Raw genomic sequence first — 54,620 nt, 5'->3', positions numbered from 1 at the left:
CCTCTCCGCGATGCTCAACGCCACATCATCCGTGCGGCTGCGATATTTGCGAAGATCCCGCGGCGCGCAGCCGCAAAGTCCATCTCGACGAGTTGGACACGAAGGCTGGCGTCTCCGGCTCCGCAGGGGTAATCGACGACCGCGACGACACATTGGGCTCGAGCATTAGCGGTCGATCTCGTCGGCGGTCCGAAGGTCCCGCGTGATGACGTTGCGCGCGACGAGCGCGTCATCGGCCGGATAGTCCACGCCGACCAGCGTCAGCCCCCGGGCCGGAGCCGCCGCGAAGTCACTGGACCGGTGTGTTTCGCCCAGCAGCGCCGCCAGCCATTCGGCGTCGCGGCGGTGCTCGCCGACAGCCAGCAGCGCACCCACCAGAGACCGCACCATGTTCCAGCAGAACGCGTCGGCGCTGACGTGCACCTCGACGCGGTCGCCCACGCGCACACAATCCAGCCGCTGCAACTCCCGGATCGTCGTCGCGCCCTCGCGGTGCCGACAGAAGGCGGCGAAGTTCCGCAGCCCCAACAGGTTCCGCGCGGCTTCGGCCATGGCGTCGACATCGAGCGCACGGGGCCATGCCGTGACATACCGCGCCTCGGCGGGCTCGGCGCCGAACGCGGCCGTCGTCAGACGGTAGACGTAGTGGCGGCGCAGCGCCGAGAACCGGGCGTCGAAACCTGGTGCGGCGCGGGTGATGTCGCGGATCCGGACGTCCTCGGTCAGCATCCGTGCCAGCCGACGGACGAGCGGTCCGAACTCTGACTCCCCGGGGCGCACGGTCCGGGGATAGGCATGCGCGACGGCATCGACGGGGATGTCGACATGCGCGACCTGCCCAGTGGCGTGCACCCCCGAGTCGGTACGGCCGGCGGCCCCCGTCAGCACCGGCGTGCGGAAAATAGTCGACAACGCGTCGTCGATGACACCCGCGACCGTGCGGTGCCCGGCCTGCGCCGCCCATCCCGCGAAATCGGTTCCGTCGTAAGCGATATCGAGCCGCAAACGAACAAACCCGCCACCGGAATCGGTGGCGGGTTCGTTCATGCGATGACTACTTGTCGTCAGACTTCTCGTCCTCAGCTGACTCGGCGGCCTCTTCGGCGGCTTCCTCGGACACGGTGCCGGGGGTCTCGACCTCGGCCTCATCGGCGATCGGGGTCTCCTCCACAGCCTCGGCCTCTTCAGCAGTCGGGCCTTCGGTGACCTCGGGCTCGACAGCGGCCTGCGGCGCGGCTGCGGCCGCGACCTTCTGAGCACCGGCCGCGCGACGTGCGCGGTTGGCCTCCGAGGTCACGGTCTTCTCCCGCACCAGCTCGATGACCGCCATCGGGGCGTTGTCGCCCTTGCGGTTCTCGACCTTGATGATGCGGGTGTAGCCACCCTCACGATCGGCGAAAAACGGGCCGATCTCGGCGAACAGGACGTGGACGATGTCCTTGTCGCGGATCTTCTTCATCACCTCACGCCGGTTGTGCAGCGTGCCCTTCTTGGCGTGGGTGATGAGCTTCTCCGCGTACGGACGCAGCGCCCGTGCCTTCGGCTCGGTCGTCTTGATGCGGCCGTGCTCGAACAGCGACGTGGCCAGGTTGGCCAGCAGCGCCTTCTGGTGCGAGGACGATCCGCCGAGACGGGGACCCTTGGTGGGCTTGGGCATTGCGACTATCTCCTTGTGGGGCCGGCCCCCGTATCAGGTAGGGCCGGGACGGTGAATCTCGTTAGAGCTGTTCGGTTTCGGCGTAGTCCTGGTTGTCGTCCAGGTCGTAGCCGGCATCGCTGTTCCAGGTGCCGGTGGCGACGTCGTAGCCGGCGACCTCGGACGGGTCGAAGCTGGCCGGGCTGTCCTTCAGCGAGAGACCGAGCTGATGCAGCTTGATCTTCACCTCGTCGATGGACTTCTGGCCGAAGTTGCGGATGTCCAGCAGATCGGACTCCGTGCGGGCCACGAGCTCACCCACCGTGTGCACACCCTCGCGCTTGAGGCAGTTGTACGACCGCACCGTCAGGTCCAGGTCGTCGATCGGCAGCGCGAAGTGCGCGGCCTGATCGGCCTCGGCAGGCGAGGGACCGATCTCGATGTGCTCGGAATCTGCATTGAGTTCCCGTGCCAGACCGAACAATTCGACCAGCGTGCCGCCCGCCGAAGCGAGAGCGTCACGCGGGCTGATCGAATTCTTGGTCTCGACGTCGAGGATCAACTTGTCGAAGTCGGTGCGCTGCTCGACACGGGTGGCCTCCACCTTGTAGGTGACCTTGAGGACCGGGCTGTAGATGGAATCGACCGGGATACGGCCGATCTCGGCGCCGGAGGCCTTGTTCTGCACGGCCGGCACGTAGCCGCGGCCGCGCTCGACGACCAGCTCGACCTCGAGCTTGCCCTTGTCGTTCAGGGTGGCGATGTGCATGTCCGGGTTGTGCACCGTGACGTTGGCGGGCGGGACGATGTCGCCCGCGGTGACCGCACCCGGTCCCTGCTTGCGCAGGTACATGGTGACCGGCTCGTCTTCCTCGGACGACACGACCAGACCCTTGAGGTTCAGGATGATGTCGGTGACGTCTTCCTTCACCCCGGGAACGGTGGTGAACTCGTGCAGCACACCGTCGATGCGGATGCTGGTGACCGCCGCGCCCGGGATGGACGACAGCAGCGTGCGACGCAGCGAATTGCCGAGGGTGTAACCGAATCCGGGCTCCAGCGGTTCGATGACGAACTGGGACCGGTTCTCGGCGAGGACCTCTTCGCTGAGTGCTGGGCGCTGAGAAATCAGCATTCTTGTTTCTCCTTCTCGGCAACCGCTATTTGATGCCGTTAGGTGAGCTACCGCCGGATGGCGGCAACCTTTACTACTTCGAGTAGAGCTCGACGATCAGCTGCTCGGTCAGCGGGACGTCGATCTGCGCGCGCTCGGGCAGCTGGTGCACGAGGATGCGCTGACGTTCGCCGACGACCTGCAGCCAGCCCGGGATGGGGCGCTCGCCGGCAGTCTGCCGGGAGACCTCGAAGGGCAGGGTGTTGATCGACTTGTCCTTGATGTCGATGATGTCGTACTGCGCCACCCGGTAGCTGGGCACATCGACCTTCACACCGTTGACGGTGAAGTGGCCGTGGCTGACCAGCTGACGCGCCATACGGCGGGTGCGGGCCAGGCCTGCGCGGTAGACGACGTTGTCGAGCCGGCTCTCCAGGATGCGGAGCAGGTTGTCACCGGTCTTGCCGGGAAGGCGGTTGGCCTCCTCGTAGTAACGGCGGAACTGCTTCTCCATGACGCCGTAGGTGAAGCGGGCCTTCTGCTTCTCCTGCAGCTGGGTGCGGTATTCGCTCTCCTTGATCCGCGCGCGGCCGTGCTGGCCGGGCGGGTAGGGGCGCTTCTCGAAGGACTGATCTCCACCGACGAGGTCGACGCCGAGACGGCGCGACTTGCGGGTGACGGGTCCGGTATAACGAGCCATTTTCTAGTTCTCCCTGTTCCCTAGACCCGGCGCCGCTTGGGCGGACGGCAGCCGTTGTGCGGCTGCGGTGTGACGTCGGAGATCGCGCCCACCTCGAGGCCTGCAGCCTGCAGCGAGCGGATGGCGGTCTCGCGACCCGAACCCGGGCCCTTCACGAAGACGTCGACCTTCTTGACGCCATGCTCCTGCGCCTTGCGGGCAGCGTTCTCGGCAGCGAGCTGCGCGGCGAACGGGGTGGACTTACGCGACCCCTTGAAGCCGACATGTCCCGACGAGGCCCAGGCGATGACGTTGCCCTGAGGATCGGTGATGGACACAATCGTGTTGTTGAACGTGCTCTTGATGTGTGCGGCGCCGTGCGGGACGTTCTTCTTTTCCCTGCGACGGGTCTTCTGCCCCTTCTTGGGGGCGCCTGCCTTCTTTGCCTGTGCCATCCGGGGTTACCTGGCCTTCTTCTTGCCGGCGATGGTGCGCTTCGGGCCCTTGCGGGTGCGCGCATTGGTCTTAGTCCGCTGGCCGCGCACCGGCAGACCGCGGCGGTGCCGCAAGCCCTGGTAGCAGCCGATCTCGATCTTGCGACGGATGTCGGCCTGCACCTCGCGGCGCAGATCACCTTCCACCTTGAGGTTGCCCTCGATGTAGTCGCGCAGCTGGGTGACCTGATCGTCGGTCAGATCCTTGGTGCGCAGTTCCCGGCTGATACCGGTGGCTTCCAGGATCTCCTGGGAGCGGGTACGGCCGACGCCGTAGATGTAGGTCAGTGCGATCTCCATGCGCTTGTCGCGCGGGAGGTCAACACCCATAAGACGTGCCATTGAGTGTGCCATTCCTTCTCTGCGGAGGTCTTGTCCCAGCCCGTTCCCGGTCTCTTGCCGGGGCCCGGCCTCCGTGCCGGACGTGTGCGAGCGGCCAATCCGCTCAGTGGTGCTGGGAGTTCATCATTCAGTTGTGGGTACTGCGTCGAGGCTGGACTCTTAGCCCTGCCGCTGCTTGTGGCGGGGATCGGAGCAGATCACCATGACCCGCCCGTGCCGGCGGATCACCCTGCACTTGTCGCAGATCGGCTTGACGCTCGGGTTCACCTTCACGGCTGTGTCGATCCTTCTTCTCGAGGTTGTTCTGGGGTCGTGCGGAACGCGGTGCTCAATGGTGACTCGCGCGAGCGCTCGTCACTTGTAGCGGTAGACGATGCGGCCACGAGACAGGTCGTAGGGCGAGAGCTCCACGACCACGCGATCCTCGGGGAGGATGCGGATGTAGTGCTGCCGCATCTTGCCGCTGATGTGGGCGAGGACCTTGTGTCCGTTCTCCAGCTCAATGCGGAACATCGCATTGGGCAGGGGTTCGACGACACGACCCTCAACCTCTATGGCACCGTCTTTTTTGGCCATACTCTGTAACGATCCTTGCTTCCGTTTCGTACCTGACTTGCTGGCCTGCTCGGCGCAGCCTTCGATCCGACTTGAAAACGTGAGCCGGATCTAGGGAATTCCCTGGAATCAGGTTCTCCCGATGGGGCACGCAAAAAGTCGGCGCGTAAGTCGCACCGTTGATCCATGTTACTCGCAGCGGGCCTGTGCCCAAAATCTGCGCGGTCGGGGTGCCGCTCGGGTGCGAAGATCGTCCTGTGATGTGGGTCTATCTCGCCGCGTTCGGTGTCGGAGGGGTCGCGATACTGGCCGCTGTCCTGCTGACCGACGTCGAGTTCGGCCATGACGGCCTGCCCTTCCTGAGTCTGACCAGCCTGTCCGCCGGCCTTCTCGGCGCGGGCACCGGCGGGTTGATCGCCACCTGGACCGGACTCGGCACGCTCGGCTCGGCTGTCGTCGCCGTGGTGAGCGGCCTGCTGCTCATCGGCGCCCTGCAGGGGGTCCTGCTGCCGTACCTGCGGCGTCAGGAGTCGAATTCCCTGCGCGGTATGGACTCCTACATCGGGCTGCTCGGAACCGTCGTCCTCGACATCCCCACCGACGGGTGGGGCGAGGTGGCGTTCGTCGATCCCGACGGCTACCGGATCCGGGCCCGCGCGGTCACCGCCGAACCCGCCACGCTGGCCAAATCCACCCAGGTCTACATCGCCGACGTCGACGCCGACTACATCCACGTCGTCACCGTCCCCGGCCTCGACCCCGATCTGCCCACCGCCGAAAGGAACTGACCCGAATGTCCTTCCTGATGATCGTCATCGTCGCCGTCGTCGCCGGCCTGCTGTTGTTCGTGGCGCTGCCGATCGTCTACGTCAAGAACTACATCAAGGTGCCGCCGAACGAGGTCGCGGTGTTCACCGGACGCGGCACGCCGAAAGTCGTGCGCGGCGGTGCGCGGTTCCGGGTCCCCGGCATCGAACGCGTCGACATCATGAGCCTGGAGCCGTTCAACGTCAGCATCAACCTGCAGAACGCGCTGTCCAACAACGGCGTTCCGGTCAACGTCGAGGCCGTCGGCCTGGTGCGGATCGGGTCCGCCGACGAGGCCGTCCAGACCGCCGTCCAGCGGTTCCTGACGTCCGACCTCAACGAGTTGCAGCGCCAGATCAACGAGATCCTCGCGGGCAGCCTGCGCGGCATCACCGCCACCATGACCGTCGAGGACCTCAACTCCAACCGCGACACCCTGGCCCGCAGCGTCGTCGAAGAGGCCGGCAGCGACCTCGCCCGCATCGGCATGGAGGTCGACGTCCTCAAGATCGCCGGCATCTCCGACGCCAACGACTACCTCAAGTCCCTCGGTCAGCGCCGTATCGCCGAGGTCAAGCGCGACGCCACCGTCGGCACCGCCGAAGCCGAGCGCGATGCGCAGATCCAGTCGGCACGGGCACGGCAGGCGGGATCCATCGCCCAGGCCGAGGCCGATACCGCGATCGCCACGGCCAACCAGAAGCGCGACGTCGAGCTGGCCCGGCTGCGCGCCCAGACCGAAGCCGAGAACGCGCAGGCCGATCAGGCCGGCCCGCTGGCCAACGCCCGCGCGCAGAAGGACGTCGGTATCGCGATCGAACAGGCCGAGGCCGCACGCGTGCAGGCCCGCATCGAGGTCGAGCAACGCCGCGCCGAACAGTCGCAGGCGGCGCTGCAGGCCGACGTCATCGCCCCCGCCGAGGCACAACGCGCGGCCGACATCGCCCGGGCCGAGGGCCAGCGCCAGGCCACGATCCTGGCCGGTCAAGCCGCCGCCGACGCAAGAAAGGCCGCCGCGGACGCGCTGCGCGTCGAACGCCAGGCCGAGGCCGACGGCATCAAGGCCAGGCTGGTCGCCGAGGCCGCAGGCAAGAAGGAGATCGCCGCCGCACTGAATTCCTACTCCCCCGAGGCCGCGCGCCTGCAGACGCTGCCCGACGTACTGCAGTCGGTGGTCAAGGCGACCGAGGCCGCGGCGATGCCCCTCTCGGAGATCGAACGGCTGTCGATCATCGGCGGCGCGTCGGACACCCAGGACGCCCTCGGCGGTCTGCTCGGCGTCAGCCCGCTCGCGGTGGCCAAGATCGTCGAGACGCTGAAGTCGTCCGGTATCGATCTCGCGGGGATGCTCAACCGCAGTCCTGAGCAGGCGGTTGCGCCCACGGAGAACGGCCCGGCCTGACCCAGATTCCCGCTGGACAGCGGGCGCATACTTATCGTGATGACTGGACCTGAGCACCAGCCCCGCAAACCCGTGATCTTGACCGTTGACGACGACCCCGCGGTGTCGCGTGCCGTGGCGCGCGATCTGCGCCGGCATTACGGCGAGAAGTACCGCATCGTGCGTGCGGAATCGGGCCCCGATGCGCTGGAGACGCTGAACGAACTGAAGTTGCGCGGGGAGACGGTGGCGGTGTTCGTCGCCGACTACCGGATGCCGCAGATGAGCGGCATCGAGTTCCTCGAAGCCGCGATGGACATCTTCCCGATGGCCCGCCGCGTGCTGCTCACCGCCTACGCCGACACGCACGCCGCGATCGACGCCATCAACGTCGTCGACCTGGACCACTACCTGCTCAAGCCGTGGGATCCGCCGGAGGAGAAGCTGTACCCGGTGATCGACGCACTGCTCGATGCATGGCGCTCGACGGGCGACCGCGCGATCCCGCACACCAAGATCATCGGGCACCCGTGGAACGCGCGATCCTCGGAGGTGCGCGAGTTCCTGGCCCGAAATCGCCTGTACTACACGTGGTTTCGCTCCGACGAGGCCAAGGGCGCACAGCTGCTGGAGGCCGCGGGCCAGGACGGGCTGACACTGCCGATCGTCATCACCGAGCAGGGCGAGACGCTGGTCGACCCGACCGACGCCGAGCTGGCCGCCACCCTCGGCCTGACCACCACCCCGTCGGACGACTTCTACGACCTCGTCGTCATCGGCGGTGGCCCCGCAGGTCTGGCCGCCGCCGTGTACGGGGCGTCCGAGGGTCTCAAGACGGTGCTCATCGAGCGCACCGCCACCGGCGGACAGGCTGGGCAGAGCTCCCGCATCGAGAACTATCTGGGCTTCCCCGACGGACTCTCCGGGGCGCAGCTGGCCGAGCGGGCCCGCCGCCAGGCCGAGAAGTTCGAGGCCGAACTGATCACCGCGGCCGAGGTGACCCATCTGGAGGTCGACGGCAGCGCCCGCACGATCCACCTGTCCGACGGTCGCACCATCGGGACCCGCGCGGTGATCCTTGCAATGGGCGTCGAGTACCGGCAGCTGTCGGCGGAAGGCTGCGACGGCCTGACCGGCGCGGGCGTCTACTACGGGGCGACGGCGTCGGTGGCTTCGGACTGCGACAACGACGAGGTGTTCGTCATCGGCGGCGCCAACTCGGCCGGGCAGGCCGCGATGTACCTGGCCCGCACCGCCAAGACCGTGAACATCGTCATCCGCCGCACGCTCGAGGATTCGATGTCGCATTACCTGATCCAGCAGATCAGGGCGCAGGACAACATCAGGGAGATGCCCAACACCGTCGTGCATGCGGTCAAGGGCGACGGCCACCTCGAAGGCATCTGCCTGGAGAACACCAAGACCGGTGAGCGCGAGGAACACCAGTGCGGGCGGATGTTCATCTTCATCGGCGCCGAACCCCGCACCGAATGGCTCGACGGTGTCGTCGTCCGCGACGACCACGGGTTCATCGTGTCCGGACCGGACCTGCGTGACATCAGCGGCTGGACGCTGGAACGCCCACCGCACCACCTAGAGTCGAGCGTTCCCGGGGTGTTCGTGGCCGGCGACGTCCGCGCCGAGTCGGCCAAGCGGGTGGCGGCGGCCGTCGGCGAAGGATCGATGGCGGTGATGCTCGTGCACCGGTACCTGGCCGAGACATGAGCACGTGCGACCTGTCCGAATTGCGCGGGCTCTTCATCTTCGAAGGTCTGACCGACGCGCAGCTGATGACGCTGTGCGCAGACGGCCGGGTCGACACCTATCCCGCCGGTGAGCTCTGCCGCGAGGGGGAGCCCGCCGACTACTTCTATGTGCTGCTCGACGGTGAGGTGGCGCTGTCGAAGCGGTCCGGCACCCGCGACATCGACATCTGGCGTGCGGACACCCCGGGCTCGTATTTCGGGGCGTGGTCGGCGTTCCTGCTCGACGAGCCGACCACCTACGAGAACACCGGCACGCTGACCCGTCCGTCGCGGGTCCTGGCGATCCCGGCGACCACGCTGGGGAACCTCCTCGTCACGGAGTTCCCGATGGCGACGCACCTGCTCGTCGGCCACTCCCACGGCCGCTTCCATCAACGCCGCATCCTCGGGCCGCACGACCGGCTGGTGCAGCTCGGCCAGATGACCGCGGGGCTCACCCACGAGCTGAACAATCCGGCGGCGGCCGCCGTCCGGGCCGCCAACGGTCTGCGCACCCAGATCGCCGGGATGCGGCACCGCCGCGCGGAGCTGCCCCGCACGGTGGCGCCGGAGGCGATGGACTCACTCGTCGAATTGCAGGACCGGGTCGCCGAATTGGCGGGCAAGCCCAAGGACCTCACCGCGGTCGAGAAGTCCGATCTGGAGGAAGCGCTCGGCCAGTGGCTCGACGACCACGGCGTCGAGGACGCCTGGGAGCACGCCGCGATCTTCGCCGAGGCCGGCCTCGACATCGACTGGATGGAACGGATCTCGGCGTCCCCGTGCTGCGTCGCAGATGACCTCACCCCCGTGATCCGCTGGCTCGCGTGCACGGCCGAGACCGAGCTGCTGCTGACCGAGATCACCGACTCGACCAAGCGGATCTCGACGCTGGTCGACCAGGCCAAGCAGTACACGCAACTCGACCGCGCGCCGTTCGACGTCGTCGACGTCCACGAGCTTCTGGAGGCGACCCTGTCGATGGTCTCCCACCGGCTCGGGGCGGGCGTGTCGGTGGTCCGCGACTTCGACCTCGCGCTACCCCCGCTGCCCTGCTACCCGGCCGAGCTGAACCAGGTGTGGACGAACCTGATCCACAACGCCCTCGACGCGATGGGCGCCGAATCGGAGGTGCCGCGCGTGCTCACCCTGCGCACCCGGCGCGTCCAGGACAGGGTGCGGGTCGAAGTGTGCGACAACGGCGCCGGCATCCCGGACGACGTGTTGGCTTTAGTCTTCGACCCGTTCTTCACCACCAAACCGTTCGGCGAGGGCACCGGTCTGGGCCTCGACCTCGCCGCGCGCATCGTCGACCGCCACCTCGGCAGCCTCTGGGCGGAATCAAATCCCGGCGATACGCGTTTCATTTGTTCACTGCCACTCCAGGCTCCCGACACGCTCGCTGCCGACAGGCCATAGGAAGGATCCCGCCATGGGCGAAAAGTGCCTGCCCACCGAGCTTCGCACCCTGTTCCTGTTCGAGAAGCTCACCGACGAACAGCTGCAGACCCTGTGCGACAACGGCCACATCGCGGTCTTCGAGCCGGGTCCGATCTGCACCGAAGGTGATCCGGCGACGTGTTTCTACGTCCTCATCGACGGTGAGCTGGTGATGTCCAAACGCTCGGGCGGCGTCGATCTCGAGACCAACCGGACGTCGCAGCGCGGCGTGTACTGCGGGGCGTGGTCGGCCTACGTGCCGGGCGAGGACAAGAATTATCAAGCATCCGTTCGGGTAACCCGGCCGTCACGCTTCTTCGTGCTCGACGCCAATGCGTTCGCGACGTTCATGCAGAAGGAATTCCCGATGGCCGTGCACCTGCTGGAGGGCCACATGGTCGGCGGGATGCGGCAGCGCCAGATCATCGACACCCGCGAGAAGCTGCTGGCCCTCGGCCAGCTGTCCGCGGGTCTGACCCATCAGCTCAACAACCCGGCGGGCGCGACGGCCCGCGCTGTCGCCGACCTCCGCGAGGGTGTCGGCAAGATGCGGCACAAGCTGGCGATGCTGGCCGACGGCAAGTTCACGCCCGAGGCGTTGCGGGTTCTGATCAGCATTCAGGACGAGGTGGCCGAGCAGGTCGCCAAGTCGAAGGGGCAGGAGCTGACCGCGCTGGAGACCTCCGACCGGGAGGACCAGATCGGGGACTGGCTCGAAGATCACGGGATCTCGGCGGCGTGGGATTACGCGCCGACGTTCGTGGAGGCCGGACTCGACGTCGACTGGCTCGAACGAGTACAGGCCTCGGTCGACGACGTCGACTGTTCGGCGACGCTGCCCGGCGCGATCGGCTGGCTGAAGTACACGATCGACAACGAGCTGCTGATGAACCAGATCGCCGAGGCCTCCAAGCGCATCTCGGCGCTGCTGGCCGGCGCCAAGCAGTACTCGCAGATGGACCGCGCGCCGTACCAGAGCGCCGACGTGCACGAATTGCTGCACAGCACGCTGATGATGTTCGGCGACAAGATCGGCAAGAACAACCCGGTCAAGCTGGTCAAGGACTGCGACAAGTCACTGCCCCAATTGCTTTGCTACCCAGGCGATCTCAATCAGGTCTGGACGAACATCATCGACAACGCGATTCAGGCGATGGGCGGCGAAGGCACGCTGACCCTGCGCACGATGCGCGAGAACGAGAACACCATCCGGGTCGAGATCGAGGATGACGGTCCGGGCATCCCCGAGGACATCATCGAGCGGATCTTCACCCCGTTCTTCACGACCAAACCGTTCGGCGAGGGCACCGGACTCGGCCTGGATCTGGCCTGGCGCATCATCGTCGAGAAGCACCACGGCAACCTGTCGGTGCAGTCACAGCCCGGGAAGACCACGTTCAGCATCTGTCTGCCGCTGGAAGCGCCTGCGCCGGAGAACTACACCGAAGCCCTCGCCGAGTGAGTGAATCCAAGCCCGATCTGGGCACGTTCGGATCGTTCGGCCGCGGGGTCACCCCGCAACAGGCCAAGGACATCGAGGCGCTGGGCTACGGCGCCGTGTGGGTCGGCGGATCGCCGCCCGCGGAGCTCGACTGGGTCGAGCCACTCCTCGACGCGACCACCACGCTGAAGGTGGCCACCGGCATCGTCAACGTCTGGACTGCCGCGGCAGGCCCCGTCGCCGAGTCGTTCCACCGGATCGAGACCGCACACCCCGGACGTTTCCTGCTCGGAATCGGAGTCGGGCACCCCGAGGCACATCAGGAGTACCGCAAGCCCGTCGACGCCCTGATCGAGTACCTCGACAAGCTCGACGAGTACGGCGTCCCGCGTGGACGGCGCGTCGTCGCCGCGCTCGGCCCGCGGGTGCTCAAGCTCTCGGCGGACCGCTCGGCCGGTGCGCACCCGTATCTGACCACTCCCGAACACACCGCCATGGCCCGCGAGCTGATCGGTCCCGAAGCGTTCCTGGCCCCCGAGCACAAGGTCATCCTGACCACCGACCCCGACAGGGCCCGCGAGACCGGCCGCAAGGCTCTGGATGTCTATCTGAACCTGGCCAATTACCTGAACAGCTGGAAACGCCTCGGATTCAGTGATCAGGATCTGGCGAAACCGGGTAGTGACCGTCTGGTGGACGCCGTCGTCGCCTACGGGACCGTCGACGCCATCGCGGCCCGGCTGCGGGAACATCTCGACGCCGGCGCCGACCACGTACCGGTGCAGGTGCTGACAGGTAAGAACGGGGAAGCCAAACTCGTGCCTGCACTGGCCGAGCTGGCCGGACCGTTGGGCCTGAAGGGATGAAGGAACTATGAGCGAGTCCGCGATCAACTCCGGTGGCCCGTCGCTGAAGCCCGCACTGGGCCGTTACGGCGTGTGGACCGGGCAGCCGGTGTCGCCGGAGCAGGCGGTGGAGATCGAGAAGCTCGGCTACGGCGCGGTGTGGGTGGGCGCCTCCCCCGCCGCCGATCTGGCGTTCGTCGAACCGATCCTGGAGAAGACCGAGACGCTTCAGGTCGCCACCGGCATCGTCAACATCTGGACGGCGGACGCCGGCGAGGTGGCCGAGTCCTACCACCGCATCGAGAAGGCGTTCCCCGGCCGCTTCCTGCTGGGCGTCGGGGTGGGGCATCCCGAGCACACTCAGGAGTACACGAAGCCCTACCAGGCGCTGGTCGATTACCTCGACAAGCTGGATGCGGCGAAGGTGCCGACCAGCCGCCGCGTGGTCGCCGCGCTGGGCCCGCAGGTGCTGCAACTGTCCGCGCAGCGCAGCGCAGGCGCGCACCCGTATCTGACGACACCCGTGCACACCGGGCAGGCACGCGAATTACTGGGCCCGACAGTGTTCATCGCGCCCGAGCACACCGTCGTGCTGACCAACGACGCGGAGGCGGCCCGTGAGATCGGCCGCGGGACCGTCGACTTCTATCTCGGCCTGTCCAACTACGTGAACAACTGGAAGCGGCTGGGATTCACCGAGGAGGACCTGGAGCGTCCCGGCAGCGACCGGTTCATCGATGCCGTCGTCGCGTACGGATCGCCGGACCAGATCGCTGCGAAGCTCTCCGAACACCTGGCCGCCGGTGCGGACCATGTCGCGATTCAGGTGCTCGGCGGCGAAGACGAGCTGCTGTCGACGCTGGAGGAGCTGACGGGGCCGCTCAAGGCGTGATCGTGGTGCCGCTGTCGATCGTGGTCATCGCCGCGAGGATGGCGTCCTGCTGCTCGACGGGCCCCTGAGCGTCGAGGGCGAGCATGTAGGTGTGCTCGGCCCCCTCGATGACGACGCCCTTGCGCGCCACAAAGGTCGGCGCTCCGTCGACGAGCGCGGTCCCGGCAATGGCGACCGCCTCGAACCCGCCGAGCTCGGCGGGCTCGCCCACCAACGGGCCCTGCCACCCGTCCAGCTTGGTGACGGCGTTCGGGACGAGCTCGAGGATCGTGGCGACGTCGAACTCGCCGCCCTCCAGGCGCGCCATCCTGGCGATGACGGCGGGCGGGTTCGGCGTGCCCTTGGCGGCGGACAGGAAGATGGCGCCGTAAGCGTCCTGCGGGAGGTCGGCGTCCGGGATGGGCTCCCAGCCTTCGGGCATCGGCAGATCCACCTTCGGCACACCCGGCTCGTTGGCCTTGACGATGGTGTGGCTGACGCCGTTGGCCGTCAGGTACTCGCCGACGGTCTGCTTGTCCGCGGGGGCGGCAGCGCTGGTCTCGGTGGCCTCGGCGGTCGTCGTCTCGGCCGACGACGAGGCGGCAGATGAGGTTGCGGAAGACTCACCGGACTTGTCGTCGCCGGAGCCGCACCCCGTCAGGACGGACCAGGTCATAGGAGAACACAGGGCACGCGGTTCCAAGCCGGATTGCGATAGATAGGGTCACTGTTCATGCGGTTGCTGATAACCGGTGGTGCGGGGTTTATCGGCGCCAATTTCGTCCGCAACGCCGTGCGTGAGCACCCCGGCGTGCGTGTCACGGTGCTGGATTCGCTGACGTATGCGGGTAGCCGGGAAGCGTTGGCCGACGTGGATTCCGAGATCCAGCTGGTGCAGGGCGACATCACCGACGCCGCCCTGGTCGGTGCACTCGTCGCCGAATCGGATGCGGTTGTCCACTTCGCCGCGGAGACGCACGTCGACAATGCGCTGGCCGATCCTGAACCGTTCGTCCATTCCAACGTGCTCGGGACGTTCACGATCCTGGAGGCCGTACGCCACGCGTCTGCCTCCAGAATGGTTCGCCTGCACCACATTTCGACCGACGAGGTGTACGGGGACCTCCCCCTCGGAGATTCCTCGCGTTTCACCGAGACGACGCCATACAACCCGTCGAGTCCGTACTCGTCGACCAAAGCCGCCGCCGACCTGCTGGTGCGCGCGTGGGTGAGGTCCTACAACGTCGCGGCGACGCTGTCGAACTGCTCCAACAACTACGGCCCGTTCCAGCACGTCGAGAAGTTCATCCCACGACAGATCACGAATGTGCTGACGGGCAGACGACCGAAGCTGTACGGCACCGGCGCGAACGTGCGGGACTGGATTCACGTCGACGACCACAACAGCGCGGTGTGGCGGATCCTGACACACGGGACGATCGGCCGCACCTATCTGATCGGCGCCGACGGTGAACGCGACAACCTGTCGGTGATGCAGACGATCCTGCGACTCATGGATCGCTCCCCCGACGACTTCGAGCATGTCGTCGACCGGCAGGGGCACGACCTGCGGTACGCCATCGACGCGTCCCCGCTGCGCGACGAACTCGGCTGGCGCCCCGCGCACACCGATTTCGAGGCGGGCCTGCGGGACACGATCGCGTGGTACCGGGACAACGAATCCTGGTGGGGGCCAATCAAAGACGGTGTCGAGAAGGCCTACGAGGGGCGTGCCCAGTGAAGGTCCGCGAGCTCGCGATCCCCGGTTCGTGGGAGTTCACGCCGGTCGTGCACAGCGATTCGCGGGGCGCGTTTCTCGAGTGGTTCACCGATGAGTCGTTCACCGCGGTCACCGGGCACCGGCTGGATGTGTTCCAGGCCAACTGTTCGGTGTCGAAAGCGGGGGTCCTGCGGGGTGTGCATTTCGCCGCGGTACCACCCGGCCAGGCGAAGTACGTGACGTGCGTACGGGGTTCGATCGTCGACGTCGTCGTCGACATCCGGGTCGGGTCGCCGACGTTCGGTCGGTGGGACGCGGTGACGCTCGATGACCGGGAGCACCGCGCCGTGTACCTGGCCGAGGGACTCGGGCACGCGTTCCTGTCGTTGGACGACGATTCAACGGTCACCTATCTGTGTTCGTCCGGCTACGACCCGGCCCGCGAGCACACCGTCGATCCGCTCGACCCTGCCCTGGGCATCGACTGGTCGTCCTGGTTCTCCGGTGAGCTGATCCTGTCCGACCGCGACCGGGCCGCACCACCGTTCGCGGAGCTCGAGGCCGCGAGCCTGCTACCCACCTGGAGCTAAGAGCCTTCCGCGTCGCGCAGCGGCTTGCCGCGGCTCGCGTAGAGCACCTCGTCCGCCTGGCGCAGCAGGCGTGGGATATCGATCTCACGGGTCCGCCCGGTTGCGGTGCCGATGCTGACTTCCGGCGTCGACGCGCGAATCGTCTGCACGAACGTCTCCGCGACACCGTCGCGCGCGGCGATGCACCCAGCGAACTCGTCGCCCCCGAGCCGGGCCAGAATCGCTCCGCGCGGCGCCGCGGCGCGCCACGCGGTCGCGTATTCGGTGATGCGACGGTCGCCGGCGTCATGCCCGTAGGTGTCGTTGAGGTGCTTGAGCTTGTCAATGTCCAGCGCGACCACTGTGACGACGTCCGACTGGGGCCGCCGACCGGTCAGCAGTTCCGCGGTGGCGATCTCCCAGCCCGCCCGGTTGAACAGACCGGTCATCGGATCGGTGCACGCCGCGGTCAGCAGTGCGCGCATCACAATTCCGAACGACTCCGCGGTGCCGACGATCGCGACGGCGATGATCAGGAACGTGATCACCCCGACATGGGGCGCGGGAGAGACGGCGACGGCTGCGAGGACAGCCCCGGTCAGCAGCGCGATCAGCACCGCCGCCCGGCGGGGTGAGTAGAACGCACGCACATACATCGCAAGGAACATCGACGCGGTCATGCAGACGTAGATCGAGGTCAACGTGACGTGGAACGCGATCACCAGCGGTGTCGCGACGATGGCGGCCGCCAGTGCGGGCCCGGAGTTCTGCGGGCTGAACGCGAGGTACCCCAACGCGGCGATTCCGAGCACGATCGCGGCGATCCCGCCGGCCGGGTTGGCGAACTCCAGGTCCGTTCGGACGGGGAACAGCGTGAAGGTGACCCCGTAGGCGTACAGGAATGTCGTGGCCGCGAGGTAGATGCGCAGCAGCCGGATCTTCTGTCGGCCGAACACGCGGCCGTCGGCGCCGGCCAGCGAGCTGAGCAGATGCATGACCGACAGCTTGCCCTGCGGCCCTTGCCAATGCCCGACACCCATTACTAGGATATCCAAGTATCTATAGGCGGTCGCTTTTGGAAGGCTTGAGCATGTCCACACGGATCCCCCACTTCATCGACGGCAAGCGCAGCGAGCTGGCGTCCACGCGCACCGCCGGCGTCCTGAACCCGAGCACCGGCGAGGTGCAGGCCGAGGTTCTGCTCGCCAGCAAGGCCGACGTCGACACCGCGGTCGCCTCGGCTGTCGAGGCACAGAAGGAGTGGGCCGCCTGGAACCCGCAGCGCCGCGCCCGCGTGATGATGAAGTTCATCGCACTGGTCAATGAGCACGTCGAAGAACTAGCGGAGCTCCTCAGCATGGAGCACGGCAAGACCGTCGCCGACTCCAAGGGCGACATCCAACGCGGCATTGAGGTCATCGAGTTCGCGATCGGCATCCCGCACCTGCTCAAGGGCGAGTTCACCGAGGGCGCGGGCGGTGGCATCGACGTCTACTCGATCCGGCAGCCGCTCGGTGTCGTCGCCGGCATCACCCCGTTCAACTTCCCTGCGATGATCCCGCTGTGGAAGGCCGGACCCGCGCTCGCGTGCGGAAACGCGTTCATCCTCAAGCCTTCTGAGCGCGACCCCTCCGTTCCGCTGCGTCTCGCCGAACTCTTCCTCGAAGCCGGCCTGCCAGCAGGCGTCTTCCAGGTCGTGCAGGGCGACAAGGAAGCCGTCGACGCGATCCTGACCCACCCCGACATCCAGGCCGTCGGCTTCGTCGGCAGCTCCGACATCGCGCAGTACATCTACTCGACCGCCGCGGCCCACGGGAAGCGCAGCCAGTGCTTCGGCGGCGCCAAGAACCACATGATCGTCATGCCCGACGCCGACCTCGACCAGGCCGTCGACGCGCTCATCGGCGCCGGCTACGGCAGCGCCGGCGAGCGCTGCATGGCGATCAGCGTCGCCGTCCCCGTTGGTGAAGAGACGGCAAACCGCTTGCGCAACAGGCTGGTTGAGCGCGTCAACCAGCTTCGTGTCGGCCACAGCCTCGACCCCAAGGCCGACTACGGCCCGCTGGTCACCGGCGCCGCGTTGGAGCGCGTCCGTGACTACATCGGTCAGGGCGTCGAGTCCGGCGCCGATCTGGTGGTCGACGGCCGCGAACGCGCCACCGATGAACTGACGTTCGATGATCAGAGCCTGGAGAAGGGCTTCTTTATCGGCCCGACGCTGTTCGACCACGTCACCACCGACATGTCGATCTACACCGACGAGATCTTCGGGCCGGTGCTGTGCATCGTGCGCGCCAAGGATTACGAAGAAGCGCTGAGTCTTCCGACGAAGCACGAGTACGGCAACGGTGTCGCGATCTTCACCCGCGACGGCGACGCGGCCCGCGATTTCGTGTCCCGCGTGCAGGTCGGCATGGTCGGCGTCAACGTGCCGATCCCGGTTCCGGTGGCCTACCACACCTTTGGCGGCTGGAAGCGCTCCGGCTTCGGCGATCTCAACCAGCACGGGCCCGCGTCGATCCAGTTCTACACCAAGGTCAAGACCGTCACCGAGCGCTGGCCGTCGGGCATCAAGGATGGCGCCGAGTTCGTCATTCCCACGATGAACTAACACCGCCGACGAGCGCTCGCGCGAGGAGCAGACAACTGTGGATTACTTCGGGTTGGACGACGACGAGCGCGTCATCGCCGAGACAGCAGCCGCGTTCGCCGAAAAGCGGCTGGCGCCAAACGCTCTCGAATGGGATGCGACGCATCACTTCCCCACCGATGTGTTGCGGGAGGCCGCCGAGCTCGGGATGGCGGCCATCTACTGCCGTGACGACGTCGGCGGCAGCGAGCTTCGCCGTATCGACGCGGTGCGCATATTCGAGAAGCTGGCATCGGCCGATCCGACCGTGGCGGCGTTCCTGTCGATCCACAACATGTGCGCCTGGATGGTGGACAGCTTCGGCACCGACGAGCAGCGCAAGACGTGGGTGCCGAAGCTGGCGTCGATGGACGCCATCGCGAGCTACTGCTTGACGGAGCCGGGCGCGGGGTCCGACGCGTCCGCTCTGCGCACCAAAGCGGTGCGCTCGGGCGATGAGTGGGTGCTCGACGGTGTCAAGCAATTCATCTCCGGTGCGGGCGAGTCCGATGTGTATGTCGTCATGGCGCGCACCGGAAGCGAAGGCCCGAAAGGGATCTCGGCGTTCATCATTCCGAAGGACACGCCGGGCCTGAGCTTCGGCGCCAACGAGGAGAAGATGGGCTGGAACGCCCAGCCCACGGCACAGGTCATCCTCGAGGGCGCCCGCGTTCCCGCCGACGCACTGCTCGGCGGTGAGGAGGGCACCGGCTTCGGCATCGCGATGAAGGGCCTCAACGGCGGCCGCATCAACATCGCCGCCTGCTCGCTCGGCGGCGCACAGGCCGCCTACGACAAGGCCGTCTCCTACCTCGCAGACCGGCAGGCGTTCGGCGGCGCACTGCTCGACGAGCCGACGATCCGCTTCACGCTGGCCGACATGGCCACCGCGCTGCAGACGTCGCGCACCTTGTTGTGGCGCGCCGCAACAGCTCTCGACGACGACCATCCCGATCGGGTCGAGCTGTGCGCGATGGCCAAGCGCTACGTCACCGACGCGTGCTTCGAGGTCGCCGACCAAGCGCTGCAATTGCACGGCGGCTACGGCTATCTGCGGGAGTACGGGCTGGAGAAGATCGTCCGCGACCTGCGGGTGCACCGAATTCTTGAGGGCAGCAACGAAATCATGCGTGTGGTCATCGGCCGGGCGGCCGCGGGCCGGGCGCGCGCATCCTGACGGGAGAACAGAACATGACGACGATCGCGTTCCTGGGGCTGGGCAACATGGGTGGCCCGATGGCCGCGAACCTGGTGTCGGCCGGGCACACCGTGCACGGTTTCGACCCGGTTCCTGCGCTCAAGGAGGCCGCAAAGGCCAACGGCGCCAGCGTGTTCGACAGCGGCGCCGACGCGGTCGCCGACGCCGATGTGATCATCACGTCGCTGCCCAACGGCGCGATCGTCAAGGCCGCCTACGCCGAGATCCTGCCCAAGGCGAAGTCCGGCGCGCTGCTGATCGACACGTCGACCATCTCGGTCGACGACGCCCGCGACATCCACGGCCAGGCCAAGGAGCACGGTCTCGCGCAGCTCGACGCCCCCGTCTCCGGCGGCATCAAGGGGGCCGCGGCAGGCACCCTGGCGTTCATGGTCGGCGGCGACGACGATGCTTTCGAGAGCGCCAAGCCGGTGCTCGAACCCATGGCGGGCAAGATTATTCACTGCGGCGCCTCGGGCGCGGGGCAGGCCGCGAAGCTGTGCAACAACATGGTGCTCGCGGTGCAGCAGATCGCGATCGGCGAGGCGTTCGTGCTCGCCGAGAAGCTCGGGCTGCCGGCGCAGTCGCTGTTCGACGTGATCACCGGCGCGACGGGAAACTGCTGGTCGGTGCACACCAACTGCCCAGTGCCGGGCCCTGTTCCGACGTCGCCGGCCAACAACGATTTCAAGCCGGGCTTTGCGACGGCGCTGATGAACAAGGACCTCGGGCTGGCGATGGCCGCCGTCACGTCGACCGGGTCGAAGGCACCGCTTGGCACACACGCCGCCGAGATCTACGGCAAGTTCAATGAGGACCACGCGGACAAGGACTTCAGCGCCGTCATCGAAGCACTGCGCGGATAGAGACACCGGCGCCGAATCTGAAGTAGTTGGCGAGAAACCGGGGAGATCACACGCAAAGGTTCAGATTCGACGCCGGCGCCGGCTTCAGGGGTCAGGCAGCCGTCGGCCTCGGATGGGTCTCCCACCACGCGTCGTGCGCGCGCTGGCAGTCGGCGACTCGCAGCGGGGCTCCCCCACCGGCACTGTCACCTTCGACCAGCACCGTCGCCAGACCGGTGGCGGTGGCTATGCGCTGACTCGCCTGCGACCCCGCGAACGCAAGTGAGTCGTTGACCGGTGCGCCGAGTTCGGCCAGCGCTGCCGCGTAGAGCTCTTTGCGCGGCACGTCGTCGGTGGTCACCACCGCGCCGGCGATGCCCTCTCCGATCAGTTGGCGTACCAACGGCTCCACCCAGCCGTGGCTGCCGGAGCTGACGATGCCGACTCCGACGCCGGCGCCGTAGGCCTCGGTCAGCAGGTCGACCATGCCCGGTCGCGCGGCGATGTCCGCGTCGAGGATCGTCTCGTCGAGGATCATCGCCTTGGTCGCGCAGATCTCGTCGACGAGCAACTCGGCCAGGACGTCGCATTCGCTGCTGACGCCGCGTTTGCGCAGTTCGGCGGCGACCCGCCGACGTTCGTCGGCCAGCGCCTGGAGCTGCCGGTATCGAGGTTCCGACCAGGCGATGTCGAGCCCCAGCGCGGCGAAGGCGGCGTTGAACGCCCGCCGGTGGCCTGCGCTCTCGACATCGGCGAGGGCATCGAGATCGACGATGACCGCACTGAGCTTCGTGAGTGGCTGCGGCTGCGCCGGAGACGGCCAATCCCACCAGAACCGTCCGGCACGCCATGCTTTCTGCTGTGTGGGCTGCACGAATCAAATGGTGGCCTACGTCACACCCCAAGCGCCTCCCCCATGTGGGGGATTCCTTACAGTGGGGCCATGGCGGGCGGCGCTCCGGTGCGAATAGTGCTGGTAGATGACCATGAGATGGTCATCGAAGGCCTCAAGGCGATGCTTGCCGCGTTCGGCGACAGGGTCACCGTGGTCGGCCAGGCGGTCGGTGCGGACCGGGTGATGAGCGTGGTCGCCGACCTGGACCCCGACATCGTGCTCTGCGATGTCCGGATGCAGGGATCCAGCGGGCTGGACGTGTGCCAGCAGCTGCGCAAGCGCTACCCGGACCGCAAGATCGTGATGCTGTCGGTGTACGACGATGAGCAGTACCTCTTCCAGGCGTTGCGGGTGGGCGCGTCGGGATACCTGCTCAAGAGCATCAGCAGCGAGGAGCTGGTCCGGCAGCTGGAGTTCGTGCACGGCGGCCAGACCGCGATCGACCCGACTATGGCGTCCCGCGTCGTGGAATGGCCGGGCGCCCGCCAAGGCCTCACCCAGCGGGAGAGCGAGATCCTGGAGCTGGTCGTCAACGGACTGCCCAACCGGGCGATCGCCGCGAAGCTGGTCATCGGCGACGAGACGGTCAAGACGCACCTGAGCTCGATCTACCGCAAGCTCAACGTCAGCGACCGCACCGGAGCGGTGGCGACCGCGCTGCGCGAAGGGATCTTCCAGTGAACCGGCCGCTGCTGACCGCCGATCGCGAGCTGGCCCTGCTGCGCGAGCTCATCCAGGCCGCCTCCAGCGGGCCGGGCGTCGAACCGCTCGCCGCCGCGGCAGCCCGGATGATCACCGCGGCCACCGACAGCGACGTGTGCTTCGTGCACGTCCTCGACGACACGGAACGGTCGTTGACGCTGGCCGGGGCGACGCCCCCGTTCGACGCCGAGGTCGGCAAGATCAGACTTCCTCTGGGACAAGGCATCTCGGGCTGGGTGGCGAGTCACCACGAGCCGGTGGTGATCAGGAAGGACAAGGAGTCCGACCCGCGCTACCTACCGTTCAGCTCGCTGCGCGGCCGCGATTTCACGTCGATGGTGTCGGTTCCGATGGAGACGGACCCCGGCGGGCTGGTCGGCGTGCTCAACGTGCACACCGTCGCCGAGCGCGAGTTCGGTGCGCGCGACGTCGAGATCCTGCTCGTCATCGGTCGGCTGATCGCCGGCGCCATGCATCAAGCCCGGATGCACCGCCAGCTGGTGGCCCGCGAACGGGCGCACGAAAATTTCGTCGAGCAGGTCATCGAGGCCCAGGAGCTGGAGCGCCGCAGGCTGGCCGGCGACATCCACGACGGCATCTCGCAGCGGCTCGTCACGCTGTCCTACCGGCTCGACGCGGCCGCACAGGCGGCGAAGAATCCGGACGACCGCGCGGCGCTGACCGAACAGCTCGACCGGGCACGCGAACTCGCCGATCTGACGCTGCAGGAGGCCCGCGCCGCGATCAGCGGGCTGCGGCCGCCGGTGCTCGACGACCTCGGCCTGTCCGGTGGGCTGGCGAGCCTGGCCCGGTCGATCCCGCAGATCGGCATCGAGGTCACGCTGGCCGAGGACCGCGTACCCGACCACATCGAGTTGGCGCTGTACCGCATCGCGCAGGAATGCCTGCAGAACGTCGTCAAGCACGCACGCGCCGACAAGGCCAAGCTCACGTTCTCCGTCGAGAGATCCGACACCGGAGACGTCGCCCGGCTGGAGATCGTCGACGACGGCGTCGGGTTCGACACGCTGGAGCATCCGCTGGGCAGCGACGAGATGGGCGGTTACGGGCTGCTGTCCATGGCCGAGCGCGCCGAGATAGTCGGGGGCAGACTGAACATCCGGTCGCGCCCGGGCAACGGCACCGCCGTGACCGCGACGATCCCGCTGGCTCGAAGCAGTTAGAAGTCGCCGGCGCTGCGGCGCAGTGTCTCGATCGCGGTGGCCAGCGTGCGGGACTGCTCGTCGGTGATCCCGATGTCGCCGAAGACGTCCTTGTTCAGCGTGACGGTCGCATCCTCGACGGTGGAGCGGCCCAAATCGGTGATCTGCACCAATGTGGTGCGGCCGTCGGTGGGGTGCGGCAGCCGCTCGACGAGACCGTCGGATTCCAGCCGCCGGATGGCGTGGGTGACGCTGGTGACGTGCACCTGCAGCCGGTCGGATGCTTTCGTGATGGGCAGTGCCCCGGTGCGGCTGAACGCCAGTAGCCGCAGCAGCTCGTACCGCGAGAAGCTCAGGTCGTAGGGGCGCAACGCGTTTTCGACGCGCGCGAGCAGGATCTGGTGGGCCCGCATCACCGACGTCACCGCGACCATGCCGTCGGCGACCTCACCCCACCCGGAGCGCTCCCAGTTGGCACGCGCCGTCGCGATCGGGTCGCGCCGCTCGGATGCCACACATGTCTTCTTACCGCAAAGCCTTACTCGATTGCCTCACCGACAGCGCGGACCACCGCGCGGGTGGATGCCCGCGATCCGACGGTGATCCGGACGCCGCCACTGGCGTAGTGGCGTACCTGGAGGCCGGTGTCGTTGAACACGTGCGGCCAGGGCAGCTTGCCGGCGGGCAGGTAGACGAAGTTCGCGTGCGCGTCGGTGCTGTACACCCCCATCGTGCGCAGCCGTACATGCAACCGTCGCCGTTCGGCGGTGATGGTCCGGATCCGCTGCCGCAGCTGACTTTCCGCCTCGAAGGACGCCGCCACCGCGACGGTCGCCGCGAGCGGAATGCCGAACGGCAGCTGCATCGTCCACAGCCTCCGGCCCAGGGCGGGCGCGCAGAAGCCGTACCCCACCCGCAACCCGGCCAGCCCGTAGGCCTTCGAGAACGTCCGGACCACGACGACATTGTCGAACCGCTGCACGAGATCGATCGCGTCGATGCGGTGTTCGGGCGCCAGGAATTCGGCGTAGGCCTCGTCGAGGATCACCACGGTGTCCGACGGCACCCGCGACAGAAATCGTTCGAGTTCGTCGATGGGGTCGATCGTTCCGGTCGGGTTGTGCGGCCGGCACACGATGACCACACGGGCACGCCCCGCCACGGCGTCGGCCATCGCGTCGAGGTCGTGGCGGCCGTGCGCATCCAAGGGCACGGTGACCGATCGCAGCCGTGCCATCTGCGCGAAGATCGGATAGCCGTCGAACGTCGGGAATGACATCACCATCGTGTCGCCAGGCGTCGTCACCGCTTGCAGCACCTGCATGATCACACCCGTCGCCCCGACCCCGATGACCACCTGGTCGTCGGCGACGCCGAGCCGGCGAGCAATCACCGACCGCAGGCGCTGCGGCAGGAACTCCGGATACCGGTTGAGGGAATCCAGTGATGTGGCGAGCGCGGCGCGCACCGCGGGTAGCGGCGGGAAGGGACATTCGTTGAGCGACAACGCCAGTGGGTTGACCGCTGCTGGCAGGGCGGCGACAGCGTCGGCGAGTGCAACTCCTGCGGCCATCAGCCCCGCCCGCCCCACTGGACAGCGGCGGCACCCGCGAAATCACCGGCATGCGCGAAGGCCGCCATCAGTACGGTGTCGCCCCGCTCGACCCGGCCGTCGGAGACGGCGCGGTCCAGGTTGACGGGGATGCCTGCGGCGAACAGGTTGCCGCACTGGTCGAACGTGTCGACGTGGCGTTCGGCGGGCAGCTCGAGGGCGTCGCGCCAGTTGCGCAGGAACGCGCGGTTCGGTTGATTGGTGACGAACAGGTCGACGTCCTTGGGTGACAGGCCGATTCGATCGCACACCGCGTAGCTGACCTCGGGAACCTGGCGGTTGCCGCGAGCGAGCACCTTGGTGATCTTGCTTTCGGTGAAGCCGATGCAGCCTTCACCGGGACCGGCCTGCCACCATTTCCTGGGCGGGTCGACGGCGATCGTCATGTCGCCCGCATACTCCCCGTACGTGCGGCATTCGACGTCGAGGATCGGCGACTCGTCCGAGACCGTGACCAGCCCCACCGCGGCGCCGTCGCCGGGCACCGAGGACTGCGCACGACGGCGGATCGTCGGCTGCTCGAAGATCTGCCCCGCGGCATTCTGCACGACGGCGATCAGCGCCGTGCGGCCTTCTCCGGAGGCCAGCAGGTTGCGGGCGAGTTTCATGCCCAGGAGGAACGCCGCACACCCGCCGTTGTGCAGGTCGATCACCCAATTCGGTTTCATGCCAAGGCGATGCGCCATTCCCCCACCACCGCCGTAGAACGGCACGTCGGGCAGCTGGGTGTGCGTGATCAGGATGTCGGCGCCACTGACGACATCCTGACCGTGCCGCGCGATCAGGCCTTCGGCGGCCCGCTCGGCCATGTCGACGGCCGTCGTCTCGGGATCCACGTGGTGCCGGTAGCGGGGTGCCCGGAACATGACGTTGTCGCGCAGTTCGTCGGTCTCGGCGAACTGCGCGTAGTACTCGGCACCGATCGGTTCGCCGGGCAGATGCACCGACACGTCGACGAGACTCACGGCGTTGTTCATCGTCATCGCATCCATCCGGGGGTGATGGACTGTCCGTTGCGGTGGCGGTATTCGGCGATCGCCTTGAGGTTCTTCAGTTCCAGCAGGTGGCCGGGGCCGAACATGTCCCAGAAGTCTCCCACCCACACCGCCCTGTTCGGCGGGGCCGTCTCCGGATAGGGGTTGTGGTCGTAGAACGGATGGTGGCAATTCGTCCACAGCACAACCGATCCCGGTTTGTCGAACACCACCTGAGCGTCGACGATGCGCATCAGGTAGATCATCCACAGGTGCTTGCCCTGGTCCCATGCGCAGTGATAATCGACGGTCAGCGCATCGCGGTTGGCGACGGTGCGCGTGTAGATCGCGCTGCCCGGCCCGGTAGGTCCTGCGCCCAGCCGGTCGTGGGCCAGCCACAACCCCGGTTCGTCGGTGGGTGTGAACCCGCGCAGGCTGTACGTCCACTCTTCGAGAGACCTTGTGTCGGAGAGGTACTCGAACAGTTCGTCGGGAGGACAGGCGATGTAGTCGTTGACGGTGCAGTAGGTGCCGAACACGTCGTCGTGCGGGTAGACCGACCGCATCATGTCCATGATGATCGGGGTGGCCTTCTCCCTGGGCGACGTCTCGATCCTGATGAGCTCGTCGATATCGTCAAGTACGGGCAGCGACATGAGAATCCTCTTTCGTGGTGAGAAACGCGGCGAACGGCGGAATTTCGTCCGGTGAACAGTCGACGGCCACTACGGCGGGGCCGTCATGATCGAGGGCGACGCGCAGCGCCGCGGGCAACTGGTCGACATCGGACACGTCGAGGGCGGTCAGGCCGGGGAACATCGCGGCCAGACCTGCGCCGAGCCGGCTGGGGCCGAATCGGTTGTAGCTGTAGCGGTCTCCGTAGAACTGCTGTTCCCGGGTCACACACATGGCGTGAGCGTGATTGTCGAAGAGGCAGAACGTGATCGGCAACCGGTACTGCAACGCGGTGTGGATCTCCATGCCGTGCATGAAGAAGGCGCCGTCACCGGCGATGACGACGGTACGGCGGCCGCGGTGGAACGAGACGCCGATTCCCGCCCCGAAGCTGTATCCCATCCCGCCCATGCCGAGCGCGACGAGGAACCGCCCGTCCCGGCGTGCGGGCAGGTAGTGGATGGCGGAGGCGCCGATGTTGCCCGCGTCGACGACGATGTCGCAGCCGTCCGGGATGGCCTCGTCCATGATGCGCATCGCGGCGCGGTAGCGGACCCCGGGCCCCTCGGCAGGAGGGGGCTGTAACTCCCTGCGCGGCAGGGGTGCCGGAACGGCGCGCCGCGACCGTCGGACCGCTTCGAACAATGCCGAGAGCGATGCGCGGAGGTTTTCGCTGTGGACGTGTGCGCACGGAAGATACGGCGGCGCAGACCCGATCGACAGTGTCGGCACCGTCGTCAGGACACCGTCGAGTCCGGCCCGCGCCGTGACCGACATCCGCGTGCCGAGCAGCAGGCAGACCGCGCTCTGCGCGACCGCGGTGACGACACTGGGATGCCCCATCACCCCCGACACCCCGATGGGCGATTCTGCGACGTCCTTGGCGTCGGGCACCGTGACCACCCGCGCGCGGAGCGCCGTGCCCAGCCGCATCAGTTCCAGACGCGCGTCGTCGGCGCCCACCTGCTCACCCGCGATGATCGTGACCGGCCCCGTGGTGCTCAGCAGTGCCTCGGCAACGGCGGTGACGTCCGAACACACTGGCCTGCGACGCTTTCCGTCCGTCCAGTGGGCGTCCTCGATCGCGGTCTGCTGAATATTCTTGGGCAGTAGGAGCACCGCGGGACCCCCGCGTTCAGCTTCGGCGAGCGCTTCGGGTAACGCAGTGAGAATCTCCTGTGCGGTCCGTATCCGGCGGCAGTAGCGCGAGACGGCGGAGAACAGTGCCACTGCGTCCAGGGCGCCGTTGTCGCCGCTGGTGTCCTGGAAGGACCCGTGGCCGTCGAGCGGGGTCGGAGCCTGGCCGATCAGCGCCAGGACAGGAACGCGGCTGGCCAGCGATTCACCCAGTCCAGCAAGGGTATTGAGACATCCGCCACCCGAGGTCGCCGCGACGACGGCGATCGGCCCTCCGCTGCGGCGGTAACCGTCCGCCATGGCCGCCGCCGAGAACTCGTGCTTGGTCAGGACCGCCGTGATGTCATCGCGGAAATACGCTGCGTCATAGAGGTCTTCGATGTTGGCGCCGTCGACGCCGAAGATATGCCTGACACCGTGTGCGGCCAGATGGTCGACGATGTGATCGACGACGCGGATGCCTTCGCCCGACCTGACTTCCATACCGGTGACACGAGACCTCTAGGAGGGTCGGTTCACCTGGATTCCGGATTCACAGGTCTTTCTCAAGCAGCACTTTCCCGTCGGCCGTCGAAACCAGTTGCACCGCAGCGATTTCGCCCATGTTCATCGGGGTGGTACCACTGGGCAGCGCTGTCGCACCGGACAGGCCGAGCCACGTCGCGATCTGTGCGCGGCTGCCGTCGTGACCGACCACGACCATGCCGAGGTCCTGCGGCTTGACCGCTTGGGCGCTCTGTCCCCACTCGCCGTAGGAGCATTCCATGTCGATACGCGTGCCCCAGCCGTAACCGGTCAACGCGATGCTCGCGTTGATCGGCGTCTGGGACACCTTCTCCATGTCCAGCATCTGTGCCGACGTCTGCTGCGTGCGCGCCCTGTGCAACCCGAAGATCTCGGGCCGCAACGCCACCACCACCGCCATGGCCAGCAGCACGGCGGCCACCCCGGCGGCCGTCGACGTCATCCAGCGGGCCCGGCGCCTGCGCGCGCCGACACGGTCGATCACCGAGGTGAGCACCTCGGGTCGCAGCGGCGGGTCGGGTTCTTCGTCGTCGAGCGCCATCACCTCGTCGAGGTCGAGCATCGAAAGCAGCGCCGGCATCCCGCCGAGTTCGGCGACCGCCGTGCGGCACCGGGTGCAGGCTTCCAGATGCGCTTCGTATTCACGGCGTTCATCGCTGGACAGCGCGCCCAATACGTAGGCGGCGTCCCACGTCCGGTAGGTGTCATCACTCATCATCGAGTCACCCCCATCTCTTGTAGGCCGAGCCGCAAGGCCCGCATGGCGTAGTGCAGCCGGGATTTCACGGTGCCTTCCGGGATCTGCAGATCGGCTGCGATCTGCGCGGTGGTCCAGCCCTGGTAGTACGCCCGACGCACCACGGCTCGATGCTCATCGGACAGTTGTCGCAATGCGGTGCCCAGCAGTATCCGGTCCAGCGCACCGTCCACCTCGTCGGGTGACGCCAGATCGGAGACCTGCTCCGGATCGGGTACCCCCGTCTCATGCCTGTGCCGGGCACTTCGACGTTCGTCGATGATCATGTTGCGCGCCACTGTGAACAGCCATGCCCTCGCCGACCGGTCGACGTCGGCGGTGACATCGGGATGCCGCCAGGCGCGCAGCAGTGTCTCCTGCACCACGTCCTCGGCCCGTGCGCGGTCGCCGGTGAGTCGCAACGCATAGCGCCACAACGCGGCGGCGTGCTCGTTGTAGAGCGCCCGCATCACCGCGGCCTCGGGGTCGTCCCGGTGGTTCACTGCTGTCATCCTCCGCTAGGTAATACGGAGACAGCGAGCTTTCAGTTCACCGAGCGGTGAGAATCCGGGGCCCGTCGTCGGTGACCGCGACGGTGTGCTCCCAGTGCGCCGCGCGGGATCCGTCGGTGGTGACGACGGTCCAACCGTCGTCGAGGACGGCCGTCTTGCGGGTTCCGAGGGTGAGCATGGGTTCGATGGCCAGCACCGAGCCGACGGCCAGGTACGGCCCGCGTCCCGGCGAGCCCTCGTTGGCGAGGAACGGATCCATGTGCATCTCGCGCCCGATGCCGTGGCCGCCGTATCCCGCGACGATGCCGAACTTGCGGTCGTAGCGGATCTCGGCGGCCTTGGTGCCCTGTTCGATGGCATGAGAGACGTCGGTCAGCCGGTTGCCTGGCACCATCGCGGCGATGCCGGCCTCCATGGAATCCCGCGTCGCAGCGGACAGCGCCTCGTCGGCGGGAATCAGGTCGCCGACGCCGTAGGTGAAGGCGGAGTCGCCGTGCCAGCCGTCCAGGATCGCCCCGCAGTCAATCGACACCAGGTCGCCCGCGGCGAGCACATCGTCGGCGGTGGGGATGCCGTGCACGACGCGGTCGTTGACCGACGAACAGATCGTCGCGGGAAAGCCGTGGTAGCCGAGGAAGGACGGAGTGCCGCCACCGTCGCGGATCACCGCTTCGGCGACCGCGTCGAGGTCCAGAGTGCTCACTCCCGGCGCAGTCGCGGCGCGGACCGCTGTGAGGGCGGCGGCCACGAGTGCTCCCGCGGCCGCCATGGCGTCGAGTTCCCCCGCGGTGCGTTGGGGAACGACCTTGCGGCTGCGCAGGCCGGGCAGAGAAACCATGGGCGACCGCTAGCGGCCGAGCGCCTTCAGCGCGCGGGCAAACACCTCGTCGAGCTCGCCGACGGCGTCGACGGTCTTGAGGTCGTCGGAATAGAAGTCCAGCAGCGGGGCCGTCTCGTCGCGGTACACCTTGAACCGGTTGCGGATGACGTCCTCGGTGTCGTCGGCACGGCCGCGGCCCTTGAGGCGGTCGACCAGCTCTTCCTCCGGCACCCGGAACTCCATGACGGCGTCGAGCGCCAGGCCCCGCTTCTCCAGCATCCCTGCGAGCGCCTCGGCCTGCTCGACCGAGCGCGGGAAGCCGTCGAGGATGAATCCCTCTTTGGCGTCGTCGTCGTTGAGTCGGTCGTCGACCAGCGCGTTGGTGAGGGTGGCCGGGACCAGATCGCCGGCGTCGAGGTACTTCTTGGCCTCGACGCCCAGCTCGGTGTTGTTGCTGATGTTGTAGCGGAACAGGTCGCCGGTGGAGATCTGCGGGATCCCGAGCTTTTCGGCCAGCTTCTGGGCCTGCGTTCCCTTGCCCGCGCCGGGCGGTCCCAACAACACGATTCTCACTTGAGGAACCCTTCATAGTTGCGCTGCATCAGCTGGCTTTCGATTTGCTTGACGGTGTCGAGGCCGACGCCGACAGCGATGAGGACAGCAGTACCGCCGAACGGCAGGTTCTGCACCGAACCGGTGTTGCCGATCTCCAGGAACAGGTTCGGCAGAACGGCGATGACGCCCAGGTAGATCGAGCCCGGCAGGGTGATCCTGGACAGGACGAAGCTCAGGTATTCGGCCGTCGGCTTGCCCGGGCGGATGCCGGGGATGAAGCCGCCGTACTTCTTCATCTCGTCGGCACGTTCCTCGGGGTTGAACGTGATCGAGACATAGAAGTAGGTGAAGAAGATGATCAGGCCGAAGTAGATCGCGATGTAGACCGGGCTGCTCGGGTCGGTCAGGTAGTCGGCGACGAACGTCTGCCACCAGCCGGTGCTGGGGGTGGAGCTGCCGCTGGTGATGAGCTGGGTGATCAGGTGCGGGATGTAGATCAGCGACGACGCGAAGATGACCGGGATGACGCCGGCCTGGTTGACCTTCAGCGGCAGGTAGGTCGACGTGCCGCCGTACATCTTGCGGCCGACCATGCGCTTGGCGTACTGGACGGGAATCCGGCGCTGGCCCTGCTCGACGAAGACGACGCCGATGACGATGACCAGGGCCGCGACGCAGACCAGCGCGAAGACCATGCCACCGCGGCTGTCGAGGATGTTCTTGCCCTCGCCGGGGATCGCCGAGGCGATGCTGGCGAAGATGATCAGCGACATGCCGTTGCCGACGCCGCGCTCGGTGACGAGCTCGCCCATCCACATGACCAGCGCGGCCCCGGCGGTCATGACGATGACGATGACGGCCAGCGTCCAGATGTTGAGGCCCTCACCCTGGCCCTGGATGATGTCCAGCGAGCAGCCCTGCAGCAGCCCGCCGTTGGCGGCGAGCGCCACGATGCTGGTGGCCTGCAGGATCGCCAGCGCGATCGCGAGGTAGCGGGTGTATTGCGTGAGCTTGGTCTGGCCCGCCTGGCCCTCCTTGCGGAGCTGTTCGAAGCGCGGGATGACGACGCCGAGCAGCTGCACGATGATGCTGGCGGTGATGTAGGGCATGATGCCCACCGCGAACACCGAGAGCTGCAGGAGCGCGCCGCCGGAGAACAGGTTGATCAGCGAGTAGATCTGACCCGATTCGCCGCCGCTGACCTGCGCGATGCACTGCTGCACGTTGGGGTAGTTGACGCCGGGGGATGGGATGGAGGCACCGACCCGGTAGAGGATCACGATGCCCAGCGTGAACAGGATCTTTCGCCTCAGATCGACTGTCCGCAGGGACGAGATGAAAGCCGAGAGCACTCTTTCCTCCTGCACGGCCGAGCGCTTAGGTCGCGGCGTGCTCATGGGGCTGGCGTGACCAGCGTCGGTTAAGTCGTGTGCGAGACGGCGCGAGCAGGCCAAACGACCTGCGCAAGTCACGCGTTCAAACAGTCTACGAGACTAACAGTTGCATTCTCGTTGGCCCGAATCATGCAGTCTCAGTCGATGCTCAGTTTCGGCGCGTACGGTGGCGAGAGTTGTTAAGTCACCTAATTAAAAAGGACAGGACATGCCCCGCACCGCAGATGACACCTGGGACCTCGCCTCCAGCGTAGGAGCCACCGCGACGATGGTCGCCGCTGCCCGCGCGGTAGCCACCAGGGCCGAGGAACCCGTCATCAACGACCCGTTCGCCGAGCCGCTCGTGCGCGCCGTCGGCGTCGACTTCTTCACCCGTCTCGCGAGCGGCGACCTGACCCCTGCCGACCTCGACACGACCGAGTCCGGCGAATCGCCGGTCGGGATGAACCGCTTCGCCGACGGCATGGCCGCGCGCACGCGGTTCTTCGACGACTTCTTCGCCGCCGCAGTGAGCGCGGGACCAGAAAAGATCAGACAGGCCGTCATCCTCGCCTCCGGGTTGGACGCCCGCGGCTACCGCCTGACGTGGCCCGCCGACATGACGGTGTTCGAGATCGACCAGCCCGAGGTCATCGAGTTCAAGGCCACCACGCTGGCCGGCCTGGGGGCGTCCCCGTCGACGAACCTCAAGACCGTCGCGATCGATCTGCGCAACGACTGGCCCTCGGCGCTGGCCGAGGCGGGCTTCGATGCGAGCGCGCCGACCGCGTGGATCGCCGAGGGACTGCTGGGCTACCTGCCGCCGGATGCACAGGACCGGCTGCTGGACACCATCGGCGAGCTCAGCGCGCCCGGAAGCCGTCTGGCAGTCGAGGCCGTTCCCTCCCATAACGACGTCGACCACGACGAGATGCGGGAGAAGATGAAGGAGTCGACGGACCGCTGGCGCAGCCACGGCTTCGACCTCGACTTCTCCGAGCTGGTGTTTCTCGGCGACCGCAACGACGTCACCGAGTACTTGCGCACCGGGGGCTGGACAGTCGAGGGCACCCCGACCAACGATCTTCTGGTGCGTTACGGACTCGAACCTCTCGAAAGCGACGAGGGCTTCGCCGACGTCGTCTACGTCAGCGCCGCCAAGTAGAGGACACACGGCTTCAAGGAGGCACGGATGGCGCGTACCGAGGGTGACACCTGGGACCTCGCGTCCAGCGTCGGGGCGACGGCGACGATGGTCGCCGCCGCGCGCGCCGTCGCCAGCCGCGAAGCCGAGGCGCTGATCGACGACCCCTATGCCGCGCCGCTGGTGCGCGCCGTCGGGATCGAGTTCTTCACCAAGGTCGTCGACGGCGAGATCGACTACTCCTCCGGGGACGATTCCGGGGCGGCCTCGTTGATGACGGACGTGATGGCGGTCCGGACGCGGTTCTTCGACGACTTCTTCGCAGATTCGTGGGCCGCCGGCATCCGGCAGGCCGTCATCCTCGCGTCCGGGTTGGACTCGCGTGCCTACCGGCTGGATTGGCCGACGGGCACCACCGTGTTCGAGATCGATCAACCTGCCGTCATCGAGTTCAAGACGGCGACGCTGGCCGCGTTGGGCGCGAAGCCGGCGGCGCCACTGCACACCGTCGCGGTCGACCTGCGCGACGACTGGCCCACCGCATTGCGTGAGGCCGGGTTCGACGCCTCCGTGCCGACCGCGTGGATCGCCGAAGGGTTGCTCGTCTATCTACCGCCCGACGCGCAGGACCGGCTGTTCGACGAGATCACCGACCTCAGCGCACCGGGCAGCATGCTCGCCACCGAGTACCACCCCGACGCGGGGGCCAGCATCGGCGAACGCAGCCGCGCCCTGCGGGACCAGTTTCAGGACCAGGGACTTGATCTCGACGTGGCGAGCCTGTTCCACACCGGGGAACGCACTCCCCCGGCCGACTATCTGGGAGCGCTGGGCTGGCAGGTCGGCGCCCAGGCCCGACCGGACGTGTTCGCCAAGTACGGCCGGCAGTTCCACGCTCCTGAAAGCCTTGCTGCACTGCGTGATTCGATGGCACTCACCGCAGCTCTCCCCGAAAGGAACACCGATGTCACGCACTGATGGAGACACCTGGGACCTGACCTCAAGCGTCGGCGCCACCGCGACATCGGTGGCCGCGTCGCGGGCGTTCGCGAGCCGCGGCCCCGATCCACTGATCCACGATCCGTATGCCGAACTCCTCGTCGAGGCTGTGGGAATCCCGCACTTCGTGCAGGTCGCCAAGGGCGACATCAACTTCGAGGGCGATCCGCTCTTCGGCGCCGACCAGATGAAGAGTCACATCGCGGTGCGCACCCGCTTCTTCGACGACTTCTTCACCGACGCGTGCGCCGCCGGTATCCGGCAGGCCGTCATCCTGGCCTCGGGGCTCGACACCCGCGCATACCGGCTGGCGTGGCCCGCGGGCACCGTCGTCTACGAGATCGACCAGCCGCCCGTCATCGAGTTCAAGACCCGGGTCCTCGCCGATGCCGGAGCACCGCCCACAGCGGAGCGCAGGACCGTCGGGATCGATCTGCGCGAGGACTGGCCGAAAGCGTTGCGGGAGGCAGGTTTCGAGCCCTCGGCGCCGACGGCGTGGATCGCCGAGGGGTTGCTCATCTATCTGCCGCCCGAGGCGCAGGACCGGCTGCTGGACAACATCTGCGCCCTCAGCGCGCCCGGCAGCCGCCTGGCCACCGAACACATGGACGTCAAGGCGCTGACCGGCGACTGGGCCAGGGCGATGACCGAGCGGGCCCGCAGGCATGGCAGCGACATCAACCTCGAGGAGCTGTTCTACAACGGCCCGCGCGCCAGCGCCGCCGATCACCTTCGCGCCCAGGGTTGGCGGACCGAGGTGCTGACCAGCTCGCAGGCCTACGTCGCGTACGGCTTCGAACCGGTCGACGATTCGCTACAGGCGATGGTCGGCGATTCCGGTTACCTCACAGCGACGTTGGGATAGCAGCCGTGGCGCGGACCGCAGACGATTCCTGGGATCTGGCTTCCAGCGTGGGGGCGACGGCGACGATGGTTGCGGCGGGCAGGGCTGCGGCCAGTGCGGATCCCGACCCGCTGATCAACGACCCGTTCGCCGAGCCGTTGGTGCGCGCCGTCGGCATCGAGTTCTTCACGAAGCTGCTCGACGGCGAGATCGACACGTCGCAGTTCCCCGACAGTTCGGCCGAGCGTGTGCAAGCGATGATCGACGGAATGGCGGTGCGCACCAAGTTCTTCGACGACTGCTGCGCGGCGGCGACGGCCGCAGGTGTCCGCCAGGTGGTGATCCTGGCCTCCGGGCTGGATGCACGCGCGTACCGGCTGACGTGGCCGGCGGGCACCGTTGTCTACGAGCTGGACCAGCCGAAGGTCATCGCGTTCAAGACGCAGACACTGAGCGGCCTCGGCGCCCAGCCGACGGCGACGCATCGTCCGGTCGCGATCGACCTTCGCGAGGATTGGCCTACGGCATTGCGAGATGCCGGATTCGACTCGTCGCAGCCCACCGCCTGGCTGGCCGAGGGACTGCTGATCTACCTGCCGCCCGAAGCGCAGGACGCGCTGTTCGACCGCATCACTGCGCTGTCCGCGCCGGGCAGCTCCATCGCCACCGAATATGCCCCCGGCATCATCGATTTCGACGCGACGAAGGTGAGCGCACTGTCCGAACCGCTGCGCGAGCACGGCCTCGATCTCGATATGCCGTCGCTGGTGTACGCCGGGGCGCGCAGCCATGTCATGGAGTATCTGAGCGGCACGGGCTGGACCGTCACCGGTGCGCCGCGCCTGGAGTTGTTCGAGCGCTACGGCCGGACGGCGCCGCCGGTCACCGACGAGACGGACCCGCTCGGCGAGATCGTCTACGTCAGTGCGACGTTGGAGCGCGGTAACCCAGGCTAGGCAACAGCACGTCGTCGACGAGGACCCTGACGGTCTCCTCCGTCGGCGTCCGCGGTGACACCAACCCCCGGAACACCAGATATCCGGGTAGCAAGTCGTAGATCTCGTCGTCGATCGCACCGGCGTCGATCTCGTCGCGTGCCACGGCGTCGGCGAGGACCGACTGCATCACCCGCCTGCGCTGGTCGATGAACTCGTGCTGCATGGCGTCGCGCAACCGGGGGCTGTGCGACATCTCGTTGAGTACCGCCCGCATCGTGCTGCCGTGCTCGCGGGCCTGCCTGCACACCGTCGCGCCGACCGCGAGCAGATCACCCCTCAGCGACCCGGTGTTCGGCGGCGAGTTCGCGCCCCGGGTTCCCTCGATGAAGGCGGCGAGCACCAGGTCGGCCTTCGACGGCCAGCGCCGGTACACCGTCGCCTTGCTCGCCTTGGCCTGCATCGCGACCGCATCCACGGTCAGCCGGTCGTAGCCGTGTTGCTGCAGTAGTTGCAGCGTGACCGCCAACAGCTCGGCTTCCCTGGTCGTCCAGTCGGACACATCTCCACCTTCGAAGGCGCTGATCGGAACAGTTGCGCCAGTGAGTACGGTACCGTACCGTTCTGATTCGGTGCGCCAGAACCGGACTTCGAAAGGCATTCGGGTGAGTGGTTTTTCGGCTGGCAAGGTGATGCGACGGCACTGGGCGTCGCTCGTGGCGGTCCTCGTCGTCGCCGTTGTCAGCTTCGGCATCTTCCGCCTCCACGGCATCTTCGGGTCCGACAACGTCGTCCAGAAACTCGGCGCCGACGCCCTGGAGAACACCGGCTTCGACCCCAAAGAAGTCCTACTCGAGGTGTTCGGCTCCCCCGGCTCGACCGCCACCGTCAACTTCCTCGACGAGAACGCCCAGCCCCAACGCGTCGACAACACGACGCTGCCGTGGTCGCACACGTTGACCACCGACGAGCCCACCCTGTTCGCCGACCTGCGCGCCCAGGGCGACGGCGACACCATCGGCTGCCGCATCACCGTCGACGGCGTCGTCAAGGACGAAAGGTCGACATCGAACGTGAACGGCTACATCTCGTGCCTGGACAAGACCGCATGAGCAACCTGATCCGCCGGCTGGCCGTCCCGATCCTGCTGCTGTGGATCGCCGTCGCCGCGGTGTCGAATATCATTGCGCCCCAACTGGAAGTCGTCGGGGCCGAGCGTTCGGTGTCGATGAACGCCGCCGACTCTCCGTCGATCATGGCGATGCGCCACATCGGCCAGGTCTTCGACGAGTTCGATTCCGACAGCGCTGCGATGATCGTCCTCGAAAGCGACCAGCCGCTGGGCGCGCAAGCCCACGAGTACTACGACGGACTGGTCAAGAAGCTCGGCGAGGACACCAAGCACGTCCAGCACATCCAGGACTTCTGGGGTGATCCGCTGACCGCGGGCGGGTCGCAGAGCAAGGACGGCAAGGCCGCACTCGTGCAGCTGTACCTGTCCGGCAACCAGGGCGAGGCCCTGGCCAACGAGTCCGTCGACGCCGTCCGCACGATCGTCGCCGACAACCCGCCGCCGCCGGGACTGCGGGCCTACGTCACCGGGGCCGCCCCGCTGATCACCGACAACTTCGAGGTGGGCAGCGCGGGTACCCACAAGGTCACCGGCATCACGTTCCTCGTCATCGCGGTCATGCTGCTCGTCGTCTACCGATCCATCGTCACGACGCTGCTCATGCTCGTGACCGTCCTCATCGAGCTCGCCGCGGCCCGCGGAGTCGTCGCGGCGCTCGCCGATGCCGGCGTCATCGGGCTGTCCACGTATGCCACCAACCTGCTGACGCTACTGGCCATCGCGGCGGGCACCGACTACGCGATCTTCGTCGTCGGCCGCTACCACGAGGCCCGCAACAGGGGGCTGGATCGAACAGCCGCCTATCAGGACATGTACCGCGGCACGGTGCACGTCATCGTCGGCTCGGGCCTGACGATCGCCGGCGCGGTGGCCTGCCTGAGCTTCACCCGGTTGCCGTACTTCCAGACTCTGGGCATCCCCGCCGCCATCGGCGTCCTCGTCACGCTGGCAGCGGCACTCACGCTGGGTCCGGCCGTCCTGCTGATCGCCAGCAGGTTCGGGCTGATGGAGCCAAAACGCAAGGTGCGCGCCAGCGGATGGCGACGCATCGGCACGGCGATCGTGCGGTGGCCGGGCCCGATCCTCGTCGTGTCGTGCATCATCGCCGTCATCGGCCTGGTCGCGCTGCCCGGTTACAAGACCAGTTACGACGCCCGTCCGTACCTGCCCGACTCCGCGCCCGCGGTCGAGGGTTACGCCGCCGCCGAACGGCATTTCTCCCAGGCCCGGCTCAACCCCGAGCTGCTGATGGTCGAATCCGATCACGACATGCGCAATCCCTCCGACATGCTGATTTTGGAGCGCATCGCCAAGAGCGTGCTGCACACTCCCGGCGTCAATCTGGTGCAGTCGATCACGCGGCCCCTCGGCACGCCGATCAGCCACAGCTCCATCCCGTTCCAGATCAGCGCCCAGAGTGCCAGTCAGATCATGAACCTGAGCTACCAGCAGGACCGCGGCGCGGATCTGCTCAAGCAGGCCAACGAGATCACGAACACCGTCGACATCCTGCGGCAGCAACTGACACTGCAGCAGGCCAGCGCCGCGGCCACCCACGATCAGACGCAGGCGTTCCACGACACCGTGACGATCGTCAACGACCTGCGCGACAAGATCGCCAACTTCGATGACCAGTTCCGGCCGATCCGCAACTACTTCTATTGGGAGCCACACTGTTTCGACATCCCGATGTGTGCGGCCCTGCGGTCGGTGTTCGACGCGATCGACGGAATCAGCCAGCTCAGTGAGCAGTTCACCACGATCACGGCGAGCCTCGACAAACTCGACGCACTGCAGCCCCAACTGCTCGCTCTGCTCCCACCACAGATCGCGATCCAGGAACGCAACCGCGACCTGATCCTGTCCAACTACGCCACCACGACCGGCACCAACAATCAGAGCCAGGAGGCGCTGGAGAACGCGACCGCGATGGGGCAGGCCTTCGATGACGCCAAGAACGACGACTCGTTCTATCTGCCGCCGGAGGCGTTCGACAACCCCGATTTCCAGCGCGGGCTGAAACTGTTCATGTCGCCCGACGGCAAGGCCGCCCGCATGATCATCACCCATGAGGGCAATCCCGCGACGCCCGAGGGTATTTCACATATCGATGCGATCAAGAACTCGGCCTTCGACGCGATCAAGGCCACGCCGCTGTCGGATGCCAAGATCTACGTCGCGGGAACCGCGTCGACGTACAAGGACATTCAGGACGGCGCCAAGTACGACCTGCTGATCGTCGCGATGGCGGCGATGGCGCTGATCCTGCTGATCATGATCTTCATCACCCGCAGCCTCGTCGCGGCGTTCGTCATCGTCGGCACGGTCGCATTATCGCTCGGAGCTTCGTTCGGGTTGTCGGTTCTGGTGTGGCAGTACATCTTCGGGATAGAGCTGTACTGGATCGTGCTGGCGCTGGCGATCATCCTGCTGTTGGCGGTGGGGGCCGACTACAACCTGTTGTTGATCTCCCGGTTCCAGGAGGAGATCGGCGCCGGGCTCAAGACGGGCGTCATCCGGGCGATGGCAGGCACCGGTGGGGTGGTGACGGCGGCCGGGCTGGTGTTCGCGGCGACGATGTCGTCGTTCATCTTCAGCGATCTGGTGGTGCTCGGGCAGATCGGCACAACGATCGGGCTCGGTCTGCTCTTCGACACGCTGATTGTTCGCTCCTTCATGACGCCGTCGATCGCCGCGATGCTCGGGCGCTGGTTCTGGTGGCCGCTGAATGTCCGGACACGGCCCGCCAGCCAGATGCTGCGACCGTTCGGATCCCGCAATGCCGTTCGGGCGCTGCTGGAACCGAGCTCGCCGCGCGACACCGCGTCCTGACACGCACAATCGTCGGATGACCAATAAGCCACGCAGCGCCATCGTCACGGGAGCTTCGAGCGGCATCGGCCTCGCCATCGCACAGGTTCTCCGCGAGGAGGGCTTCGCGCTGACCCTGGTGTCGCGCAGCCCGGGCAAGCTCGACGTCGCGGCCGAATCGCTGCGCGCGCAGCCTGGTCCCGAGGTGTCCACCGTGGCCGGATCGCTGGCCGACGAAGGCTTCCTCGATCAGATCGTCGACGCACACACCGAAGCATTGGGATCTCTCGACCTGCTGGTGAACAATGCCGGGGTCGCCGGCAACAGCACCGTCGCCGACATCACGGCAGAATTGCTCGACGCCCAGTTGGCGGTCAACGTGCGCGCGGTGGTGCTGTTGACGAGCAAGTGCCTGCCGCTGCTGAAAGAGGCTGTGCAAGAGCGCGGTTCCGCCCAGGTCGTCAACACCGCATCCAACGCGGGCAAGCGCGGTGAGGCGACGTTGTCGTCGTATTCAGCGACGAAGTTCGCCGTCGTCGGATTCACCGAGGCACTCCACGACGAGCTCGCGACGTCGGGCATCAAGGCGACCGCCCTGTGCCCCGGGCTGGTCGACACCCCGATGGCCGACGCCTACCGCGACCAGATCGCCGCTCCTGCCATGATCAGCCCGCGGGATGTCGCCGAGGTCGTGCGGATGACCACGCGGCTGTCTACGGCGTGCATCGTCCCCGAAGTGGTGCTGCTGCGGCCCACCGAATGGCTGCAACCCGACGAGGTCCGCGCCTAGCATCCGGCACACTGGCGGAGGTGGATCCGACGCGAACGACATGGACCTTGACGGAAGCAACAGACCTCGGCGGCGGGGCCGTCCGCTGGGACTGCTTCGGTGACGGCCCGCCGGTCGTCCTCGTTCACGGAACGCCGTACTCGTCGTTCCTGTGGCGCGATATCGCACCGGCCCTCGCTCGGCTCGGCCGGCGGGTCTACGTTTTCGATCACCTGGGGTACGGGCAGTCCGACAAGCACGAGGGCCAGGACCTCACCCTCGCGGCACAGGGCCGCAATTTCGCCGAACTGCTGGCCGAGTGGAAACTCAACCGCCCCAGCGTGGTCGCCTGCGACATCGGCGGCGCAATCGTGCTGCGCGCGCTGCTCCTCGAAAACGCCCGATTCTCAGACCTTTTCCTGTTCGACGCCGTCACCGGAGGCACCTGGGAGCACGGGCTGTTCGGTCTCATCCGGCAACACCACGACGTGTTCGAACAGCTGCCGGCCTATGCCCACGAAGCACTCGTCACCGCGCATCTGCGCAACGGCACCCACGCCGGTTACCGGGATGGTGTCCTCGACACTTACCTGGCCCCGTGGCTGGGCACCGACGGCCAGGCGGCGTTCTACCGCCAGTACCGGCAACTCAGCCAGAGCGACACCGCCGAATACGAAGCCCTGTTGGGCACCGTCGACATTCCGGTGACGTTGGCGTGGGGCCGTGAAGATCGCATTCTTCCTGCGCCGCACGGGGAATGGATCGCCGAGCGCATTCCGAACCGGGGCTTGACGTGGATCGACGACGGAGGCCATCTCCTGCCGGAGGACCAACCCGCGCAGCTGGTGGAGCGCCTGGCCGAACACCTCGGTCAGTAGCGGGTCTCCCCCAACCACAACACGTTGACGCCGGTGAGTGACCGCTGCGTCTGGTCGACCACCCCCAGTGCCGAGCGGACCGCCATGGCGCCCAACAGATCCGGTAGCGATACCGCCGCAGGCTGCGAAGAAGGCTTGGGCCGCAACACGTCCCACATCGAAGAGCCGGGCAGGTGCGCCAGCTCGACCTTGACATCGTCGTCGATCCCGGCCAACGCCTTCGCCCGCTTGATCGCGGTACGCAGGCCACCCAACTCGTCGACGAGACCACGGTCGAGCGCGTCGGCACCCGTCCACACCCTGCCCCGCGCGACCTGCTCGACCGCCTCGACCGTCATGTTGCGCCCCTCGGCGACCCGCTCGACGAAGTCGGTGTAGATCTCGTCGGCCCCGGCCACCACGTGGGCGTGCTGCTCCTCGGTGAACGGCGCATTGATCGACCACGCGTCGGCATTGGCGTTGGTGCGCACCGAATCCGAGCCGACCCCCAGCCGGTCCTTCAGATCCCTGGCGATGAACTTGCCGGTGACGACGCCGATGGAGCCTGTGATGGTGCCCGGGTTGGCGACGATCGCGTCGGCGGCCATCGACACGTAGTAGCCACCCGAGGCGGCCACCGAACCCATCGACGCCACGATCGGCTTGCCCCGCTCGCGGACACGCACGACTTCGCGCCAGATCGTCTCCGAGGCGGACACTGCACCTCCGGGGCTGTCGACCCGTAGCACGATCGCCGCCACGTCGTCGTCGGCGGCGGCCTGCCGCAGTGCGGCGGCGATGGTGTCGCCGCCGGCGTTGGATCCGCCGAGCGGCGACTGCCGCCCGCCACGACCGCCGACTATCGGACCGGCGACCGTCACCACCGCGACGCGAGGGGTGTTCTTCAGGCCGGGAACCGCCGGCTTCTTGGCCCGCGCGTACCGCGACAGATACAGCCGCGACGGCGCGTCGTCGCCGTCGGCGTCGCCGGACTCCGGTGAAACACCCTCCGCACCTGACTTTTCCGCGATCCGGGCGTAGGCCTCGTCACGGAATCCGATGCGGTCCACCAGTCCCGCCGTCACCGCGTCGTTGCGCATCAGCGGCGCCCTGTCGGCGATCGCGTCGAGGGCCGTCACGTCGATACCGCGGGAGGCAGCCACCGCCTCCCACACCTGCGCGCGCAGCCCGTCGATCAGCGCGGTGTCGGCTTCGCGATGAGCCTCGGTGTAGCTGTCCTGGGTGAAAAGATTTGCCGCGGACTTGTATTCGCCGCGGGCGACGAACTGTGCCTCGACCCCGAGCTTGTCGAGGGCGTCCCGCAGGAACAACGCACTGGTGGCGAAGCCGACCAGGCCGACCGTGCCCGACGGCTGCATCCACACCTCGCCGAACGCCGAGGCCAGGTAGTAGGACAGCGTGCCGGGGTAGGTTTCGGCCCACGCCAGCGACGGCTTCTTCGCCGTGAACGCGACGATCGCCTCGCGCAGCTCCTGCACGGGCCCCGGCGGCGCCGCGTCGATCTGGACGCGGGCGATCAGACCGGCCACCCGCGGGTCGTCCGCCGCGCGATGCAGCGCGGAAACGGCCTCACGCAGCAGCAGGGGCTTTCCCGCGCCGTTGATGATCGCCATCGGATCGAAGCCCGCGGATTCCGGCGGCGCGCTCTGCAGATCGAGCTCGAGGATGCAGCCGTCGGGCACGCCCTGATGGCGGGCGGTGTCGACCTTGCGGACGATCTGACGGACTTCGTCGAACCCGGGCACCCCGGACAACAGAGAGAACATAAAACGAGCGTACCGACGACGAAGAAGCGGTCAGCGCCCGATGATCCTGGCCCACTGCGGGCAGTAGATGTACGACGACGCCTGCATCATCCCAACCGCCTGCTGCTTGGTGATGTCGGCATTGCCCTCGAGCGTCTGCACCACGCCGCGCACCGCGGGAACCGGGTTCGGATTGCCGGTGAGCGCACCGGAGAGCATGTCGCACACCTTGTGCCCGACCAGCGACAGGTCCTCTTCAGGACCGAACGGAATGCCCAGGCGCGTCATCGCATTGGTGAATGCCTCGTCCTGTGTCTGGGCCTGCGCGGTCGCGGTGCTCCCGAACATGGCGAAGCCTGCGGCGAACATCGCGATGGCGACAGTTCGACGATGGCGAATCATGGCGTGCTCCTCGGTCTCATCCCCCGGCGAAGTGTAGATCGGATTCGGCGGTCGTGCCGTTACGAGCCGGGCCCCTCAACGCAAGAACCCCCGCCGAGGCGGGGGTTCTTGTCGTCTGACAAATCAGAGTTCGGTGGCCGTGCCACCTGCGGCGGTGATCGCCTCGCGGGCGCTGCCGCTGAACTTGTGCGCGGTCACGTCGACCTTCGCAGCCAGCTTGCCGTCGCCGAGCACCTTGACCAGGACGTTCTTGCGAACGAGGCCCTTGGCCACCAGCTCGTCGACACCGACGGTGCCGCCCTCGGGGAAAACCCGGGCGATGTCGCCGACGTTGACGACGCCGTACTCGGTGCGGAAGCGGTTACGGAAGCCCTTGAGCTTCGGCAGACGCATGTGGATCGGCATCTGGCCACCCTCGAACATCACGGGGACGTTCTTGCGGGCCTTGGTGCCCTTGGTGCCGCGACCCGCGGTCTTACCCTTGGACCCCTCACCACGACCCACGCGGGTCTTGGCCTTCTTCTCGCCAGGAGCGGGCTTCAGGTCGTGAAGCTTGATGACGTCACTCATTTGGCGACCTCCTCAACCTCGACAAGGTGGTGCACGGTCTTGATCAGACCGCGCGTCTGGGCGGTGTCCTCACGGACGACGGACTGGCGGATCTTGCGCAGCCCGAGCGTCCGCAGCGTTTCACGCTGCTTCCAGCGCGCCCCGATGGTGCTGCGCACCTGGGTGATTTTGAGCTCTGCCATGGTTAAGCCGTTCCCTCACGCGCTGCGCTGGCGGCGACGGCCTCGGCCTCACGGCGAGCCCGGAGCATGCCCGCGGGCGCTACATCCTCGATCGGCAGGCCACGGCGCGCCGCGACCTCTTCGGGACGCTGCAGCAGCTTCAGCGCGGCAACGGTGGCGTGCACCACGTTGATCGCGTTGTCGCTACCCAGCGACTTGGCCAGGACGTCGTGCACCCCGGCGCATTCCAACACCGCACGGCACGCGCCGCCGGCGATGACGCCGGTACCGGGGCTGGCCGGACGCAGCATGACGACTCCGGCCGCGGCCTCGCCCTGAACGGGGTGGGTCACGGTGCCACCGATCAGCGGCACGCGGAAGAAGTTCTTGCGAGCCTCTTCTACGCCCTTGGCGATGGCGGCGGGAACTTCCTTGGCCTTGCCGTAGCCGACACCGACCATGCCCTTGCCGTCGCCGACGATCACCAGCGCGGTGAAGCTGAACCGGCGGCCACCCTTGACGACCTTGGAGACGCGGTTGATCGTGACGACCCGCTCCAGGTAGTTGCTCTTCTCGCGGTCGTCACGTCCGCCGCGGCCACCACGATCGTCCCGGCGGCCCCGGCCACCACGATCGTCGCGTCCGCCGCCGCGATTGTCCTGCGCCGAACCGGCGCCAGCCTGCTCGGCCACTATGCAGTCCTCTCGTTAACAGTCATCAGAATTTCAGCCCGCCTTCGCGTGCAGCGTCGGCCAGGGCCGCGATACGTCCGCCGTAGGTGTACCCACCGCGGTCGAACACGACCTCTTCGATGCCCGCGGCCTTGGCGCGCTCGGCGATCAGCTGGCCGACCCGCGAACTGGCGGCCTTCTTGTCGCCGTCGACGGCGCGCACATCGGCCTCGATCGAGGACGCCGCGGCCAGCGTGACGCCTTCGAGGTCGTCGATGAGCTGCACGTGGATGTGCCGCGCCGACCGGTTGACCATCAGCCGCGGACGGCTCGCCGTGCCCTCGACCTTCTTGCGCAGACGTGCGTGCCTGCGCAGCCGCGCGGTGCGGCGGGTTTCGGAGATGTTCTTGCCGACCGGGGCGTGCCCGGCGGCCTCTGTCGTTTTGGTCTTGGTAGCCATCACTACTTACCTGTCTTTCCGACCTTGCGACGGATCTGCTCGCCCTCGTAGCGAATTCCCTTGCCCTTGTAGGGATCGCTCTTACGGAGGCGGCGGATGTTCGCCGCGATCTGGCCGACAGCCTGCTTGTCGATACCGGAGATCGAGAACTTGGTGGGCGTTTCCACCGCGAAGGTGACACCGTCAGGCGCGGTGATCAGCACCGGGTGGCTGTAACCGAGAGCGAACTCCAGGTTGCTGCCCTTGGCCACCACGCGGTAACCGACACCGAAGATCTCCATCTTCGTGGTGTAGCCCTTGGTCACGCCTTCCACCAGGTTGGCGATCAGGGTGCGGGACAGCCCGTGCAGCGAGCGGTTGCGACGCTCGTCGTTCGGGCGGCTGACCACGATGGCACCGTCGTCGTTGCGCGAAACCTCAATCGGCTCAGCGACATCGAGCGTCAGCGTGCCCTTCGGGCCCTTCACGGACACGTTCTGCCCGGCGATCGTCACGTCAACTCCGGACGGGACCTCGACCGGCTGCTTACCAATGCGAGACATGTTCTAACCCTCCCTCACCACACGTAAGCGAGAACCTCGCCGCCGACACCCTCGCGGGAAGCCTGGCGGTCGGTCCTCAAACCGGACGACGTGGAAATGATGGCCACACCGAGCCCGCCGAGCACGCGCGGCAGGTTGGTGGACTTCGCGTAGACCCGCAGACCGGGCTTGCTCACGCGGCGCAGGCCGGCGATGCTTCGCTCGCGGCTCGGGCCGTACTTGAGCTGCACCACAAGAGACTTGCCCACGCGGGCATCCTCGGTGTGGTAGTCGGAGATGTAACCCTCGGACTTCAGGATCTCGGCGATGTTGGCCTTGATCTTGCTGTGCGGCAAGGTCACTTCGTCGTGGTACGCCGAATTGGCGTTGCGCAGACGTGTCAAGAAGTCTGCGATCGGATCCGTCATGGTCATGACAGCCGGCTCACCTTTCTCGCGGCGGTTCCTACCCGTGTCTTCAAGGGTGGCCTACCGCAACATTTTTCGTTGGTTCTGGGGTTACCAGCTGGACTTCTGGACGCCGGGCAGTTCGCCCGCGTGTGCCATCTCGCGAAGGCAGATGCGGCACAGGCCGAACTTGCGGTACACCGCGTGCGGGCGACCGCAACGGTTGCAGCGCGTGTAGCCCCGCACCTTGAACTTGGGCTTCTTGTTGGCCTTGTTGACCAGAGCCTTCTTTGCCATGTGCTCAGTTCTCCTTGAACGGGAAGCCGAGCGCCCGCAGCAGCGCACGTCCCTCGTCGTCGTTCGTCGCCGAGGTGACGACGGTGATGTCCATGCCACGGGGGCGATCGATGCTGTCCACGTCGATCTCGTGGAACACCGACTGCTCGGTCAGACCGAACGTGTAGTTGCCGGTGCCGTCGAACTGCTTGGCGCTCAGGCCGCGGAAGTCGCGGATACGGGGCAGCGAGATCGAGATCAGGCGGTCCAGGAACTCCCACATGCGGTCGCCGCGCAACGTGACGCGGGCACCGATGGGCATTCCTTCGCGAAGCTTGAACTGCGCGATGGACTTGCGGGCCTTGCGGATCTCCGGCTTCTGGCCGGTAATCAGCGCCAGGTCGTTGACTGCGCCGTTGATCAGCTTGGCGTCGCGGGCGGCGTCGCCGACGCCCATGTTGACGACGACCTTGGTGACGCCGGGGATCTGCATCACGTTCGCGTAGCCGAATTCCTTGAGCAGCGACTCGCGGATCTCTTCGCGGTAGCGCTGCTTCAGGCGAGGGAGGGTCTTTTCAGTGGTGGTCATTAGACGATGTCCTTGCCGTTGGTCTTGGCGATGCGGACCTTCTTGCCGGTCTCATCGTCGACGCGGAACCCGACGCGGGTCGGCTTGCCGTCCGAGTCGAGCAGCATCACGTTCGACACCGGGATCGGCGCTTCCTGCGTGACGATGCCGCCCGATGCCGCACCGCGCTCGGTGCGCGACTCGGGGGTGTGCTTCTTGATGCGGTTGACGCCTTCGACCAGGATCTTGTCGCGGTCGGGGTAGGCCACGAGGACCTTGCCCTTGGCGCCCTTGTCCTTGCCCGAGATGACGAGCACCGTGTCGCCCTTGCGGACCTTCATCTACAACACCTCCGGGGCGAGCGAGACGATCTTCATGAACTTCTTCTCGCGCAGCTCGCGGCCGACCGGCCCGAAGATGCGGGTGCCACGCGGATCGTTGTCGTTCTTGATGATGACGGCGGCGTTCTCGTCGAACTTGATGTAGCTGCCGTCGGCGCGGCGGCGCTCCTTGACGGTGCGCACGATGACGGCCTTGACGACGTCGCCGCGCTTGACGTTGCCGCCGGGAATGGCGTCCTTGACGGTCGCCACGATGACATCACCGATGCCGGCGTAGCGCCGCGACGAGCCGCCGAGAACGCGGATGCACAAGATCTCCTTGGCACCCGTGTTGTCGGCGACCTTGAGCCGCGATTCTTGCTGAATCACTAGATCTCCTCGACCTGGGTTTGTTTGCACGCCAGATACCGACCTGGACGTGCGCGGTCTTTGTCACCCAAAGAGCACGCAGGGTTTTCTCAAGACGAGATAACCGAGGTCTGCTCTAGGCAACCCCTACATAGTAGGTGAGCTCGGGGAATGCTCCAAATCGCAGGTCAGGGCAGGCTGATCTCGAAGTCGCCGGTCACCACCGTCGCCGCGGCGTCGAATCCCGGCGTCTCACCAGGCGCCTCGACGTACACCGCGATCAGATAAGCCTGCCCGGCCGCCGTGACGTGCACGATCCGGGCTTCGTACTGCACCGATCCTGGGGTATCTGTGCCGGTCAGGACCCCCATGAGCTTCTGCCCAGGGTAGCCGCACAACTCCCCCGGCAGCACGCTGACGGTGCTGATGTCCGTCTCCGCGGTCATGTCGTCGGTGTAGGTGCGGAAGGCTTCCTCGGCGTCCGGTGACGACGGTGCGATCGTCACCGTCGCCCACATCCCGTCCGGTCCCTCCAGGCGGGCGCCGCCCGGTGCCGCGGTCATCGACCAGCCGTCGGGCACCCCGACGACGGCCTTCGGTGCACCCGGTTCGGGTATCTCGGCGGTCACGCGCACCGGCGGTAGCGCTGCGGGCGCACACGGCGCCCCCGCGGGCGCGCTCGTCACGCTCGTCGCGCTCGTCGGGTTCGTCGCGCTCGACTGCTCCGCTGCCGCGGGCACCCCGTCGCTGGTCTGCGTGCACGCCGGCAGGGCCAGCGCCACACACACCAGTGTTGCCGCGGCAACGAGGCGCCCCACGACGGTCAGTCCCTCGCGAACGCTCGGGCGAAGTCCCGTTCCAGATCGGCGTACGGAGTGCCGGACACGTCGACGTTTACCCGCGCGATGGTGCCGCCGGTGAACGGGAACGGTGCCCGGAAACCGCGGGACACTGCCGACCCGGTGTTGCGCCCCACGCTCAGGGTTGCCCCTGCGAGGCCGAAAGTTCCTGGGTGGGAACGCATTTCGGCGAGGGTGGACACGATCTCGGTGTCGACGTACAGCGCGGCATCACCGACCGGGGTGTGACTTCCCTCGGCGGTGCCGGTGCGGGTGTACGTGAAACCGAGTGTGTGCGTGCCCGGTTCGACAGGATTCGGCGACGACAGGAACTGCTCGTACTCGCCGAGGAAGTTGTACACGAAGCACAATTGGCCGCCTTGCAGGTACATCACGTAACCGCCGTGCGCAGCACCATGTTTCACGATGACACCACTGGCGCCGGCGTCGTCGATCGTGACTTCGGCCAGCACCGCGAACGTCCGGCCCTTCAACTCCACGACCGCGCCCATACCGACATCGGCCGTTCCCGGGTAATACACGTAGGACTCACGCTCCCCGGCCAGGTATGGCCGCCACCGCGACATCGTCTCCAGAACGTTGAGGTCGCCCAACGGAAGTCCGTTGTACTTGTCGGCTTCGCTGAACCACAGCGCCTTGAGTTCCTCGAGCTTGTCCGGGTGCTCGGCGGCCAGGTCGTGGCACTGACTCCGGTCGGCTTCGATGTGGAACAGTTCCCAGCGGTCGTCGTCGAAGTGTGACCAGCCGGCCGGTGACGCCGCGTGCAGGGCGTTGGCGAACCAGCCCTTGTGCCAGATCCCACGGGTACCCAGCATGGTGTAGAACTGGGTCTCCTTTCCGGTGGGCGCGGTCGGATTCTCCAGTGCCACTTTGAAACTCACACCGTCGAGCGGCTTCTGCGACACCCCGCGCACCGTCAGGGGCGGGGTGATGTCCAGCAGGTCATAGACCGTCGGGGTGATGTCGGCGACGTTGACGTAGATGTCGCGGACCTCACCGTGGGCGGCAATCCCGTTGGGCCACGAGATGATTGCGGTGTCGGCGATACCACCCTCGTGGGATGCGTAGCGCTTGAACAACTTGTACGGGGTGTTGAACGCCATCGCCCACCCGATCGGGTAATGGTTGTAGGTGGTGGTGCCACCGAGTTCGTCGAAGACCTTGAGGCTCTCCTCGGCCGAGTCGATGTAGCCGTTGAAGAACTTGACCTCGTTAGTCGAACCGTTCGGCCCGCCCTCGCCACTGGCACCGTTGTCCGAGATGACAACGATGATGGTGTTGTCGAGTTGGCCCGACTCCTCCAGATAGTCGAGCACACGCCCGATCTGGGCGTCGGTGTAGGACAGGAAGCCCGCGAACACCTCGGCCATCCGCGCGAAAAGCCGCTTCTCGTCCTCAGACAGCGAATCCCAGGGGCGAACGGTGTCCTGCAGTGGCCAGTCTTCCCCGTTGGGCCCCTTGACATCCAGGTAGGGGTTCACCGGCGACAGCTCGGTGTCGGTAGGCACGATGCCCATCCGCTTCTGGTTCTCCAGCACGATCTCGCGGTAGGCCTCGTAACCCATGTCGAAGCGGCCGGCGTAGCGGTCCGCCCACTCCTTGAAGACGTGGTGCGGTGCGTGACCGGCACCGGGGCACAGGTAGGAGAACCACGGCTTGTCGGGGGCGATCACCTTGGCGTCGCGGATGAACTCGATCGTCTTGTCGGCGAGGTCCTTTGACAGGTGATACCCCTCCTCCGGCGTGGCCGGCGGAGTGACGGGGTGGTTGTCGTACATGAGATCGGGATACCACTGGTCGGTTTCGCCGCCCATGAAGCCGTAGAAACGCTCGAAGCCGCGCCCGAGCGGCCAATGCCGTTTGGTCGACGCGAGGTTCGACTCCTCCAGTGGCGTAAGGTGCCACTTTCCGACGCAGTACGTGTTGTAGCCGTTTTCGGCCAGCACCTCTGGCAGCAGCGCGGTGTCGAACGGAATTCGGCCGTTGCAGTTGGGGAAACCGTCGGTGAACTCTTCGACCGTCGCCATGCCGACGGTCGTGGGATTGCGGCCCGTCAGCAATGACGCCCGGGTGGGCGAGCACAGCGCGGTGGTGTGGAACTGCGAAAGTCGCACTCCTCGTTCGGAGATGCGGCTCATCGCGGGCATGTCCACCAAGCCGCCGAAGCAGTCCCAGGTGGCGATCCCGATGTCGTCCCACACCAGGTAGAGGACGTTCGGCGCATCGGGTTGCGCCGTCGGAGCAGCGAAAGGCCCCCAGTCCGGTTCGGAATCGCGGATGTCGAGTTCGATCTTGCCCTTGAATTCCGTGGCCACGCCCGGAGATTACACCCGCTGAGGTCGATAAGCCCTGAAGAAGCCAATTGGCGCACCGCAACCGGATTGCGCTCGGAAACCAGAAAACCCCCGCAGCCGAATGGCGTACGGGGATTTTCCTACGGTAAAAGTCTTACTTCGCCCGCTCGAGAACCTCGACGAGGCGCCAGCGCTTCGTGGCCGACGTCGGCCGGGTCTCCATCAACGACACGCGATCGCCAATGCCGGCGTCCTCGTTCTCATCGTGGGCCTTGACCTTCGTCGTGGTGCGAATGATCTTGCCGTACAAGGGATGCGACTTACGTGATTCGAGTTCGACCACGATCGTCTTCTGCATCTTGTCCGACACGACGTAACCGATGGCCGTCTTGCGACGACCGCGGTTCTCTTCGGTACGAGGGGTGTGCGCCGGGCCCTTCGACCCAGCTTGAGTGTCTGCCATTACGAATCCTCACCTCCGGGTCCGGCGGCCAGACCCAACTCACGTTCGCGCAGCACGGTGTAGACGCGTGCAATCTCCTGCCGGACCGTGCGCAGCCGGCGGTTGTTGGCAAGCTGACCGGTCGCCATCTGGAAGCGCAGGTTGAACAGCTCTTCCTTCGACTCGCGGAGCTTGTCGGTCAGTTCGTCGTCGCTGAGCTCGCGCAGTTCGCCGGTCGAAACTCCAACTGCCATCAGAACTGCTCCTCTCTCGTGACGATGCGTGCCTTGATCGGCAGCTTGTGGATGGCGCGGGTCAGGGCTTCCCTGGCGACCTTCTCGTCCGGGTAGCTCAGCTCGAACAGGATCCGGCCCGGCTTGACGTTGGACACCCACCATTCCGGCGAACCCTTACCGGAACCCATGCGGGTCTCGGCGGGCTTCTTGGTCAGCGGGCGGTCCGGGAAGATGTTGATCCAGACCTTGCCGCCACGCTTGATGTGCCGGTTGATGGCGATACGAGCGGACTCGATCTGCCGGTTGGTGACGTAGGCATGGCCCAGGGCCTGGATGCCGTAGTCGCCGAAGCTCACCGACGTGCCACCGCTGGCGATGCCGCGCTGGCGGGGGTGGTGCTGCTTGCGGTGCTTGACCTTGCGGGGAATCAGCATGACTAGCTCTCCGTAGTTTCCGGCTGCCCTGCAGAAGGTGCAGTGGTGGCGGCTTCGGTTGCGGGCGCTTCAGCCGCACCTTCGGTGGCGGCCCGGCCTGCGTCGGTGCTCGTCGCGGTGGTACCCGACGCGCCGCTGCGGCGGGGACGGGTGCCCGACGGACGCTCGCGACGCGGACGGTCCGCACCGGCGGGAGCGGCGGCGGCGAGCTCGCGCTTGCCACCGACGATGTCGCCCTTGTAGATCCAGACCTTCACGCCGATCCGGCCGAAGGTGGTTTTCGCCTCGTAGAGGCCGTAGTCAATGTCCGCGCGCAGCGTGTGCAGCGGGACGCGACCTTCGCGGTAGAACTCCGAGCGGCTCATCTCAGCACCGCCGAGGCGGCCCGAGCACTGCACCCGGATGCCCTTGACGTTGGGCTGGCGCATCGCCGACTGGATCGCCTTGCGCATCGCGCGGCGGAACGCCACACGGTTGCTCAGCTGCTCGGCGACACCCTGCGCGACAAGCTGCGCCTGGCTCTCGGGGTTCTTCACCTCGAGGATGTTCAGCTGAACCTGCTTCTTGGTCAGCTTCTCCAGGTCGGCGCGGATGCGGTCGGCCTCGGTGCCGCGGCGACCGATCACGATGCCCGGGCGCGCGGTGTGGATGTCCACACGGACGCGGTCACGGGTGCGCTCGATCTCCACGTCGGCGATGCCGGCGCGCTCAAGGCCGGTGGCCAGGAGCTTGCGGATCGCGACATCTTCCTTGATGTAGTCCGCGTACTGCTTGTCGGCATACCAGCGGGACTTCCAGTCGGTGGTGATACCGAGACGGAAGCCGTGGGGATTGATCTTCTGGCCCACTACTCCGAGCCCTCCTTCTTGCTGGCGGCCTTACTGCCCTGGGCACGGCGCGCGCGGGCATTACCGGCGGAACCCTGCTGCCCGCCCTTCTTGGGGGGTCGGCTTTCGACGATCACCGTGATGTGGCTCGTGCGCTTGCGGATCCGGTAGGCGCGACCCTGCGCGCGGGGACGGATGCGCTTGGCGGTCGGCCCCTCGTCGGCCATGATCGTCGCGACCACCAGGGTGGTCGGGTCGAGGCCCTCGTTGTTCTGCGCGTTGGCGGCAGCGCTGGCGATCACCTTGGCGACCGGGTCGCTGGCCTGCTGCGGAGCCCACCGCAGGATGTCGAGGGCATCCTCGACACTCTTGCCGCGGACCAGGTCGATGACGCGACGCGCCTTGGTTGCCGAGATGCCGATGTGGCGGGCAACCGCGGTCGCAGACGGATATTCAATCGCTGTAGTCATTAGCGCCTCTTGGCCTTCCGGTCATCCTTGATATGACCCTTGAAGGTGCGGGTGGGGGCGAACTCGCCCAGCTTGTGCCCGACCATCGCCTCGGTGACGAACACCGGCACGTGCTTGCGACCGTCGTGGACGGCGAAGGTGTGACCGATGAAGTCCGGGATGATGGTGGACCGACGGGACCAGGTCTTGATGACCTGCTTGGTGTTCTTCTCGTTCTGGACGTCGACCTTCTTGAGCAGATGGTCGTCGACGAACGGGCCCTTCTTCAGGCTGCGTGGCATCGCTGGCTACTCCTACCGCTTATTCTTGCCGGTGCGCCGGCGACGGACGATGAGCTTGTCGCTGGCCTTGTTGGGCTTGCGAGTGCGGCCCTCGGGCTTACCCCACGGGCTGACGGGGTGGCGGCCACCGGAGGTTTTACCCTCACCACCGCCGTGCGGGTGGTCGACCGGGTTCATGACGACACCACGGACGGTGGGGCGCTTGCCCTTCCACCGCATACGGCCGGCCTTGCCCCAGTTGATGTTGGCCTGCTCGGCGTTGCCGACCTCGCCGACGGTGGCGCGGCAGCGCACGTCGACGCGGCGGATCTCACCGCTGGGCATACGCAGGGAGGCGTAGGTGCCTTCCTTGCCCAGCAGCTGGATCGACGCACCGGCCGAACGCGCCATCTTCGCGCCACCACCGGGACGCAGCTCCACAGCGTGGATCAGCGTGCCCGCGGGGATGTTGCGCAGCGGCAGGTTGTTGCCCGGCTTGATGTCGGCGTTGGCGCCCGACTCGACGACCGCGCCCTGCTTGAGTCCCTGCGGCGCGATGATGTAGCGCTTCTCGCCGTCCAGGTAGTGCAGCAGCGCGATGTTCGCGGTGCGGTTGGGGTCGTACTCGATGTGCGCGACCTTGGCGTTGACGCCGTCCTTGTCGTGGCGACGGAAGTCGATGACGCGGTAGGCGCGCTTGTGGCCACCACCCTTGTGGCGGGTGGTGATGCGGCCGTGGGCGTTACGCCCGCCCTTGCCGTGCAGCGGACGGATCAGCGACTTCTCCGGATGATCACGCGTGATCTCGGCGAAGTCGGAGACGCT

The 54,620-nt window shown here is 66.9% G+C and carries 65 protein-coding genes (1 of these 65 running past the window's edge); 22 read left to right on the top strand and 43 right to left on the bottom strand.

Annotated elements, in window-relative coordinates:
• Positions 1–165 precede the first annotated feature (165 nt).
• The 8 genes from truA to infA form a co-directional block, all read right to left on the bottom strand.
• Positions 166–1,047, bottom strand: coding sequence for a tRNA pseudouridine(38-40) synthase TruA (gene truA / locus P9A17_RS05285; protein ID WP_278037535.1), 882 nt, complete (start codon positions 1,045–1,047; stop codon positions 166–168).
• Positions 1,048–1,054: 7 nt separating this feature from the next.
• A complete protein-coding gene (rplQ, locus tag P9A17_RS05280; protein WP_278037534.1) occupies positions 1,055–1,657 on the bottom strand; it encodes a 50S ribosomal protein L17 in 603 nt (200 codons plus the stop codon).
• Between the two features lie 61 nt (positions 1,658–1,718).
• Complete coding sequence (locus P9A17_RS05275; RefSeq protein ID WP_278037533.1) at positions 1,719–2,771, bottom strand: DNA-directed RNA polymerase subunit alpha; 1,053 nt, start codon at positions 2,769–2,771, stop codon at positions 1,719–1,721.
• A 73-nt stretch (positions 2,772–2,844) separates the two neighbouring features.
• Positions 2,845–3,450 carry a 30S ribosomal protein S4 gene (gene rpsD, locus P9A17_RS05270; protein ID WP_183467165.1) on the bottom strand — a complete coding sequence of 202 codons (606 nt, stop codon included), beginning with the start codon at positions 3,448–3,450 and terminating at the stop codon, positions 2,845–2,847.
• A 20-nt stretch (positions 3,451–3,470) separates the two neighbouring features.
• A complete protein-coding gene (gene rpsK, locus P9A17_RS05265; RefSeq protein WP_024446247.1) occupies positions 3,471–3,884 on the bottom strand; it encodes a 30S ribosomal protein S11 in 414 nt (137 codons plus the stop codon).
• Between the two features lie 6 nt (positions 3,885–3,890).
• Positions 3,891–4,265 (bottom strand): 30S ribosomal protein S13, encoded by a 375-nt coding sequence (gene rpsM / locus P9A17_RS05260; protein ID WP_278037532.1) that lies wholly within the window; start codon positions 4,263–4,265, stop codon positions 3,891–3,893.
• Between the two features lie 159 nt (positions 4,266–4,424).
• Positions 4,425–4,538: a 50S ribosomal protein L36 gene (gene rpmJ, locus P9A17_RS05255; RefSeq protein WP_003879483.1), complete on the bottom strand. Its 114-nt coding sequence runs from the start codon at positions 4,536–4,538 to the stop codon at positions 4,425–4,427.
• Between the two features lie 81 nt (positions 4,539–4,619).
• Positions 4,620–4,841, bottom strand: a complete 222-nt coding sequence (gene infA / locus P9A17_RS05250; RefSeq protein ID WP_003418601.1) for a translation initiation factor IF-1 — start codon at positions 4,839–4,841, stop codon at positions 4,620–4,622.
• A 239-nt stretch (positions 4,842–5,080) separates the two neighbouring features.
• Between infA and P9A17_RS05245 the strand changes: the two genes are divergently transcribed.
• Genes P9A17_RS05245 through P9A17_RS05215 form a run of 7 tightly spaced genes read left to right on the top strand, consistent with a single transcriptional unit; the run spans position 5,081 to position 13,371 of the window.
• A complete protein-coding gene (locus P9A17_RS05245; protein WP_278037531.1) occupies positions 5,081–5,608 on the top strand; it encodes a hypothetical protein in 528 nt (175 codons plus the stop codon).
• A gap of 5 nt (positions 5,609–5,613) precedes the next feature.
• Positions 5,614–7,029 carry a flotillin family protein gene (locus tag P9A17_RS05240; protein WP_278037530.1) on the top strand — a complete coding sequence of 472 codons (1,416 nt, stop codon included), beginning with the start codon at positions 5,614–5,616 and terminating at the stop codon, positions 7,027–7,029.
• A gap of 39 nt (positions 7,030–7,068) precedes the next feature.
• Positions 7,069–8,733, top strand: coding sequence for an FAD-dependent oxidoreductase (locus P9A17_RS05235; RefSeq protein WP_278037529.1), 1,665 nt, complete (start codon positions 7,069–7,071; stop codon positions 8,731–8,733).
• Complete coding sequence (locus P9A17_RS05230; protein WP_278037528.1) at positions 8,730–10,172, top strand: ATP-binding protein; 1,443 nt, start codon at positions 8,730–8,732, stop codon at positions 10,170–10,172. The genes P9A17_RS05235 and P9A17_RS05230 overlap by 4 nt, the downstream gene beginning before the upstream one ends.
• Positions 10,173–10,185: 13 nt before the next feature.
• Positions 10,186–11,655, top strand: coding sequence for an ATP-binding protein (locus P9A17_RS05225; protein ID WP_278037527.1), 1,470 nt, complete (start codon positions 10,186–10,188; stop codon positions 11,653–11,655).
• Positions 11,652–12,500, top strand: coding sequence for an LLM class F420-dependent oxidoreductase (locus P9A17_RS05220; protein ID WP_278037526.1), 849 nt, complete (start codon positions 11,652–11,654; stop codon positions 12,498–12,500). Before P9A17_RS05225 ends, P9A17_RS05220 begins: the two co-directional genes overlap by 4 nt.
• 7 nt (positions 12,501–12,507) lie before the next feature.
• A complete protein-coding gene (locus tag P9A17_RS05215) occupies positions 12,508–13,371 on the top strand; it encodes an LLM class F420-dependent oxidoreductase (RefSeq protein ID WP_278037525.1) in 864 nt (287 codons plus the stop codon).
• Here the strand turns inward: P9A17_RS05215 and P9A17_RS05210 are convergent.
• Positions 13,361–14,026, bottom strand: coding sequence for an LpqN/LpqT family lipoprotein (locus P9A17_RS05210; RefSeq protein ID WP_278037524.1), 666 nt, complete (start codon positions 14,024–14,026; stop codon positions 13,361–13,363). The genes P9A17_RS05215 and P9A17_RS05210 overlap by 11 nt on opposite strands.
• A 57-nt stretch (positions 14,027–14,083) precedes the next feature.
• Here P9A17_RS05210 and rfbB point away from each other — a divergent pair, with 57 nt between their 5' ends.
• Together rfbB and rfbC are read left to right on the top strand one after the other, a co-directional pair.
• Positions 14,084–15,091 carry a dTDP-glucose 4,6-dehydratase gene (gene rfbB, locus P9A17_RS05205; RefSeq protein WP_278037523.1) on the top strand — a complete coding sequence of 336 codons (1,008 nt, stop codon included), beginning with the start codon at positions 14,084–14,086 and terminating at the stop codon, positions 15,089–15,091.
• Complete coding sequence (gene rfbC / locus P9A17_RS05200) at positions 15,088–15,660, top strand: dTDP-4-dehydrorhamnose 3,5-epimerase (protein ID WP_278037522.1); 573 nt, start codon at positions 15,088–15,090, stop codon at positions 15,658–15,660. The genes rfbB and rfbC overlap by 4 nt, the downstream gene beginning before the upstream one ends.
• On the opposite strand, the gene P9A17_RS05195 is transcribed toward rfbC, so the two are convergent.
• Positions 15,657–16,679, bottom strand: coding sequence for a GGDEF domain-containing protein (locus P9A17_RS05195; RefSeq protein ID WP_278037521.1), 1,023 nt, complete (start codon positions 16,677–16,679; stop codon positions 15,657–15,659). The two genes, rfbC and P9A17_RS05195, sit on opposite strands and share 4 nt — an antisense overlap.
• A 50-nt stretch (positions 16,680–16,729) precedes the next feature.
• Here P9A17_RS05195 and P9A17_RS05190 point away from each other — a divergent pair, with 50 nt between their 5' ends.
• Genes P9A17_RS05190 through mmsB form a run of 3 tightly spaced genes read left to right on the top strand, consistent with a single transcriptional unit; the run spans position 16,730 to position 20,332 of the window.
• Entirely contained in the window at positions 16,730–18,250 is a 1,521-nt protein-coding gene (locus P9A17_RS05190; protein ID WP_278037520.1) for a CoA-acylating methylmalonate-semialdehyde dehydrogenase, read from the top strand.
• Positions 18,251–18,287: 37 nt separating this feature from the next.
• Positions 18,288–19,445, top strand: coding sequence for an acyl-CoA dehydrogenase family protein (locus tag P9A17_RS05185; RefSeq protein ID WP_278037519.1), 1,158 nt, complete (start codon positions 18,288–18,290; stop codon positions 19,443–19,445).
• 14 nt (positions 19,446–19,459) lie between these two features.
• A complete protein-coding gene (gene mmsB, locus P9A17_RS05180) occupies positions 19,460–20,332 on the top strand; it encodes a 3-hydroxyisobutyrate dehydrogenase (RefSeq protein WP_278037518.1) in 873 nt (290 codons plus the stop codon).
• 91 nt (positions 20,333–20,423) lie between these two features.
• On the opposite strand, the gene P9A17_RS05175 is transcribed toward mmsB, so the two are convergent.
• Positions 20,424–21,185 carry an HAD family hydrolase gene (locus P9A17_RS05175; RefSeq protein ID WP_278037517.1) on the bottom strand — a complete coding sequence of 254 codons (762 nt, stop codon included), beginning with the start codon at positions 21,183–21,185 and terminating at the stop codon, positions 20,424–20,426.
• A gap of 69 nt (positions 21,186–21,254) precedes the next feature.
• Between P9A17_RS05175 and P9A17_RS05170 the strand changes: the two genes are divergently transcribed.
• On the top strand, positions 21,255–21,887 hold the full coding sequence (locus tag P9A17_RS05170) for a response regulator transcription factor (protein ID WP_278037516.1): 633 nt from the start codon (positions 21,255–21,257) through the stop codon (positions 21,885–21,887).
• The gene (locus tag P9A17_RS05165; protein WP_278037515.1) at positions 21,884–23,092 is read left to right on the top strand and encodes a GAF domain-containing sensor histidine kinase; all 1,209 of its coding nucleotides are present in this window, start codon (positions 21,884–21,886) and stop codon (positions 23,090–23,092) included. Before P9A17_RS05170 ends, P9A17_RS05165 begins: the two co-directional genes overlap by 4 nt.
• Here P9A17_RS05165 and P9A17_RS05160 read toward each other — a convergent pair.
• The 10 genes from P9A17_RS05160 to secY are packed head-to-tail and all read right to left on the bottom strand — an operon-like array spanning position 23,089 to position 31,969.
• Positions 23,089–23,586, bottom strand: a complete 498-nt coding sequence (locus P9A17_RS05160; protein WP_278037514.1) for a MarR family transcriptional regulator — start codon at positions 23,584–23,586, stop codon at positions 23,089–23,091. The genes P9A17_RS05165 and P9A17_RS05160 overlap by 4 nt on opposite strands.
• 23 nt (positions 23,587–23,609) lie before the next feature.
• Positions 23,610–24,644 carry an aminotransferase class I/II-fold pyridoxal phosphate-dependent enzyme gene (locus P9A17_RS05155; RefSeq protein WP_278037513.1) on the bottom strand — a complete coding sequence of 345 codons (1,035 nt, stop codon included), beginning with the start codon at positions 24,642–24,644 and terminating at the stop codon, positions 23,610–23,612.
• Positions 24,644–25,666: a 3-oxoacyl-[acyl-carrier-protein] synthase III C-terminal domain-containing protein gene (locus tag P9A17_RS05150; protein ID WP_278037512.1), complete on the bottom strand. Its 1,023-nt coding sequence runs from the start codon at positions 25,664–25,666 to the stop codon at positions 24,644–24,646. Before P9A17_RS05150 ends, P9A17_RS05155 begins: the two co-directional genes overlap by 1 nt.
• Complete coding sequence (locus tag P9A17_RS05145) at positions 25,663–26,313, bottom strand: SRPBCC family protein (protein WP_278037511.1); 651 nt, start codon at positions 26,311–26,313, stop codon at positions 25,663–25,665. The genes P9A17_RS05150 and P9A17_RS05145 overlap by 4 nt, the downstream gene beginning before the upstream one ends.
• Positions 26,294–27,952, bottom strand: coding sequence for a thiamine pyrophosphate-binding protein (locus P9A17_RS05140; protein WP_278037510.1), 1,659 nt, complete (start codon positions 27,950–27,952; stop codon positions 26,294–26,296). The genes P9A17_RS05145 and P9A17_RS05140 overlap by 20 nt, the downstream gene beginning before the upstream one ends.
• A gap of 49 nt (positions 27,953–28,001) precedes the next feature.
• Positions 28,002–28,712, bottom strand: a complete 711-nt coding sequence (locus tag P9A17_RS05135) for a zf-HC2 domain-containing protein (protein ID WP_278037509.1) — start codon at positions 28,710–28,712, stop codon at positions 28,002–28,004.
• Positions 28,709–29,242, bottom strand: a complete 534-nt coding sequence (locus P9A17_RS05130; RefSeq protein WP_278037508.1) for a sigma-70 family RNA polymerase sigma factor — start codon at positions 29,240–29,242, stop codon at positions 28,709–28,711. The genes P9A17_RS05135 and P9A17_RS05130 overlap by 4 nt, the downstream gene beginning before the upstream one ends.
• A 37-nt stretch (positions 29,243–29,279) precedes the next feature.
• Positions 29,280–30,080, bottom strand: a complete 801-nt coding sequence (map, locus tag P9A17_RS05125) for a type I methionyl aminopeptidase (protein ID WP_278037507.1) — start codon at positions 30,078–30,080, stop codon at positions 29,280–29,282.
• Positions 30,081–30,089: 9 nt separating this feature from the next.
• Positions 30,090–30,635, bottom strand: a complete 546-nt coding sequence (locus P9A17_RS05120; RefSeq protein WP_278037506.1) for an adenylate kinase — start codon at positions 30,633–30,635, stop codon at positions 30,090–30,092.
• A complete protein-coding gene (gene secY / locus P9A17_RS05115; RefSeq protein ID WP_278038610.1) occupies positions 30,632–31,969 on the bottom strand; it encodes a preprotein translocase subunit SecY in 1,338 nt (445 codons plus the stop codon). The genes P9A17_RS05120 and secY overlap by 4 nt, the downstream gene beginning before the upstream one ends.
• A gap of 250 nt (positions 31,970–32,219) precedes the next feature.
• Here secY and P9A17_RS05110 point away from each other — a divergent pair, with 250 nt between their 5' ends.
• From P9A17_RS05110 to P9A17_RS05095, 4 genes are read left to right on the top strand one after another with little or no spacing between them, the layout of a single operon-like run.
• On the top strand, positions 32,220–33,155 hold the full coding sequence (locus P9A17_RS05110) for a class I SAM-dependent methyltransferase (RefSeq protein ID WP_278037505.1): 936 nt from the start codon (positions 32,220–32,222) through the stop codon (positions 33,153–33,155).
• Between the two features lie 27 nt (positions 33,156–33,182).
• Positions 33,183–34,112 (top strand): SAM-dependent methyltransferase, encoded by a 930-nt coding sequence (locus tag P9A17_RS05105; protein ID WP_278037504.1) that lies wholly within the window; start codon positions 33,183–33,185, stop codon positions 34,110–34,112.
• Positions 34,099–34,998 carry a class I SAM-dependent methyltransferase gene (locus tag P9A17_RS05100; RefSeq protein WP_278037503.1) on the top strand — a complete coding sequence of 300 codons (900 nt, stop codon included), beginning with the start codon at positions 34,099–34,101 and terminating at the stop codon, positions 34,996–34,998. Before P9A17_RS05105 ends, P9A17_RS05100 begins: the two co-directional genes overlap by 14 nt.
• A gap of 5 nt (positions 34,999–35,003) precedes the next feature.
• On the top strand, positions 35,004–35,933 hold the full coding sequence (locus tag P9A17_RS05095; protein WP_278037502.1) for a class I SAM-dependent methyltransferase: 930 nt from the start codon (positions 35,004–35,006) through the stop codon (positions 35,931–35,933).
• On the opposite strand, the gene P9A17_RS05090 is transcribed toward P9A17_RS05095, so the two are convergent.
• A complete protein-coding gene (locus P9A17_RS05090; RefSeq protein ID WP_278037501.1) occupies positions 35,899–36,474 on the bottom strand; it encodes a TetR/AcrR family transcriptional regulator in 576 nt (191 codons plus the stop codon). The genes P9A17_RS05095 and P9A17_RS05090 overlap by 35 nt on opposite strands.
• A 130-nt stretch (positions 36,475–36,604) precedes the next feature.
• Between P9A17_RS05090 and P9A17_RS05085 the strand changes: the two genes are divergently transcribed.
• The 4 genes from P9A17_RS05085 to P9A17_RS05070 are packed head-to-tail and all read left to right on the top strand — an operon-like array spanning position 36,605 to position 41,502.
• Positions 36,605–37,024 (top strand): MmpS family transport accessory protein, encoded by a 420-nt coding sequence (locus P9A17_RS05085; protein ID WP_278037500.1) that lies wholly within the window; start codon positions 36,605–36,607, stop codon positions 37,022–37,024.
• Positions 37,021–39,876, top strand: coding sequence for an MMPL family transporter (locus P9A17_RS05080; RefSeq protein WP_278037499.1), 2,856 nt, complete (start codon positions 37,021–37,023; stop codon positions 39,874–39,876). Before P9A17_RS05085 ends, P9A17_RS05080 begins: the two co-directional genes overlap by 4 nt.
• Positions 39,877–39,892: 16 nt before the next feature.
• A complete protein-coding gene (locus P9A17_RS05075; protein ID WP_278037498.1) occupies positions 39,893–40,645 on the top strand; it encodes an SDR family oxidoreductase in 753 nt (250 codons plus the stop codon).
• 20 nt (positions 40,646–40,665) lie between these two features.
• On the top strand, positions 40,666–41,502 hold the full coding sequence (locus P9A17_RS05070; protein WP_278037497.1) for an alpha/beta hydrolase: 837 nt from the start codon (positions 40,666–40,668) through the stop codon (positions 41,500–41,502).
• Here P9A17_RS05070 and sppA read toward each other — a convergent pair.
• The 21 genes from sppA to rplB all read right to left on the bottom strand — a co-directional run.
• Positions 41,496–43,268 carry a signal peptide peptidase SppA gene (sppA, locus tag P9A17_RS05065; protein WP_278037496.1) on the bottom strand — a complete coding sequence of 591 codons (1,773 nt, stop codon included), beginning with the start codon at positions 43,266–43,268 and terminating at the stop codon, positions 41,496–41,498. The genes P9A17_RS05070 and sppA overlap by 7 nt on opposite strands.
• Positions 43,269–43,298: 30 nt before the next feature.
• Positions 43,299–43,649, bottom strand: a complete 351-nt coding sequence (locus tag P9A17_RS05060) for a DUF732 domain-containing protein (RefSeq protein WP_278037495.1) — start codon at positions 43,647–43,649, stop codon at positions 43,299–43,301.
• A 123-nt stretch (positions 43,650–43,772) separates the two neighbouring features.
• Positions 43,773–44,219, bottom strand: coding sequence for a 50S ribosomal protein L15 (gene rplO, locus P9A17_RS05055; RefSeq protein ID WP_278037494.1), 447 nt, complete (start codon positions 44,217–44,219; stop codon positions 43,773–43,775).
• Entirely contained in the window at positions 44,216–44,401 is a 186-nt protein-coding gene (gene rpmD / locus P9A17_RS05050; RefSeq protein ID WP_278037493.1) for a 50S ribosomal protein L30, read from the bottom strand. The genes rplO and rpmD overlap by 4 nt, the downstream gene beginning before the upstream one ends.
• A 2-nt stretch (positions 44,402–44,403) precedes the next feature.
• Positions 44,404–45,072, bottom strand: coding sequence for a 30S ribosomal protein S5 (gene rpsE / locus P9A17_RS05045; protein ID WP_278037492.1), 669 nt, complete (start codon positions 45,070–45,072; stop codon positions 44,404–44,406).
• Positions 45,073–45,097: 25 nt separating this feature from the next.
• The gene (gene rplR / locus P9A17_RS05040; RefSeq protein WP_278037491.1) at positions 45,098–45,511 is read right to left on the bottom strand and encodes a 50S ribosomal protein L18; all 414 of its coding nucleotides are present in this window, start codon (positions 45,509–45,511) and stop codon (positions 45,098–45,100) included.
• A 2-nt stretch (positions 45,512–45,513) separates the two neighbouring features.
• Positions 45,514–46,053 carry a 50S ribosomal protein L6 gene (rplF, locus tag P9A17_RS05035; protein WP_278037490.1) on the bottom strand — a complete coding sequence of 180 codons (540 nt, stop codon included), beginning with the start codon at positions 46,051–46,053 and terminating at the stop codon, positions 45,514–45,516.
• A gap of 14 nt (positions 46,054–46,067) precedes the next feature.
• Positions 46,068–46,466, bottom strand: coding sequence for a 30S ribosomal protein S8 (gene rpsH / locus P9A17_RS05030; RefSeq protein WP_278037489.1), 399 nt, complete (start codon positions 46,464–46,466; stop codon positions 46,068–46,070).
• 84 nt (positions 46,467–46,550) lie between these two features.
• The gene (locus tag P9A17_RS05025; RefSeq protein WP_006245130.1) at positions 46,551–46,736 is read right to left on the bottom strand and encodes a type Z 30S ribosomal protein S14; all 186 of its coding nucleotides are present in this window, start codon (positions 46,734–46,736) and stop codon (positions 46,551–46,553) included.
• Positions 46,737–46,740: 4 nt separating this feature from the next.
• Positions 46,741–47,304: a 50S ribosomal protein L5 gene (rplE, locus tag P9A17_RS05020; protein WP_278037488.1), complete on the bottom strand. Its 564-nt coding sequence runs from the start codon at positions 47,302–47,304 to the stop codon at positions 46,741–46,743.
• Entirely contained in the window at positions 47,304–47,624 is a 321-nt protein-coding gene (gene rplX, locus P9A17_RS05015; protein ID WP_278037487.1) for a 50S ribosomal protein L24, read from the bottom strand. Before rplX ends, rplE begins: the two co-directional genes overlap by 1 nt.
• A complete protein-coding gene (rplN, locus tag P9A17_RS05010; protein ID WP_108053304.1) occupies positions 47,625–47,993 on the bottom strand; it encodes a 50S ribosomal protein L14 in 369 nt (122 codons plus the stop codon).
• Between the two features lie 167 nt (positions 47,994–48,160).
• On the bottom strand, positions 48,161–48,790 hold the full coding sequence (locus P9A17_RS05005) for a hypothetical protein (protein ID WP_278037486.1): 630 nt from the start codon (positions 48,788–48,790) through the stop codon (positions 48,161–48,163).
• Positions 48,791–48,795: 5 nt separating this feature from the next.
• Complete coding sequence (locus P9A17_RS05000) at positions 48,796–51,147, bottom strand: arylsulfatase (protein WP_278037485.1); 2,352 nt, start codon at positions 51,145–51,147, stop codon at positions 48,796–48,798.
• A 133-nt stretch (positions 51,148–51,280) separates the two neighbouring features.
• Positions 51,281–51,589 carry a 30S ribosomal protein S17 gene (rpsQ, locus tag P9A17_RS04995; RefSeq protein ID WP_278037484.1) on the bottom strand — a complete coding sequence of 103 codons (309 nt, stop codon included), beginning with the start codon at positions 51,587–51,589 and terminating at the stop codon, positions 51,281–51,283.
• Positions 51,589–51,822 (bottom strand): 50S ribosomal protein L29, encoded by a 234-nt coding sequence (gene rpmC / locus P9A17_RS04990; protein WP_278037483.1) that lies wholly within the window; start codon positions 51,820–51,822, stop codon positions 51,589–51,591. The genes rpsQ and rpmC overlap by 1 nt, the downstream gene beginning before the upstream one ends.
• Positions 51,822–52,238, bottom strand: a complete 417-nt coding sequence (gene rplP, locus P9A17_RS04985; protein ID WP_278037482.1) for a 50S ribosomal protein L16 — start codon at positions 52,236–52,238, stop codon at positions 51,822–51,824. Before rplP ends, rpmC begins: the two co-directional genes overlap by 1 nt.
• A gap of 2 nt (positions 52,239–52,240) precedes the next feature.
• Entirely contained in the window at positions 52,241–53,086 is an 846-nt protein-coding gene (gene rpsC, locus P9A17_RS04980) for a 30S ribosomal protein S3 (protein ID WP_278037481.1), read from the bottom strand.
• Positions 53,086–53,535 carry a 50S ribosomal protein L22 gene (gene rplV, locus P9A17_RS04975; protein ID WP_278037480.1) on the bottom strand — a complete coding sequence of 150 codons (450 nt, stop codon included), beginning with the start codon at positions 53,533–53,535 and terminating at the stop codon, positions 53,086–53,088. Before rplV ends, rpsC begins: the two co-directional genes overlap by 1 nt.
• Positions 53,535–53,816: a 30S ribosomal protein S19 gene (rpsS, locus tag P9A17_RS04970; RefSeq protein ID WP_010908582.1), complete on the bottom strand. Its 282-nt coding sequence runs from the start codon at positions 53,814–53,816 to the stop codon at positions 53,535–53,537. The genes rplV and rpsS overlap by 1 nt, the downstream gene beginning before the upstream one ends.
• 12 nt (positions 53,817–53,828) lie before the next feature.
• Positions 53,829–54,620: the 3' portion of a 50S ribosomal protein L2 gene (gene rplB, locus P9A17_RS04965; RefSeq protein ID WP_278037479.1), read on the bottom strand. It continues 48 nt past the right edge of the window; 792 of the gene's 840 nt are visible here — the last part of the coding sequence; the start codon falls outside the window, past its right edge; it ends in the stop codon at positions 53,829–53,831.

Source organism: Mycobacterium sp. 236(2023) (assembly GCF_029623955.1).
Lineage (GTDB): Bacteria > Actinomycetota > Actinomycetes > Mycobacteriales > Mycobacteriaceae > Mycobacterium.
Note: the sequence above shows the minus strand (reverse complement) of the source record. Positions and strands in the feature narration are given on the sequence as shown.

Bases quoted from the DNA above. Each gene is read 5' to 3' on its own strand.
- rpsK (WP_024446247.1), bottom strand. From the start codon at position 3,884: ATGGCACAGGCAAAGAAGGCAGGCGCCCCCAAGAAGGGGCAGAAGACC.
- P9A17_RS05190 (WP_278037520.1), top strand. From the start codon at position 16,730: ATGTCCACACGGATCCCCCACTTCATCGACGGCAAGCGCAGCGAGCTG.
- P9A17_RS05225 (WP_278037527.1), top strand. From the start codon at position 10,186: ATGGGCGAAAAGTGCCTGCCCACCGAGCTTCGCACCCTGTTCCTGTTC.
- P9A17_RS05075 (WP_278037498.1), top strand. From the start codon at position 39,893: ATGACCAATAAGCCACGCAGCGCCATCGTCACGGGAGCTTCGAGCGGC.
- P9A17_RS05105 (WP_278037504.1), top strand. From the start codon at position 33,183: ATGGCGCGTACCGAGGGTGACACCTGGGACCTCGCGTCCAGCGTCGGG.
- P9A17_RS05170 (WP_278037516.1), top strand. From the start codon at position 21,255: ATGGCGGGCGGCGCTCCGGTGCGAATAGTGCTGGTAGATGACCATGAG.
- P9A17_RS05230 (WP_278037528.1), top strand. From the start codon at position 8,730: ATGAGCACGTGCGACCTGTCCGAATTGCGCGGGCTCTTCATCTTCGAA.
- rplO (WP_278037494.1), bottom strand. From the start codon at position 44,219: ATGAGTGACGTCATCAAGCTTCACGACCTGAAGCCCGCTCCTGGCGAG.
- P9A17_RS05155 (WP_278037513.1), bottom strand. From the start codon at position 24,644: ATGGCCGCAGGAGTTGCACTCGCCGACGCTGTCGCCGCCCTGCCAGCA.
- P9A17_RS05140 (WP_278037510.1), bottom strand. From the start codon at position 27,952: ATGGAAGTCAGGTCGGGCGAAGGCATCCGCGTCGTCGATCACATCGTC.
- rpsQ (WP_278037484.1), bottom strand. From the start codon at position 51,589: ATGGCAGACACTCAAGCTGGGTCGAAGGGCCCGGCGCACACCCCTCGT.
- sppA (WP_278037496.1), bottom strand. From the start codon at position 43,268: ATGTTCTCTCTGTTGTCCGGGGTGCCCGGGTTCGACGAAGTCCGTCAG.
- P9A17_RS05215 (WP_278037525.1), top strand. From the start codon at position 12,508: ATGAGCGAGTCCGCGATCAACTCCGGTGGCCCGTCGCTGAAGCCCGCA.
- P9A17_RS05100 (WP_278037503.1), top strand. From the start codon at position 34,099: ATGTCACGCACTGATGGAGACACCTGGGACCTGACCTCAAGCGTCGGC.
- P9A17_RS05245 (WP_278037531.1), top strand. From the start codon at position 5,081: ATGTGGGTCTATCTCGCCGCGTTCGGTGTCGGAGGGGTCGCGATACTG.
- P9A17_RS05080 (WP_278037499.1), top strand. From the start codon at position 37,021: ATGAGCAACCTGATCCGCCGGCTGGCCGTCCCGATCCTGCTGCTGTGG.
- infA (WP_003418601.1), bottom strand. From the start codon at position 4,841: ATGGCCAAAAAAGACGGTGCCATAGAGGTTGAGGGTCGTGTCGTCGAA.
- rplV (WP_278037480.1), bottom strand. From the start codon at position 53,535: ATGACTACAGCGATTGAATATCCGTCTGCGACCGCGGTTGCCCGCCAC.
- P9A17_RS05085 (WP_278037500.1), top strand. From the start codon at position 36,605: ATGCGACGGCACTGGGCGTCGCTCGTGGCGGTCCTCGTCGTCGCCGTT.
- rpsD (WP_183467165.1), bottom strand. From the start codon at position 3,450: ATGGCTCGTTATACCGGACCCGTCACCCGCAAGTCGCGCCGTCTCGGC.
- P9A17_RS05145 (WP_278037511.1), bottom strand. From the start codon at position 26,313: ATGTCGCTGCCCGTACTTGACGATATCGACGAGCTCATCAGGATCGAG.
- P9A17_RS05025 (WP_006245130.1), bottom strand. From the start codon at position 46,736: ATGGCAAAGAAGGCTCTGGTCAACAAGGCCAACAAGAAGCCCAAGTTC.
- P9A17_RS05110 (WP_278037505.1), top strand. From the start codon at position 32,220: ATGCCCCGCACCGCAGATGACACCTGGGACCTCGCCTCCAGCGTAGGA.
- rplE (WP_278037488.1), bottom strand. From the start codon at position 47,304: ATGACCACCACTGAAAAGACCCTCCCTCGCCTGAAGCAGCGCTACCGC.
- P9A17_RS05060 (WP_278037495.1), bottom strand. From the start codon at position 43,649: ATGATTCGCCATCGTCGAACTGTCGCCATCGCGATGTTCGCCGCAGGC.
- rplX (WP_278037487.1), bottom strand. From the start codon at position 47,624: ATGAAGGTCCGCAAGGGCGACACGGTGCTCGTCATCTCGGGCAAGGAC.
- P9A17_RS05240 (WP_278037530.1), top strand. From the start codon at position 5,614: ATGTCCTTCCTGATGATCGTCATCGTCGCCGTCGTCGCCGGCCTGCTG.
- P9A17_RS05130 (WP_278037508.1), bottom strand. From the start codon at position 29,242: ATGACAGCAGTGAACCACCGGGACGACCCCGAGGCCGCGGTGATGCGG.
- P9A17_RS05210 (WP_278037524.1), bottom strand. From the start codon at position 14,026: ATGACCTGGTCCGTCCTGACGGGGTGCGGCTCCGGCGACGACAAGTCC.
- mmsB (WP_278037518.1), top strand. From the start codon at position 19,460: ATGACGACGATCGCGTTCCTGGGGCTGGGCAACATGGGTGGCCCGATG.
- P9A17_RS05235 (WP_278037529.1), top strand. From the start codon at position 7,069: ATGACTGGACCTGAGCACCAGCCCCGCAAACCCGTGATCTTGACCGTT.
- rplQ (WP_278037534.1), bottom strand. From the start codon at position 1,657: ATGCCCAAGCCCACCAAGGGTCCCCGTCTCGGCGGATCGTCCTCGCAC.
- rpmC (WP_278037483.1), bottom strand. From the start codon at position 51,822: ATGGCAGTTGGAGTTTCGACCGGCGAACTGCGCGAGCTCAGCGACGAC.
- rfbB (WP_278037523.1), top strand. From the start codon at position 14,084: ATGCGGTTGCTGATAACCGGTGGTGCGGGGTTTATCGGCGCCAATTTC.
- rplP (WP_278037482.1), bottom strand. From the start codon at position 52,238: ATGCTGATTCCCCGCAAGGTCAAGCACCGCAAGCAGCACCACCCCCGC.
- P9A17_RS05150 (WP_278037512.1), bottom strand. From the start codon at position 25,666: ATGACGATGAACAACGCCGTGAGTCTCGTCGACGTGTCGGTGCATCTG.
- P9A17_RS05195 (WP_278037521.1), bottom strand. From the start codon at position 16,679: ATGGGTGTCGGGCATTGGCAAGGGCCGCAGGGCAAGCTGTCGGTCATG.
- truA (WP_278037535.1), bottom strand. From the start codon at position 1,047: ATGAACGAACCCGCCACCGATTCCGGTGGCGGGTTTGTTCGTTTGCGG.
- rplF (WP_278037490.1), bottom strand. From the start codon at position 46,053: ATGTCTCGCATTGGTAAGCAGCCGGTCGAGGTCCCGTCCGGAGTTGAC.
- P9A17_RS05135 (WP_278037509.1), bottom strand. From the start codon at position 28,712: ATGATGAGTGATGACACCTACCGGACGTGGGACGCCGCCTACGTATTG.
- rpsM (WP_278037532.1), bottom strand. From the start codon at position 4,265: ATGGCACGTCTTATGGGTGTTGACCTCCCGCGCGACAAGCGCATGGAG.
- rpsH (WP_278037489.1), bottom strand. From the start codon at position 46,466: ATGACCATGACGGATCCGATCGCAGACTTCTTGACACGTCTGCGCAAC.
- rplR (WP_278037491.1), bottom strand. From the start codon at position 45,511: ATGGCTACCAAGACCAAAACGACAGAGGCCGCCGGGCACGCCCCGGTC.
- map (WP_278037507.1), bottom strand. From the start codon at position 30,080: ATGGTTTCTCTGCCCGGCCTGCGCAGCCGCAAGGTCGTTCCCCAACGC.
- rpmD (WP_278037493.1), bottom strand. From the start codon at position 44,401: ATGGCAGAGCTCAAAATCACCCAGGTGCGCAGCACCATCGGGGCGCGC.
- rpsS (WP_010908582.1), bottom strand. From the start codon at position 53,816: ATGCCACGCAGCCTGAAGAAGGGCCCGTTCGTCGACGACCATCTGCTC.
- P9A17_RS05275 (WP_278037533.1), bottom strand. From the start codon at position 2,771: ATGCTGATTTCTCAGCGCCCAGCACTCAGCGAAGAGGTCCTCGCCGAG.